53 protein-coding genes, 1 tRNA gene and 4 pseudogenes (2 of these 58 running past the window's edge) are annotated in these 57671 nt (G+C 61.5%); 22 read left to right on the forward strand and 36 right to left on the reverse strand.

The features are described 5' to 3' along the window. The 4 genes from tssM to LGM71_RS30465 all read left to right on the forward strand — a co-directional run. A protein-coding gene (gene tssM / locus LGM71_RS30450; RefSeq protein WP_226118193.1) for a type VI secretion system membrane subunit TssM crosses the window boundary here: on the forward strand, positions 1-3936 show its 3' portion. Its footprint begins 18 nt before the window's first position; the window shows 3936 of its 3954 coding nt (coding positions 19-3954); its start codon lies beyond the left edge, outside the window; its stop codon occupies positions 3934-3936. Then, positions 3933-4922: a type VI secretion system-associated protein TagF gene (gene tagF, locus LGM71_RS30455; protein WP_059607872.1), complete on the forward strand. Its 990-nt coding sequence runs from the start codon at positions 3933-3935 to the stop codon at positions 4920-4922. The genes tssM and tagF overlap by 4 nt, the downstream gene beginning before the upstream one ends. Positions 4923-4926: 4 nt before the next feature. Next, positions 4927-5880 (forward strand): OmpA family protein, encoded by a 954-nt coding sequence (locus tag LGM71_RS30460; protein WP_124905085.1) that lies wholly within the window; start codon positions 4927-4929, stop codon positions 5878-5880. Positions 5881-6016: 136 nt separating this feature from the next. Next, positions 6017-6592: a DUF3592 domain-containing protein gene (locus tag LGM71_RS30465; protein WP_226118194.1), complete on the forward strand. Its 576-nt coding sequence runs from the start codon at positions 6017-6019 to the stop codon at positions 6590-6592. Positions 6593-6714: 122 nt separating this feature from the next. Here the strand turns inward: LGM71_RS30465 and LGM71_RS30470 are convergent, their stop codons facing one another. The 13 genes and pseudogenes from LGM71_RS30470 to LGM71_RS30530 all read right to left on the reverse strand — a co-directional run bounded on the left by LGM71_RS30470 (position 6715) and on the right by LGM71_RS30530 (position 19689). After that, a complete protein-coding gene (locus LGM71_RS30470; protein WP_226118195.1) occupies positions 6715-7551 on the reverse strand; it encodes a hypothetical protein in 837 nt (278 codons plus the stop codon). Between the two features lie 8 nt (positions 7552-7559). Next, positions 7560-7877, reverse strand: coding sequence for a hypothetical protein (locus LGM71_RS30475; protein WP_226118196.1), 318 nt, complete (start codon positions 7875-7877; stop codon positions 7560-7562). Positions 7878-7894: 17 nt separating this feature from the next. Then, the gene (locus LGM71_RS30480; RefSeq protein WP_226118197.1) at positions 7895-8359 is read right to left on the reverse strand and encodes a hypothetical protein; all 465 of its coding nucleotides are present in this window, start codon (positions 8357-8359) and stop codon (positions 7895-7897) included. 404 nt (positions 8360-8763) lie between these two features. Next, positions 8764-8943: pseudogene (locus tag LGM71_RS30485) on the reverse strand (hypothetical protein); the annotation flags it as partial. Positions 8944-9010: 67 nt separating this feature from the next. After that, on the reverse strand, positions 9011-10132 hold the full coding sequence (gene tssA / locus LGM71_RS30490) for a type VI secretion system protein TssA (RefSeq protein WP_226118198.1): 1122 nt from the start codon (positions 10130-10132) through the stop codon (positions 9011-9013). 43 nt (positions 10133-10175) lie between these two features. Next, positions 10176-12845 (reverse strand): type VI secretion system ATPase TssH, encoded by a 2670-nt coding sequence (tssH, locus tag LGM71_RS30495; RefSeq protein ID WP_226118217.1) that lies wholly within the window; start codon positions 12843-12845, stop codon positions 10176-10178. Between the two features lie 43 nt (positions 12846-12888). Further along, positions 12889-13989 carry a type VI secretion system baseplate subunit TssG gene (gene tssG, locus LGM71_RS30500; RefSeq protein WP_059607866.1) on the reverse strand — a complete coding sequence of 367 codons (1101 nt, stop codon included), beginning with the start codon at positions 13987-13989 and terminating at the stop codon, positions 12889-12891. Next, entirely contained in the window at positions 13953-15788 is a 1836-nt protein-coding gene (gene tssF, locus LGM71_RS30505) for a type VI secretion system baseplate subunit TssF (protein WP_124905091.1), read from the reverse strand. The genes tssG and tssF overlap by 37 nt, the downstream gene beginning before the upstream one ends. Before the next feature lie 77 nt (positions 15789-15865). Then, positions 15866-16351 carry a type VI secretion system baseplate subunit TssE gene (gene tssE / locus LGM71_RS30510; RefSeq protein WP_059465243.1) on the reverse strand — a complete coding sequence of 162 codons (486 nt, stop codon included), beginning with the start codon at positions 16349-16351 and terminating at the stop codon, positions 15866-15868. A 62-nt stretch (positions 16352-16413) separates the two neighbouring features. Further along, positions 16414-16917 carry an Hcp family type VI secretion system effector gene (locus tag LGM71_RS30515; protein ID WP_006477093.1) on the reverse strand — a complete coding sequence of 168 codons (504 nt, stop codon included), beginning with the start codon at positions 16915-16917 and terminating at the stop codon, positions 16414-16416. A 70-nt stretch (positions 16918-16987) separates the two neighbouring features. Beyond that, positions 16988-18478, reverse strand: a complete 1491-nt coding sequence (tssC, locus tag LGM71_RS30520; protein WP_039320274.1) for a type VI secretion system contractile sheath large subunit — start codon at positions 18476-18478, stop codon at positions 16988-16990. Positions 18479-18493: 15 nt separating this feature from the next. Next, complete coding sequence (gene tssB, locus LGM71_RS30525; RefSeq protein WP_044845930.1) at positions 18494-19009, reverse strand: type VI secretion system contractile sheath small subunit; 516 nt, start codon at positions 19007-19009, stop codon at positions 18494-18496. 44 nt (positions 19010-19053) lie between these two features. Then, positions 19054-19689 (reverse strand): tetratricopeptide repeat protein, encoded by a 636-nt coding sequence (locus LGM71_RS30530; RefSeq protein ID WP_175816766.1) that lies wholly within the window; start codon positions 19687-19689, stop codon positions 19054-19056. 377 nt (positions 19690-20066) lie between these two features. Here LGM71_RS30530 and tssJ point away from each other — a divergent pair, with 377 nt between their 5' ends. The 3 genes from tssJ (at position 20067) to icmH (ending at position 22907) form a co-directional block, all read left to right on the forward strand. Further along, positions 20067-20678, forward strand: coding sequence for a type VI secretion system lipoprotein TssJ (gene tssJ / locus LGM71_RS30535; protein ID WP_124905093.1), 612 nt, complete (start codon positions 20067-20069; stop codon positions 20676-20678). 103 nt (positions 20679-20781) lie between these two features. Next, positions 20782-22128, forward strand: a complete 1347-nt coding sequence (gene tssK / locus LGM71_RS30540) for a type VI secretion system baseplate subunit TssK (RefSeq protein ID WP_059682129.1) — start codon at positions 20782-20784, stop codon at positions 22126-22128. Further along, complete coding sequence (icmH, locus tag LGM71_RS30545) at positions 22125-22907, forward strand: type IVB secretion system protein IcmH/DotU (protein WP_226118218.1); 783 nt, start codon at positions 22125-22127, stop codon at positions 22905-22907. The genes tssK and icmH overlap by 4 nt, the downstream gene beginning before the upstream one ends. Before the next feature lie 92 nt (positions 22908-22999). Here the strand turns inward: icmH and LGM71_RS30550 are convergent, their stop codons facing one another. From LGM71_RS30550 to LGM71_RS30595, 10 genes and pseudogenes are all read right to left on the reverse strand, one after another. Beyond that, complete coding sequence (locus LGM71_RS30550; protein ID WP_226118219.1) at positions 23000-23317, reverse strand: hypothetical protein; 318 nt, start codon at positions 23315-23317, stop codon at positions 23000-23002. 569 nt (positions 23318-23886) lie between these two features. Next, on the reverse strand, positions 23887-24312 hold the full coding sequence (locus LGM71_RS30555; protein WP_226118220.1) for an SMI1/KNR4 family protein: 426 nt from the start codon (positions 24310-24312) through the stop codon (positions 23887-23889). Next, complete coding sequence (locus LGM71_RS30560; protein ID WP_226118324.1) at positions 24309-24599, reverse strand: hypothetical protein; 291 nt, start codon at positions 24597-24599, stop codon at positions 24309-24311. The genes LGM71_RS30555 and LGM71_RS30560 overlap by 4 nt, the downstream gene beginning before the upstream one ends. A gap of 175 nt (positions 24600-24774) precedes the next feature. Continuing rightward, positions 24775-24867: pseudogene (locus tag LGM71_RS33480) on the reverse strand (RHS repeat-associated core domain-containing protein); the annotation flags it as partial. Next, positions 24866-25315: an SMI1/KNR4 family protein gene (locus tag LGM71_RS30570; RefSeq protein WP_226118221.1), complete on the reverse strand. Its 450-nt coding sequence runs from the start codon at positions 25313-25315 to the stop codon at positions 24866-24868. The gene LGM71_RS30570 and the pseudogene LGM71_RS33480, both read right to left, overlap by 2 nt. Next, positions 25306-25638 (reverse strand): HNH/ENDO VII family nuclease, encoded by a 333-nt coding sequence (locus LGM71_RS30575; RefSeq protein WP_226118222.1) that lies wholly within the window; start codon positions 25636-25638, stop codon positions 25306-25308. Before LGM71_RS30575 ends, LGM71_RS30570 begins: the two co-directional genes overlap by 10 nt. A 126-nt stretch (positions 25639-25764) precedes the next feature. Beyond that, positions 25765-25866 (reverse strand): annotated as a pseudogene (locus tag LGM71_RS30580) (RHS repeat-associated core domain-containing protein); the annotation flags it as partial. 22 nt (positions 25867-25888) lie between these two features. Then, positions 25889-26392: a DUF4265 domain-containing protein gene (locus LGM71_RS30585; RefSeq protein ID WP_124627982.1), complete on the reverse strand. Its 504-nt coding sequence runs from the start codon at positions 26390-26392 to the stop codon at positions 25889-25891. Between the two features lie 7 nt (positions 26393-26399). Further along, positions 26400-30944 (reverse strand): RHS repeat-associated core domain-containing protein, encoded by a 4545-nt coding sequence (locus LGM71_RS30590; protein ID WP_226118223.1) that lies wholly within the window; start codon positions 30942-30944, stop codon positions 26400-26402. 51 nt (positions 30945-30995) lie between these two features. Beyond that, positions 30996-34175, reverse strand: coding sequence for a type VI secretion system Vgr family protein (locus tag LGM71_RS30595; protein ID WP_226118225.1), 3180 nt, complete (start codon positions 34173-34175; stop codon positions 30996-30998). 357 nt (positions 34176-34532) lie between these two features. On the opposite strand from LGM71_RS30595, the gene LGM71_RS30600 reads away from it, so the two are divergent. Next, positions 34533-35333 (forward strand): cystine ABC transporter substrate-binding protein, encoded by an 801-nt coding sequence (locus tag LGM71_RS30600; RefSeq protein ID WP_059599833.1) that lies wholly within the window; start codon positions 34533-34535, stop codon positions 35331-35333. Between the two features lie 82 nt (positions 35334-35415). Here LGM71_RS30600 and LGM71_RS30605 read toward each other — a convergent pair whose 3' ends face one another. The 4 genes from LGM71_RS30605 to LGM71_RS30620 all read right to left on the reverse strand — a co-directional run bounded on the left by LGM71_RS30605 (position 35416) and on the right by LGM71_RS30620 (position 38590). Continuing rightward, a complete protein-coding gene (locus tag LGM71_RS30605) occupies positions 35416-35619 on the reverse strand; it encodes a hypothetical protein (protein ID WP_059599832.1) in 204 nt (67 codons plus the stop codon). 804 nt (positions 35620-36423) lie between these two features. Further along, positions 36424-36756 carry a hypothetical protein gene (locus tag LGM71_RS30610; RefSeq protein WP_226118233.1) on the reverse strand — a complete coding sequence of 111 codons (333 nt, stop codon included), beginning with the start codon at positions 36754-36756 and terminating at the stop codon, positions 36424-36426. 669 nt (positions 36757-37425) lie between these two features. Beyond that, positions 37426-37635, reverse strand: coding sequence for a dioxygenase (locus LGM71_RS30615; protein ID WP_143136350.1), 210 nt, complete (start codon positions 37633-37635; stop codon positions 37426-37428). A gap of 406 nt (positions 37636-38041) precedes the next feature. Further along, entirely contained in the window at positions 38042-38590 is a 549-nt protein-coding gene (locus LGM71_RS30620; protein ID WP_226118235.1) for a hypothetical protein, read from the reverse strand. Between the two features lie 176 nt (positions 38591-38766). Between LGM71_RS30620 and LGM71_RS30625 the strand changes: the two genes are divergently transcribed. The 10 genes from LGM71_RS30625 (at position 38767) to LGM71_RS30670 (ending at position 46881) form a co-directional block, all read left to right on the forward strand. Then, entirely contained in the window at positions 38767-39084 is a 318-nt protein-coding gene (locus LGM71_RS30625) for a hypothetical protein (protein WP_023476208.1), read from the forward strand. 345 nt (positions 39085-39429) lie between these two features. Continuing rightward, complete coding sequence (locus LGM71_RS30630) at positions 39430-39663, forward strand: major capsid protein (RefSeq protein ID WP_059508892.1); 234 nt, start codon at positions 39430-39432, stop codon at positions 39661-39663. Between the two features lie 152 nt (positions 39664-39815). After that, entirely contained in the window at positions 39816-41369 is a 1554-nt protein-coding gene (locus tag LGM71_RS30635) for a hypothetical protein (protein WP_226118237.1), read from the forward strand. A gap of 9 nt (positions 41370-41378) precedes the next feature. Further along, on the forward strand, positions 41379-41672 hold the full coding sequence (locus LGM71_RS30640) for a DUF2523 family protein (protein ID WP_059508890.1): 294 nt from the start codon (positions 41379-41381) through the stop codon (positions 41670-41672). Between the two features lie 4 nt (positions 41673-41676). Further along, positions 41677-42783: a zonular occludens toxin domain-containing protein gene (locus LGM71_RS30645; protein WP_226118238.1), complete on the forward strand. Its 1107-nt coding sequence runs from the start codon at positions 41677-41679 to the stop codon at positions 42781-42783. A gap of 167 nt (positions 42784-42950) precedes the next feature. Continuing rightward, positions 42951-44132: a type II secretion system protein GspD gene (locus LGM71_RS30650; RefSeq protein WP_226118240.1), complete on the forward strand. Its 1182-nt coding sequence runs from the start codon at positions 42951-42953 to the stop codon at positions 44130-44132. A 293-nt stretch (positions 44133-44425) separates the two neighbouring features. After that, positions 44426-44782 carry a hypothetical protein gene (locus LGM71_RS30655; protein WP_226118242.1) on the forward strand — a complete coding sequence of 119 codons (357 nt, stop codon included), beginning with the start codon at positions 44426-44428 and terminating at the stop codon, positions 44780-44782. A 70-nt stretch (positions 44783-44852) separates the two neighbouring features. Further along, on the forward strand, positions 44853-45632 hold the full coding sequence (locus tag LGM71_RS30660; protein WP_319000406.1) for a hypothetical protein: 780 nt from the start codon (positions 44853-44855) through the stop codon (positions 45630-45632). 10 nt (positions 45633-45642) lie between these two features. Further along, positions 45643-45858 carry a DUF4224 domain-containing protein gene (locus tag LGM71_RS33485; RefSeq protein ID WP_226118325.1) on the forward strand — a complete coding sequence of 72 codons (216 nt, stop codon included), beginning with the start codon at positions 45643-45645 and terminating at the stop codon, positions 45856-45858. Positions 45859-45861: 3 nt separating this feature from the next. Continuing rightward, a complete protein-coding gene (locus LGM71_RS30670) occupies positions 45862-46881 on the forward strand; it encodes a tyrosine-type recombinase/integrase (protein ID WP_226118253.1) in 1020 nt (339 codons plus the stop codon). Between the two features lie 12 nt (positions 46882-46893). Here LGM71_RS30670 and hpf read toward each other — a convergent pair whose 3' ends face one another. Beyond that, the gene (hpf, locus tag LGM71_RS30675; protein ID WP_226118273.1) at positions 46894-47268 is read right to left on the reverse strand and encodes a ribosome hibernation-promoting factor, HPF/YfiA family; all 375 of its coding nucleotides are present in this window, start codon (positions 47266-47268) and stop codon (positions 46894-46896) included. Between the two features lie 210 nt (positions 47269-47478). On the opposite strand from hpf, the pseudogene LGM71_RS33490 reads away from it, so the two are divergent. The 3 genes and pseudogenes from LGM71_RS33490 to LGM71_RS30690 form a co-directional block, all read left to right on the forward strand. After that, a pseudogene (locus tag LGM71_RS33490) lies at positions 47479-47616 on the forward strand (MerR family DNA-binding transcriptional regulator); the annotation flags it as partial. Positions 47617-47715: 99 nt separating this feature from the next. Then, positions 47716-48882: a DNA methyltransferase gene (locus LGM71_RS30685; RefSeq protein ID WP_226118326.1), complete on the forward strand. Its 1167-nt coding sequence runs from the start codon at positions 47716-47718 to the stop codon at positions 48880-48882. After that, positions 48879-50489, forward strand: a complete 1611-nt coding sequence (locus tag LGM71_RS30690) for a DNA methyltransferase (protein WP_226118275.1) — start codon at positions 48879-48881, stop codon at positions 50487-50489. The genes LGM71_RS30685 and LGM71_RS30690 overlap by 4 nt, the downstream gene beginning before the upstream one ends. Here the strand turns inward: LGM71_RS30690 and LGM71_RS30695 are convergent, their stop codons facing one another. The 8 genes from LGM71_RS30695 to LGM71_RS30730 form a co-directional block, all read right to left on the reverse strand. Further along, the gene (locus LGM71_RS30695) at positions 50490-51866 is read right to left on the reverse strand and encodes a phospholipase D-like domain-containing protein (RefSeq protein ID WP_226118277.1); all 1377 of its coding nucleotides are present in this window, start codon (positions 51864-51866) and stop codon (positions 50490-50492) included. Between the two features lie 6 nt (positions 51867-51872). Continuing rightward, a tRNA-Thr gene (locus LGM71_RS30700) sits at positions 51873-51948 on the reverse strand. A gap of 19 nt (positions 51949-51967) precedes the next feature. Beyond that, positions 51968-52486, reverse strand: a complete 519-nt coding sequence (locus LGM71_RS30705; RefSeq protein WP_124628018.1) for a ClpXP protease specificity-enhancing factor — start codon at positions 52484-52486, stop codon at positions 51968-51970. 71 nt (positions 52487-52557) lie between these two features. Continuing rightward, positions 52558-53169, reverse strand: coding sequence for a glutathione S-transferase N-terminal domain-containing protein (locus tag LGM71_RS30710; protein ID WP_006400565.1), 612 nt, complete (start codon positions 53167-53169; stop codon positions 52558-52560). Positions 53170-53263: 94 nt separating this feature from the next. Then, complete coding sequence (locus tag LGM71_RS30715; RefSeq protein ID WP_124628020.1) at positions 53264-54022, reverse strand: cytochrome c1; 759 nt, start codon at positions 54020-54022, stop codon at positions 53264-53266. Between the two features lie 21 nt (positions 54023-54043). Next, complete coding sequence (locus LGM71_RS30720; protein ID WP_108064681.1) at positions 54044-55426, reverse strand: cytochrome b; 1383 nt, start codon at positions 55424-55426, stop codon at positions 54044-54046. Continuing rightward, the gene (petA, locus tag LGM71_RS30725) at positions 55423-56043 is read right to left on the reverse strand and encodes a ubiquinol-cytochrome c reductase iron-sulfur subunit (RefSeq protein ID WP_059599826.1); all 621 of its coding nucleotides are present in this window, start codon (positions 56041-56043) and stop codon (positions 55423-55425) included. The genes LGM71_RS30720 and petA overlap by 4 nt, the downstream gene beginning before the upstream one ends. 218 nt (positions 56044-56261) lie before the next feature. Then, positions 56262-57008, reverse strand: coding sequence for a Nif3-like dinuclear metal center hexameric protein (locus LGM71_RS30730; protein ID WP_059599825.1), 747 nt, complete (start codon positions 57006-57008; stop codon positions 56262-56264). 21 nt (positions 57009-57029) lie between these two features. Here LGM71_RS30730 and LGM71_RS30735 point away from each other — a divergent pair, with 21 nt between their 5' ends. Further along, positions 57030-57671, forward strand: partial view of a Do family serine endopeptidase gene (locus tag LGM71_RS30735; RefSeq protein WP_059535654.1) — the 5' portion only. 564 nt of this gene lie beyond the right edge of the window; 642 of the gene's 1206 nt are visible here — the first part of the coding sequence; it begins with the start codon at positions 57030-57032; its stop codon lies beyond the right edge, outside the window.

The raw sequence follows: 57671 nt of genomic DNA on the forward strand, positions 1-57671 counted from the left end.
GTGCTGACTCATCCGCGTACGCTCTCGATTGTCGGGATCATCGCGCTAGCGGCGATTCTCTTCATCGTCGCCGACATGCTGCAGCTGCCGCTCCTGTGGGCGGCGATCGCCTTCGCGGCGATCCTCGTGCTGTGGCTTGGTGTCGCGTTGGTACGCCGCTGGCGCGTGAAGCGCGCGAACCAGCAGCTCGGCCAGGTGCTGGAAGAGCAGGCGGAAACCGGCAAGATCGCCGCGCCGGCCGCGGCCGCGCTCGCACCCGACACCAAGACCGCCGACCTCGACGTGCTGCGCACGCGCCTCTCCGACGCGGTCAAGACGATCAAGACGTCGAAGATCGGCCAGGTGTCGGGCGGCTCCGCGCTGTACGAGCTGCCGTGGTACATCGTCATCGGCAACCCGGCCGCCGGCAAGAGCAGCGCGGTGCTGAACTCCGGCCTGCAGTTTCCGTTCGCGGACAAGAACAGCGCCGTGATCCACGGCATCGGCGGCACGCGTAACTGCGACTGGTTCTTCACGACCGAAGGGATCCTGCTCGACACGGCCGGCCGCTACTCGGTGCACGAGGAAGACCGCAGCGAATGGCTCGGCTTTCTTGGCCTGCTGAAGCGTTATCGCCCGAAGGCGCCGATCAACGGCATCATCGTTACCGCGAGCATCGCCGAACTGACCGGCAACCGCCCGGAATTCGCGATCAACCTCGCGAAAAACCTCCGCCAGCGCGTTCAGGAGCTGACGGAAAAGCTCGAGGTGTTCGCGCCGGTCTACGTGATGTTCACGAAGGCCGACCTGATCACCGGCTTCACCGAATTCTTCAGCAGCAGCGACAAGCACGAATACGACCGCGTGTGGGGCGCCACCCTGCCCTACGAGCCGGACGACAAGCGCGACGTCGTCGCGCAGTTCGACACGCACTTCGAGGAGCTCTACGAAGGGCTGAAGGAAATCAGCGTCGCGCAGCTGTCGCTGTCGCGCGGCAACCAGCTGTCGCCGGGCCAGTTGAGCTTCCCGCTCGAATTCTCGACGATCAAGCCGTCGCTGCGCGCGTTCCTCGCGACGCTGTTCGAGAACAACCCGTTCCAGTACAAGCCGATCTTCCGCGGCTTCTACTTCACCAGCGCGCTGCAGGAAGGCGAAACCAACAGCGCCGCCGCGCAGCGCATCGCGCACCGCTTCGGCCTCGACGCGAGCGCGCTGCCGAAGCCGCACAGCGCGTTTTCGAAGAACGGCTTCTTCCTGCGCGACCTGTTCTCGAAGGTGATCTTCGCGGATCGCCAGACCGTGCGCCAGTTCGCGAGCCCGACCAAGACCCGGCTGCGCTACGCGACCTTCTTCGGCTTCGTCGCGGCGCTCGCGCTCGCGCTCGGCGGCTGGACCTGGTCGACGATCGGCAACCAGCAACTCGTCGCGAACGTGCAGGCCGACCTCGACAACGTCACGCGCCTGCAGCAGGGCCGCAACGATCTGCAGTCGCGTCTGCAGGCGATGGATATCCTGGAAGACCGGATCGAACAGCTCGAACAGTTCCGCCGCGACAAGCCGGTGTCGGTGTCGCTCGGCCTGTACCAGGGTGACCGTCTCGAACAGCACCTGCTGACCGAGTACTACAACGGCGTGCGCCAGATCCTGCTGGCGCCGGTCTCGCAGAACCTCGCGTCGTTCATGAAGGATGTGAACGCGCACCCCGAACAGCTCGTGCCGATGACGCGCCCGCCCGAATCGGGCGCCGTGCAGGGCGGCCCGATTCCCGTATCGACGAACCCGCCGGGCGCCACGCCGCTCGCCGGCGCCGCGCAAGGCGCACCCGCCGCGACCGCCGCCGCGCCGCAACAGGCGGCGGCACCGCAGGGCGGGTTGTACAGCGACGCGTCGCCGACCAACGTGCAGGACGCGTACAACGCGCTGAAGACTTACCTGATGCTGTCCGACAAGCGTCACGTCGAACAGGCGCACCTGACCGACCAGCTCGCACGCTTCTGGCGCGGCTGGCTCGAGACGAATCGCGGCAACATGCCGCGCGACGAGATGATCAAGAGCGCCGAGCGCATGATCTCGTTCTACCTCGCGCGCGTAAACGACGACGACTGGCCGATGATCGACGCGAACCTCGCGCTCGTCGACCAGACCCGCGAGAACCTGCGCCGCGTCGTGCGCGGCATGCCGGCCCGCCAGCGCGTCTATGAGGAAATCAAGGCGCGCGCGTCGACCCGCTTCGCGCCGATGACCATCGCGCGCATCGTCGGTGACGGCAACCAAGGGCTGGTCGCCGGCAGCTATGCGATTCCGGGCACGTTCACGCGCGAAGCGTGGTTCGACTACGTGCAGCCGGCGATCCGCGACGCGGCGACCAAGGAACTGCAGGCGAAGGACTGGGTGCTGAACACGTCGACGCAGGACGACCTGACGCTGGAAGGCAGTCCCGAGCAGATCCAGAAGACGCTCGTCGGCATGTACAAGACCGAATACGCGCAGCACTGGCAGAAGTTCATGCAGGGTATCGCGGTGCAGGGCTTCAGCAGCTTCGGCCAGGCCGTCGACGGGATGAACCGCCTCGGCGACCCGCAGGATTCGCCGATCCGCAAGATCCTCGAGACCGCGTACGACCAGACGTCGTGGGACAACCCGTCGCTGGCGAACGTCGCGATCAAGAAGGCGCAGACCGGCGTCGTGAACTGGGTCAAGCAACTGTTCACGCGCTCGCAGGCCGGCCAGGTGGCGGCCGCGAACATCGACATCAACGGCAATCCGGCCGAGGTGCCGATGGGTCCGATCGGCCAGGAGTTCATCGGGCTCGCGCGGATCGTCACGACGCACGACGGCACGTCGATGCTCAAGGGCTACATGGACTCGCTGTCGAAGGTCCGTACGCGCTTCAACGTGATCAAGAACCAGGGCGACCCCGGCCCCGGCGCGCGCCAGCTGATGCAGCAGACGCTCGACGGCAACGGCTCGGAACTGGCCGATTCGCTGAAGTTCGTCGACGAGCAGATGCTGACGGGCCTGACCGATTCGCAACGCAAGTCGCTGCGTCCGCTCCTGGTGCGCCCGCTGATGCAGGCGTTCTCGGTGGTGATCCAGCCGGCGAGCGCCGAAGTCAACAAGGTGTGGAACGCGCAGGTCTACCAGCCGTTCCAGAGCTCGCTCGCGACGAAGTACCCGTTCGCGGCGAACGCGAAGGTCGAGGCCGGCGCCGGTGAAATCGCGCAGGTGTTCGGTCCGGACGGCGCGATCGCGAAGTTCGTCGGCACGACGCTGGGCCCGCTCGCGGTGCGCCGCGGCGACACGCTTGCGGCCCGCACGTGGGGCGACATGGGCATCGGCCTCACGCCCGACTTCACGAACGGCTTCGCACGCTGGGTCGCCCCGCTCGCCGGCGGCGCCGCGGGCGGCGCGGCCGCGGCGGCCGAACCGCAGACCGTGTTCCAGATCCTGCCGCAACCGAGCACGGGCACGACGGAATACACGATCGCGATCGACGGCCAGCAACTGCGCTACCGCAACACGCCGCCGCAGTGGACCAACTTCGTGTGGCCGAACCCGCAGGGCTCGCCGGGCGCGACGCTGTCCGCGACGACCTTCGACGGCCGCACCGTGCAACTCGTCAACGAACCGGGCCGCTACGGTCTCGAGAAGCTGATCAACTCGGCGCAGCGCAAGCGCCGTCCGGACGGCACCTTCGACCTCACGTGGGTCCAGGGCAGCGTGAACGTGTCGGTGACGATGCGCATCATCAGCACGTCGCAGCCGACGAGCGGCGGCGGCGACCAGCCGCAGCAGCAGAGCCTGCGCGGCCTGCAGCTGCCGTCGTCGGTCGCCGACGCGAGCGCGGGTGCCGCGCAGAACGCGACGCAGGCCGGCACGGGCACGCCGGCCGCGGCACCGACACCGGCACCGGCCGTCGCGGCCGCCACCGCAACGAATGCACAGGGGGCGCAATGACGCAAACCGTTCAGGCGCAGATCGCCTACTTCGGCAAGATTCCGTCGCGCGGCGACTTCGTGAAGAGCCCGCACAATCCGCAGCTGCTGCAGACGCTCGATCGCTGGATCGCGCAGGCGCTCGAACTGCTCGCGGAAGATCCGCGCTGGAAGATCGTCTACGAGGATGCGAAGCCGATGCATTTCGCGTTCCTCGGCTCGCGCAGCAAGCTCGCGATCGCGGGCCACATGGTCGCGAGCCACGACGTGTCGATGCGCCGCTTCCCGTTTCTCGGCGCGACCGCGCTCGAGGTCGACCGGCCGCTCGCGTTCCTCGCGCGCAGCCCGCTCGCGTTCGCCCGGCTGTGGTCGCGCGTCGCCGCGCAGATGCCGCCGCTGCTCGCGAAGGAGGAGCCGCCCGGCGCGCTGCAGGCGCTCGGCGACACGCAGGTGCCGATCGACGTCGGCGGCCCCGGCACGTCGCATGACGGCACCTTCAACGACTTCATCGAACACCAGTCGCTGTATGGCCTGCAGCAGATGCTGCTCGAAAGCGGCCATCCGGTCCGGCTGCGCGGCGCCATGCTCGCGCTCGGCTCGCTCTTGCGGCCCGTGATGCAGAGCGGCTCGTCGCACATCGAGCGCGGCCTCACGCTGCCGCTGCCCGTCGATCCGTTCTACCGAAGCCTCGTCGCCGCGTTCTGGCTCGAACTGATCGCACCGTTCGTCGCGCAGGCCGACTTCGAGCTCGCGATCTTCATCGGCACGATCGCCGAGCGCGAACGGCTGATCATCGGCTTCAACGGCGCGTCGTCGAAGACGCTGCTGAGCGTCGTCGACCCGCAGACCTACGCCGCCCACAACATCGACATCGACGATCCCGAATGGATCGACGCCCATGCGCAAAACGATCAGCAGATCAGCAAGCTCGTCAGCTACCTCGACCAACCGCAACTCTCGCTGCGCGTCGCCATCGACGCGTTCCGCGAAGCGTTCATCGGAGGCTGACGGGATGCAACGCACGAATCACGTCCGGCGCATGCGCTTCTCGGCATTCGTTGCCGCCCTCGCCGCCGCCGGCCTCGTCGCCAGCGGCGCGGCCTACGCGCAGAACACCGGCGGCGCGACCGTCACGCCGATCGGCAACGGCACAGTCGCGACGACCGCGCTGCCGTCGTCCAACACGAACCCCGGCGCCGCGCCTGCTACCGCCTCCGGCACGGTGGTGCACGGCACGGCCGGCACGATCTCGCCGCCGCCCGCGAACGCGACACCCGGCCAGGTGGTGGTCGGCGGCAAGGTGCCGGACGAGGCGACCAAGGCCGCCGTGCTGCAGAAGCTGCGCGACACCTACGGCGCGGTGAATGTGGTCGACCAGATCGAGGTCGGCGACGTCGCGACGCCGCCGAACTGGAGCGCGAACGTGCAGAAGCTGCTCGGCGCGCAGCTCAAGCAGATCAGCAAGGGGCAACTGAAGATCAACGGCACGCAGATCGAGATGAAGGGCGAGGTGCACAACGAAGCACAGCGCCAGCAGCTCGCGAGCGACATGGCGAACACGCTGAACCCGACTTACACGATCAAGAATGGGCTGCGCGTGTCGGCATCCGAGCAGGGTGTGCTCGACCAGACGCTCGCGAACCGGACGATCGAGTTCGAGACCGGCAGCGCGACGCTGACGCCGCAGGGCAAGCTGATCCTCGACCAGATGGCGGCCGCGCTCGCGAAGATGCAGAACCGCACGGTCGACATCATCGGCCACACCGACAATTCGGGGAACCGGACGTCGAACATCGCGCTGAGTCAGGCGCGCGCGGATGCGGTGAAGGGTTATCTGATCACGAAGAGCATCCCGCCGCAGCAGATGACGACGACGGGCGTCGGGCCGGATCAGCCGATCGCGCCGAATGACACGGCGGATGGGCGGGCCAGGAATCGGCGGATCGAGTTCCGGGTGGGGCAGTAGGCGGAGGTTCGGCTGTGCGGCGAGCCGGTGGCAGGATACCGGCAGACTCGTCCCGCCGGATCGTGCAGCCCCCATCTCCCCGCATTGTCAACAGGCCGATCGCCTGACCGACCGACTACTGAATCCGACCATTCCAGTGAAATACGCAATGCGCTGCTTGCGGTCGGCCATTCTTCTGCTCTTCGGTGCGGCCTTCGTGCTGATGGGTGTAGCTGGCGCCGTCAATTCTGCCATCCTCGTTCGCGCTCGTGTGTGGCCTCACGTCCCCGCCATTGTCGAGCGATGCGAGTTGTCTCTGCGATATGGCAAATCCGATGCGACATGGGAGGCGCGCGCCGTCTTCCGCTATGGCGCGGGACAGACGCAGCAGTACGATACAGCGTGGCAGCCTGCCGGGTCGCCGGTGTATTCGCGTTCGGCCGCCTCGAACATCAGCCACGAACAGTTCGCAGCGTTCACGAAGACGTACTGCAATGCGGCCGCGAACGATGGCCTGCGCGTTTCGCCGATGTTTCCCGGCATTGCGCGGCGCAACGAAGCGGTTGAGGGCGGAGCATGGGTGCGTGAAATCGGATTCGGCCTATTCGCCCTGATCGGCGGATTGATGCTGTGTGCGATGAGCATTTCGATGCTGCCGTGGATCGAGGATAGGAAGAAGCAATCGTTGAGGCGAAAGACTCGGCGCGCGCGGAAACGTATCGGCGGTTCGTGACTCGCGCCGGCAGACCGGATTCGGATCAGACGTCGTATCGTGCCGGTCGGGGCGCGACGGCTGATCGTTGCGCGGGAAGGAAACGTACTGCGTTCCCGTCATCCGGGTCGAGTTTGATTCTCTCAGCCACGCTGCTTTTCCTCTGCACGTGACGGCGGCAACAAGCCGTCTGGAACCGCCGGCAAGGCAACCGGCTCGAACTGGCCGGTCGTCAATTCGGATAGGACGCTCTTCGGCAGAGACCGCATCGACGTTGCAAACACGCCGGGCCGATCCGCAGCGGCTTTCAAGACGCGCTGAACCTCCGGATGCGCGTCGAAACGGCTATTCACCAGCAAGGCGTAGTACGCGTACTGCTTCAAGTCATCTGAATCGGTCAGGCGGTATTTCAACCATGCTGCCGCCACGATACGCGCGATACGGCGAAACTGCTGGTCTTCGCGTTCGTCGTATCGCTTGCTCAACTGCACCTGATAGTTGGTCGACATCCAGTGCGACACATCGATCATCGGAATACGCGATTCGTCCATCGGCGTGCCGGGAAACTGAAGCTCGATGTGGCGATCCGGATAAAAATGAACTGCAAGAATTCGGCTGCCCACATTTTCCGGAACCTTTGACGGAGGCAGCACAACCTTTGCTTCGGCGTGAAACGTCTGTTCGTCGCCCTTATGCCACTGGTCAACGTCGTAGTAGTCCCATTTGACGATGAACTCGGTCCCCTTGAGCTGATAGCAACAAGTCACGCCCCCACCGCCCCCCGGCATGCTGTCGCCACCGCCGCCTGCCTTGTTGCCATAAGCATCGGTGATCGTGAATTTATCCAGGTTATAGGGCAGGTAGTTCTGAGCCATGACCGAAATCCCGCTGTATGTCGGTTCCGGCTTGCCGCACGCCGCCATGGCCGTCACGAGCAGGCACCCTGCCAGAACACGGCTCACCAGACTCGAAAATCTCATTGCCCTATTCAATGATGTTTTCCCTTCCGAATATTGCCCAGCATGCCCTTCCGACGTATCGATTTTAGTTGTCCACTCGGCAAATGCGATTTTTTATCTACGTAAATGACGATATGTCCGACAGCAACGGCAACATCAATCGCGACAACAATCGGGCCAAAATCGCGCGGCATCCGCAGGCTGGCCGATATCGCAGCTGATCTCGAACATACCCGGATAAGTAACCATTCCGACCCGTTCTCGGCTTCCTCCGACATGACGGACGAAACGGTATCGAGCAATCCGAGGAACTCCATCTGGATCGATACGCCCTCAGCGACTTTCACCCCGCGGACATCTCGAGTTACTTCCTTCTATTGTGAACCGCCACAAGCTTTCCGTTCGCGAAAGCAAACCACTTCCCCCCAACGCTTAGCAGTACGCGGCCAGGCAGCCATCGAACGTCGTCAATATCCAACTTGTCGCTAACCGGCAAGACGGCAGCGGGTTTTTGGCGGAAGTCGTACAGGGAGATTACCGGTGGGTCTGAAAAACCACCGCTGAAGTCTTCGACGATCAGCCGCGAGACGGCCTTGTCCTGTTCTTTCGAATCCGGATAGTAGACATAGCGTGAACCGTAAAGGTGATCGAATTGCTTGCCATCGAGCTCGACGTTGAATGTAACGTCGTCGCTTCCCGGCCGGGCGATCTTTGATATCTGCAATGTGCCCGCAACGGTGCGGATCGTATCGTGATCCCCACCCGAGGTCTGCGCCTTGACATTGATGCAACAGACCGTCATCAACACTACAACAAACGACTTCAACAAGCCCACCTCCTAAAAAGTGGGGTTCGCACCACCGACGACAGTCACAAGATCCAACAGTGGGCGAACATCTTCAAGTTTCGAAGCATCGCATGCGAAGTTCTTGAAGTTGACACCTGTGTCGATGAGATGGCTCAACCACAGGCGATGAGCCTTGACATAGTTCCCACCGTTCTATTCCGCACGCTTCGCTGCTGCCGCGCTTCCCACCTGCGCGGTCAAACGCGTCTTGGCCCCGCGGGCGATGAGCCTGGGCGGACGGTACGGCTTTGCTCCGTATACGTGTCCTCCGCAGCAATTGTTCCGGCCAAATACCGTTTTGCATCGGCCGCTCCCAAGTGGTGAGACAGGTACAGCATCTTCGCCCGCTCCCCATCATTCAAATTCGAGAAATCGTAGCCGCCGCCTTCGCTCGCGGTGGACACGAGGTCGAGCACGACGCTGAAATCTCGGCCGAGCTCGGACCGCGTCACGGCGCGGCGCGGCACGAGCGCGTTATTCGGCAGCGACGGGATATCCGTCTTCAGCAGGCGGTCCTGCTGAATCAGGCCACCACGGATCGCCTGCGCCAGTTCGGTCACGTTCATGCGTCACCCTTCTTCTCGTTCATCGCGAACCTGCCGGGCCCGCGCTCTCAGGTCAAAACCCCATCGCTCAAGACTGCTCGTCGGGCCTCACGCCCAGCAGCTCGCGAATATGCGACAGCGACCCGTCGTCCTTCACGACGCTCTCGAGCCACTTGTGCAGCGGCATGTCGGCCCATTCGGCGGCCTTGTCCGCGAGATACGCAACCGGGCTGTGCGGCTCGGTCTGGCGGAAGTAACGCGCGACGGCACGCAGCTGGTCGACGGCCTGCGCGCGGTTCTGGATGCCGGCGATCATCTGCGTCACCGGCGGACGCGGAGCGGTCTGCGACTGCACGTGGGTCTCCTCGCTGTGGAACGTGTCGCCGAAGCTCGGCTCGATGCGCTCGGGCTGCGCCTGCGGCGCCGCTTGCGTGTGCGGCGCGCTACCCGTATAGCCCTGCTCGCGCGCAAAGCGCTCGGCGAGCCGGTACACGGTCTCGAACGCGTCGCGCGCCTGCCGGAAGCTCGGCGCCGAATCGCCCGCGCGTTCGACGAGCCGCTCCTCGAACGCATCGAGCGCGAATTCGAACGCCTTCAGGTTGGCGAGCAGCGTCGTGTAGAACGCGATCGGCGTCACGCGCCGCGACGCATCGACCTGCTCGACCGACGGCTTGCCGCGTGCGATGTCGTCCGCATGCTCGGGGTCGCGCCTCACGGCCTGCGCGACGTGCTGTGCGACTTCCCAGTCGAGCGTGGTGAACGCGTTCGACGCGCCCTCCGTCACCGGAATGCCGCGCAGCAGCTCGGCCGTGCGGCCGGACAGCCACGCGACGTTGCCGAGCCGGTATTCGACGTCGTCGCCTTCGGGCAGCGGATGCACGGTGTCCCAGTAGTCTCGGCACAGGCCTTCCAGCAGCGCATAACCTTCGGTGAGGCCGGTGATGCCGTCCTCGAGCGCGAGCGCCTCGGTCAGCCACACGGCGAGCCGCAGATCCTTGGTCCGCGTGCGCAGCAGCTCGCCCGCGTGATCGACGACGAAGCCCCAGTCGGCCTCCTTGATCTCGGTCACCCATTCGCCCTGGTCGAGCGTCGGATCGTCGTAGCGCCGCGCGTCCTGGATCGCGTCGAATTCGTTCGAAAACAGCAGGTCGTCGCCGCTGGGCGACGCGTCGCTGATCGGCGTCAGCAGCTCGGGGAGATTGATCGGCATGGTTCAGTGAATCCGTTGATGCATGAGATGTCGCGCGCGGGGCTCATTCGACGGTGTACGCGAATTCGCCGGCCTCGTCCGCGCGCACCGCGATGCGCGCGATGGCCGCGCCGTCGGCGATCCGGCCGAGCACGTGGCCCGCGATCTCCGGCAGCAGCGTGCCGTTCAGGATGTGGTCGACGTTGCGGGCGCCCGAATCGACCTCGGTGCAGCGCGCGAGCACCGCATCGACGAGCGACTCGTCCCACTCGAACGCGGCCTTGTGGTTCGCTTCGATGCGGCGGCGGATGCGTTCGAGCTTCAGCTCGATGATCTCGGCCAGCACGTCGTCGGAAATCGGGTAGTACGGCACCACCTTCATCCGGCCGAGGAACGCCGGCTTGAAGGTCTTGTACAGCTGCGGGCGCAGCGCCTCGGCGAGCGCGTCCGGATCGGGCAGCTCCTCGGCCGGCTTGTTCAGGCACGCCTGCATCACCGCCGCCGACCCGACGTTCGACGTCAGGATGATCAGCGTGTTGCGGAAGTCGATCTCGCGCCCTTCGGCGTCGTCCATCGTGCCCTTGTCGAACACCTGGAAGAACATCTCGAGCACGTCCGGGTGCGCCTTCTCGACCTCGTCGAGCAGCACGACGGAATACGGATTGCGGCGCACGGCCTCGGTCAGCACGCCGCCCTCGCCGTAGCCGACGTAGCCCGGCGGCGACCCCTTCAGACCCGACACGCTGTGCGCTTCCTGGTATTCGCTCATGTTGATCGTGACCATCTTGCGCTCGCCGCCGTACAGGATGTCGGCCAGCGCGAGCGCGGTCTCTGTCTTGCCGACGCCCGACGGCCCGACGAACATGAAGACGCCGCGCGGCTTGTTCGGATCCTCGAGGTTGGCGGTCGCGGTGCGCACGCGCTGCGCGATCGCGTCGAGCGCGTGGTCCTGCCCGATCACGCGCGCGGTGAGCAGCGGCTGCAGGTTCAGCACCGTGTCGATCTCGTCCTTCACCATCCGGCCGAGCGGAATGCCCGTCCATGCCGCGACGATCTCGGCAACCACGTGGCCGTCGACCTGCAGCGGCACCATCGGCTCGCCGCCCTGCAGTGCGTGCAGTGCGGCGACGCGCTCGGCGAGCTTGTCGCGGGTCGCCTGCACGTCGACCGGCTGGCCGTCTTCCGACGGGCCGCGTGCCTTGTCGAGCGCTTCGCGCAACTCGGTGATCTCGGCGACGATCGCGCGCTCGGCTTCATAGCGCGCTTCGTCCTCGGTCAATTGCGCGAGCGCCGTGTCGCGTGCGCCGCGCAGCTCGCCGAGCCGCTCGTCGTGCGACGCGCCGCCGGCCGCTTCACGTTCCAGCGACGCGATTTCCGCGTCGATCCGCTCGATGCGCTTCTTCGTATCGTCGATCGCGGCCGGCGTTGCGCTGTGCGCGAGCGCGACCTTCGCGCATGCGGTGTCGAGCACGCTGATCGCCTTGTCCGGCAGCTGGCGGCCGCTGATGTAGCGATGCGACAGGCGCACGGCCTCGGTGATCGCATCGTCGAGGATCCGCACGTTGAAGTGCTTCTCCATCAGCCCGGACATCCCGCGCAGCATCGCGGCCGCGAGCGGCTCGCTCGGCTCCTCGACCTTCACGACCTGGAAGCGCCGCGCGAGCGCCGCATCCTTCTCGAAGTACTTCTTGTATTCGCTCCAGGTCGTCGCGGCGATCGTGCGCAGCTCGCCGCGCGCGAGCGCCGGCTTCAGCAGGTTCGCCGCGTCGTTCTGGCCGGCCTGGCCGCCCGCGCCGATGATCGTGTGTGCCTCGTCGATGAACAGGATGATCGGATGTGCGCTCTTCTTCACCTCGTCGATCACGCTCTTCAGCCGGTTCTCGAACTCGCCCTTCACGCTCGCGCCGGCCTGCAGCAGGCCCATGTCGAGCACGTGCAGCGCGACGCCACGCAGCGGCGGCGGTACGTCGTCGGCGGCGATCCGCAGCGCGAGCCCTTCGACGACGGCGGTTTTGCCGACGCCGGCCTCGCCGGTCATGATCGGGTTGTTCTGGCGGCGGCGCATCAGGATGTCGATCGCCTGGCGGATCTCGGCTTCGCGGCCGATCACCGGGTCGATCTTGCCGTCGCGCGCGCGCTGCGTGAGGTTGGTCGTGTACGTGTCGAGCGCGGGCGTCTTCGACGGGCCAGCCGCGGGCGCGGCGCCGTCGGCGGCCGGCGCGACGTCGCTGCCTTCCGCATCCGCCTGGCGCGGCTCGGCCTCGCTCGACCCGGCCATGATCTCGTCGAACTTGTGCTTCAGGTCCGTCACGTTCATTTCCGCGAACCGCGACGACATGCGCTGCGCGAACTGCGCGAGATCGGGCGCGGTCAGCAGCGCGAGCAGCAGGTGCCCCGAGCGGATGCGGCCGAGCTGCGAATCGAGCGACGCAATCAGCCATGCCTGCTCGAACAGCGCGATCAGGTGCACGGAGAACACCGGCGTGCGCGTGTTGCCCGTCTTCAGGCGCGTGAGTTCGCGCTCGAGATCGGCACGCAGCGCATGCGGATCGACACGGCTTGCGCGCAGCGCGAGCGGCAGATCGCCCGTCGCTTCGTCGAGCAGCGCGAGGAACAGATGCTCCAGATCGACCTCGTAGTGGCCGCGCGCCAGGCACGCGCTCGCCGCGCGCTCGGTTGCGTGCCGGCACAGCGGATTCAGTTTCGTGATCAGGGTCTTCAGAGGCGTGCTCATGGCGTCGATCTCAGGTTCGATTGCGTGTTGTTGTCGTTCGGAATCAGTGAATCACGTGCAGTTCGTAGCGGGCGTCCGAGCGGTCGTCGACCGCGTCGCGCGTGCAGAGGAACGCGTCCCAGCCGAGCCGCGAGCCGGCGCCGAGCACGCTCGCGCCGACCTCGGTGCGCTTCAGCACGAGCTTCACCTCGTATTCGAGCGTGACGCCGGCGAGCAGCGTCAGCATCCGCTCGAGCGCGACGGCCTGCGGGCCGCCGGGCAGGAATGCCTCGTAGTCGCGCTTGGACAGCGGACCGACGACGATCCGCGCGCGCATGTCGCGCTGCCATACGCGTTCGCCGACGAGCGCCGTCGCGCCGAGCACCGCGTTGACTTCGCCGAGCACGCTCAGCTGGTCGGTCGGCACGTCGTACCACTTGCCGACGAACTGGTCGATCTTCACCGGCACGCGGAAATAATCGGACAGCGTGCGCTGCAGGTACGCGGCCGACATCGGCCGGTGCCGCGCGGCGAGCGCGTAGCCGGCGACGGCCTCGTCGAGCACGCCGCCCGCGCCGGCCGCGAGGCTGTCGCGCACCTCGTCGCTCGGCACGCCGGCGATCGCGAGCAGCAGCGGCAGGTAGCGCTCGTCGCGATCGAGCTCGTAATGGAACGGCAGCCGGTATTTCTTCCACGCCGCGTAGAACAGCGCGGTCGCGCGGTTCGAGAACACGTCGAAGAACGCGCGCGCCGCATGGTCGCGCTTCAGGTGCTCGCGCGCGACGATCTGCTCGGTGTAGTGCAGCGGCAGCGCGCCTTGCCCGCCCAGCAGCCCGAAGAACGCGGGCGTCAGCTCGACGTGGCCGAGCTCGCCGGCCGCGAGCGCGGCGCCGCGCTGCTCGCCCGAGTCGAGCAGCGTGCCGTCGTCGTCAAACGAGCGCGCGCCCTCGATCTCGCTCGGCGGAAAACCGAGCGACAGCGTGTTGCGGAATTCGATGCGCTGCGCGACGACGTCGCCCTGCCGCCATGCGCCGGGGGCATCCGACGCCTGCCGCGCGAACAGCCCCTCGAGCACGCGCACCGCCTGGAAGAACTCGAAGCGGTGCGGCTCGTCGAGCAGCGCGTCGACTACGCCAGGATCGATTCGCCGGTCCGGGGCTTGCATCGGATGATCTCCTCGCCGGTGCGCTTCGACACGACGACTAGTTGAACGAAACTGTTGAGGTGGACGTAAAGCCCGAAGAAGCTGTCGAGCACGCGCACGAACGACGCGAGGCTCGCGCCGACGAAGTGCTCCTCGTCGATCGTCAGGCGGATCTCGATGCCGCGCACGAAGGTCGCGAACGGCTTGCCGGGCAGCCACTGCACGGCGCCGCGCTGCTCGACGCCGGCGAGGCCGTCGATCTGGCGCATCGACACGGCGGTGCGCCGCAGGTCGTACAGCGTCAGCATTTCCTTCAGCGGCGCGAGCCCGTGCGCGACCAGCGACACGTGGTTCAGCGCGAGATGCGACACGAGCCGCCAGTGTGCGGCGCGACCGCGCTCGAAGCGCACGCTCTGCGTCGGGCGCCTCAGCAGCGAGATGCCGCTCGTCTGCGCGCCGCCTTCCTGGAACAGGTCGCCGCCTTCGAGCCCGAACGCGAGCATCGACGGCAGGTCGCGGTTCGTGCAGGTGAGGTCGAGGCTCAGCGTGTCGGTCTGCGGCGACGTCGGCTCGAAGTCGATGTCGACGATCGATATCTCGGTTTCATAGCCGGGGCTTTTTTGCGCGACCCAGTCGTTGCGGCGCGCGAACCAGTAATGGCCGATCCGCGCCGATTCGCCATGATGCAGCGAATAGAACGGCCGGAACTCGATCACCGATTCTTCATGCGCCTGCTGCCTGACGAGCTTCACCGAATCGATCGAGTACACCTCGTACGCGAACGCGCGGCGCGCCTCGGCGATCACCGGATACGACACCGCGCGGTGCGTGATGCGGATCGGCTCGCCGTGCTGGCGGAACAGGTTGACGATCGGCGTGCAGAACAGCCGGAAATGGCTGGCCGTCAGCAGCTCGAGCAACCGCGCGACGTGCGAATCGCTGCGCACGTCCTGCAGCACGAGATGCAGCGTCGCGCGCTGGCAGCGGCCCGACGCGCGCGCGATCGCCGCGAGGTCGAAGTCGACGAAATCGAACTTGTCGGGGAACGCGAAATATTCGGTGAGCAGGCGATACGCGGGATGCGATTTCGCCGGATAGTCGATCAGCGCGTCGTCTTCGTCGAAGCCGGCCTGCGCGATCGGCAGCTTGCGCAGCGCGGTCCAGCGGCCGTTGCGTTCGGGCTCGACATACGCGCCGAGCACGTTGACGAACAGGCAGTCGGTCAGCGCGGCGACGAACGACTGCTCGCCGTGCAGGTGCGCACGCAGCGTCGGCACCTTCAGCGCGCCGAGATCGAGCTGCGCCGCGAGCGATTCGAACGTGATCGAGATCACGCCCGTCGCGTTGGACGGCAGCACCGTCGCGCTCGGCGCGAGCGCGACCGGCACGTAGCGCGCTTCCGAGATGCGGATCGGCGCGAGCGTCACGTCGTAGGCGGTGCGGAAGCGGCACTGCACGCCGCGGATCGGGCGACTCTTCAGTTCGGTGCCGCGATCGATCACGACCGGTTCGGTCTGCTGGCCAGGCGAAGCCGGCGTGAACTGCGCGATCGAGCACGACGGGAACGGCCGCAGGTAGTGCGGATACAGCACTTCCAGCAGCGCTTCGGTGAATTCCGGGTAATCGTCGTCGAGCTTCTTGTTGATGCGCGCGCCGAGCAGCGCGAACGACTCGATCATCCGCTCGACGTGCGGGTCCTCGCAGTGCTCGCCGGACAACGCGAGCCGCGCGGCGATCTTCGGATAACGTTCGGCGAAATCTCGCGAATAGCGCCGCAAAAACGATAATTCGCGCTCGTAGTACGGCAGCAATTCTTCCATCGACGACCCCGAACCTCAATATTCCCTGCCGGACCCTGAACCATCACCGGGCGGTCCGGCCCGCTCGGCGGCTTGATTTACAGCATTCTGGCCGCGCGCGTGCGCGTGACCGAGTACTGCAGCGTCGACGGCTGCAGCATCGCGTCGAAACTCACCGGCTCCTCGGCCGGATGCACGACGAGCAGCGCCTGGATCGCGAAGTACAGCGCATTGGTCGACTGCTCGTTCAGCTCGAACGTCACCTGCACCTGCTGCAGCCGCGGCTCGTGGCGCGCGATGGCCTGCTGGATCGACTTGCAGATGAACGCGCGGTCGTAGTGGCTCGCGAGGCTCAGCCCCGCGAAATCGTTCAGCCCGTAGGTCAGCACCGATTTCTGGCATTCCGGCAGCGCGGCCAGCTCGATCTCGGTGTGCGCGATACGGGTGTTGAGGATCGCCTCGACGTCGCGGGCGACCGTGTTCTTGAGCTCGTCCAGCGACAATTGCCGCATCGCGGCCGAGGCCGGCAGATGCGGTTCGTCGTCGAACAGCTTGTCGAGAAAACTGGGTTCGAATCGTTTCATCGGCCGGCGTGCACAGCGAAAACGGCAACGGGACGCCGCGCGCCCCGTTGCCGCAACCGACCTTAGACCGCGTAGGTCTTGTCGTTCTTCGTCAGGCTCCAGGCGCCCTGCGTGTTGCCGCCCTGGTTGCCGCCGATCTTCTGCTGGGTCTGCTTCCACTGCACGGCCGCGTACTTCAGCGAGAACGTCTCGAGCGGCAGACCTTCTTCGCGAACGCTCGGAGCGATGCTCGAGATGATCACGTACTTGAGCTTCACTTCCAGATACTGCACGCGCTTGCCTTCACCGTCCGCGCGCGAGAAATGGACCGTCACTTCATCGAACGTGGTGCCGCCCGATGCGTGCTGATACAGCAGCGGGCTCGACGAATCGATTTCCTTCGTGAAAATCATGTCGCCGTGCTCGCAGCGCGTCATCGTGTGACCGCCTGCGGTCGATGCCGTTGCCGAACGCGGCTGAACGATCGAGTGATCCCACGATTTCAGTTCGATCCAGCCCTGATGGTCTTTGTCCGCGGATTCGCCCTTCACCGCCGGACTACCAAACTGCAAGTGCATATGTAACATGGCCCTTCGACTCCCCAAAGAGGTGGTTTTAACGTCCTACCCAGGCGGCCCGCCCGGGCGATTTACTCGCTTATGAATTTGCCGGTTTGGGCAGATCAGCGACAAGTCGCAGAGAAATCGAGAGTTCGTCGAGCTGAAAGTGCGGCCGCAGGAATGCGACCGAACGATACGAGCCCGGCTTGCCCGGAATCTCCGACACTTGTATGGATGCCTCGCGCAGCGGGAATTGCGCCTTCTGTTCCTGCGACGCGTTGTCGTCGAGCAGGACGTACTGCGAAATCCACCGGTTGAGGAAAGTCTCCACGTTCTGCGCCGATGCGAAGCTGCCGATCTTGTCCCGCATCATCGCCTTCAGGTAATGCGCGACGCGCGATACCGAGAAGATGTACTGAAGCTGGGCGGACAGGACGGCGTTCGCATTCGCGCTGTCGGTGCTGTATTTTTTCGGTTTCTGCACCGATTGCGCGGCGAAAAACGCAGCGTAATCCGAGTTCTTGCAATGCACGAGCGGGATGAAGCCGAGGTCGCTCAGCTCCTTCTCGCGGCGATCGGTGATCGCGATTTCGGTCGGGCACTTCAGTGCCACTTCACCGTCGTCGGTCTTGAACGTGTGCGTCGGCAGGTCCTCGACGAGGCCGCCGCCTTCGACGCCGCGGATCGCAGCGCACCAGCCGAAGTCGTCGAACGCGGCCGTCAGGCGTGCCGCGAAGGCCCACGCCGCGTTGCACCACAGGTACTTGTCGTGCTCGGTGCCGTCGACGTCCTCGACGAAGTTGAAGTTCTCCGCGGTCTGACCGTCCTTCGGATTGAACGGCAGGCGGCCGAGGAAGCGCGGCAGCGTCAGGCCGACGTAGCGCGAATCTTCGGCGTCGCGGAACGATTTCCACTTCGCGTATTCGACCGTGTCGAACACCTTGCCGAGGTCGCGCGGCTTGCCGAGGTCGGAGAACGACTCGAGGCCGAGCAGCTCCGGCGACGCCGACGCGATGAACGGCGCGTGCGCGGCCGCCGCGACGTGCGACATCTGCTCGATGAAGTACATGTCTTCCGGCTGGCGCGAGATCTCGTAATCGCCGATCAGCGCGCCGAACGGCGAGCCGCCGAACGTGCCGAACTCTTCCTCGTAGACCTTCTTGAACAGCGCGCTCTGGTCGAACTCGCTCGCACCCTTGAAGTCGCGCACGAGGTCGCGCTTCGGCGCGTGCAGCGCCTTGATCTTGATCGTCTGGCCCGTATTGCTTTCCTTGACCAGGTAGTCCATCCCGCGCCACGTGCTTTCCAGGCGCTGGAATTCCGGCGCGTGCATCACGGCGGACAGCTGCGTGGAGATCAGGCGGTCGAGTTCCGCGACGCGCGCGTCGATCGTCGCCGACAGGTTGTCCGACACGATCACCGTGCCGTCGAGCACCTGGTGCACGAGTTCGCCGATCAGGTCCTTCGCACGCGCATGCTCGGAATCGGATTTCGCGACCTTGCTCTTCTCGACGATATCGTCGAGCAGCGAAGTCCCGGCGGCGTATTCCGCGCCGCTCGCTTGGGCCGCAGCCGTTTGCTGGTTCATCTCAACACTCCGTCGTCATTCGCCGTCTTTGTCACCGCCGGTGCCCTTCGCGAGCTCCTGCAGCTGCTGCGTGTTCTTCAGCACCTCGGACAGCAGATCCTCGAGCTTGTCGTTGCCGGCGAGCTTGTTGCGCAGATCGGCGAGCTTCGAGCGCGCCTCGAGCAGGCGGCGCAGCGGCTCGACCTGTTCGACGACTTCGTCCGGGCTGAAATCCGACAGCGAACGAAACTTCAGGTCGACCGCGAACTTGCCGCCTTCCGGGCTCAGGCGGTTTTCCACCTGGAACGCGGCGCGCGGCTCGATCGCCTTCATCACGTCGTCGAAGTTGTCACGGTCGATGTTGACGAACTTGCGGTCGCGCAGCTTCGGCTGCTCGACTTCCGACTGGCCCGCCAGATCGCCGACGACCCCGACGACGAACGGCAGTTCCTTCACCTCGATCGCGTCGCCCTTCTCGACCTCGTAGGTCAGCTGGACGCGCGGCGGCCGTATTTTCTGCAAGCTTTTCTGAATGCTTTCTTTCTTGGCCATCTCGACGGCTCCCAGGTTAGTTGTGGTTATCGCGTCAGTTGCGGTCAGTTGCGCAGTGCGCTGAACGGATCGGCGCCGCCCTTTTGCGGTGCGGCCGGCGGCGTCGGCGCGGTGGTTGCTGCTGCGGCTGCCTCGGCTGCCGGCGCCGCGCCGGCCTTCGGACGGTGAATCACGCGGCGCGTCGTACGCGTCTTCGTGGCCCGCTGCTCCGGCGGGAACAGCGCCGATTCGCCGAGCGTGTCGCGCAGTTGCTTCGCGAGCGCCTGCGCGTCCGACTTCGCATCGCCGGCGAGCGAAGCATCCTGGCGCAGTTCGCCGAGCGACTGCGTCGCGATCCGCAGCCCCGCGACGGCGAGCACGCTCTTCGCCTGACGGTCGGTCGCGTCGCGCTGCAGTGCCTCCTGCGCGGCGACGATCGCCTGGCCATAGTGGTTCTGGGCAAACTGGATCTGCGCGATGCGCGACCACGGTTCCTCGCGCGTCGGATCCGATTTCGCGAGCTGCTGGTACAGGCCGAGCGCCTTGTCCTGGTCCCCCGACTTCGCAACGGCGTCCGCATCGGCAAGCGACTTGTTGAACACCTCGGCAGTCGGCGGCGCAGGCGGCTGGTTCGCACAACCGGCGATCACGCCGCAGGCCAGCACTACCCCAGACAATTTTGCGAAGAGACGGTCTTTCATCGTTATATCCACCGGCGCGTGAGTATTAAAATCGTTGAGAATCTGGTTCTTTTGCTTTGCAAGAAGCGCGCGGGTATAGTACCGATCAATTTTTCATAATTCAATCGCTGCGTGCAGAGTAATTCCTTTTAAAACCGTGCGCTACCCCCTCGAAACGTCTTCGGCAACGGCCCGGCGGCGGCTTTTCCATCGACGGGAATGCGCAAGTTTTACTTGCTCGACAACGCTGCGCGCGGGCACCGGAAAAAAATTCCGGAACCGCAATGCGCCGCACGTGTGCTTAATAGTTGAACGGCAGATTAGCCGGCATTCGCGGTGAACGCGGAAATGCCCGGTAGTTTTGACAGGGGAGTTAAAGGCGGCACGCCGGAAACACGATGAGATCGTCCATGATTCGCTATGCGCTGCCGCTGATCGCCTGCGCGCTCCTGGCCGGATGCGCGGCCGCCCCGCTGCTCGGCTCCGCCGCGAGCGCCGTGATGCAGGCCGCCGGCATCGGCAAGCCCGAACTGCCGGATGCCCAGAAGCCGCCGCGCAACATCGGGCTCACGCTCGCCGCCGCGCCCAACCTCAACGCCGCGAACGATCGCAAGCCGCTCGCATTAGTAGTAAGGCTCTACGCGTTGAAGGACCCGACTTCGTTCCAGCAGGCGCCGTTCGATGCATTCACCGATCCGACCAAGGAAAAGGCCGCACTGGGCACCGATCTGCTGAACGTGCGTGAAATCACGCTGATTCCGGGCCAGCGCTATACGGCAACCGAAAAAGTGTCGCGCGAAGCGCAGGCATTCGGCATCGTCGCACTGTTCCGCGATCCCGCCATCCAGCGCTGGAAACTGACGTTCGACCCGGCGAAGTCGGAGAAATCCGGCATAATCGTCGGCCTGCATAATTGCGCGATGACGGTTACCGACGGCTCGGTCATCGCACCGCAACAGGGTGCGCCTTCACAACCGCTGAATTTGCTTTCGTCGGTCACCTGCGGTTAAGCATGACGCACGAATGTCAATTAACAAGAGTTAACAAATTGGCGATTTAATTCGGGCACGAACAAATCGATTACATCGCAACGCGACATTAACCGGATTTGACATGAGTTATTCGGCCAAGGTGCTTTGGGGGGAAGGGCTGTTCCTCCGGCCCCAACATTTTCAGCGGCAGGACGCCTACCACGAGGCGCGCCTGTTCGAATCCATCCAGGCGATCCAGCCGTACAACTGGGGCGTGCGCTCGGTGCGCATCGACCGCGATGCGCTCGGCAGCAACGTGCTGCGCGTGGCCGAGCTTGCGCTCGTGTTCCCGGACGGCGCGCTGTATGCCGCGCCGCAAGCCGACGACCTACCGCCTCCGATCGCGCTGGACACGCTGCCCGACGGCATCAACGAATTCGTGTTCTACCTCGCGCTGCACCCGCTGCGCGAGAACGGCACCAACTACAGCGACGATCCGGCCGCCGGCTTCATGACGCGTTTCGTCAGCGAGCAGACGAGCGTTGCCGACAACTTCACCGACGCCGCCGAAGCCGACATCACGTTCCTCAAGACGCAGGTCAAGCTGATCGCGCACAGCGAGCCGCGCGACCAGCTGCTGTCGGTGCCGCTCGTGCGCGTGCGCCGCACCGCGACGTCCGGCTTCGAGATCGACGACAGCTTCGTGCCGCCGTGCCTCGCGATCGACGCTTCGCCGATCCTGCACCAGCGGCTGCGCCAGCTCGTCGACGCGCTGCAGGCGAAGGTGAACGCGCTGTACGGTTTTCACCGTGAGCCGTCGAAGAACATCATCGAATTCCGTTCGGGCGACATCGCGTCGTTCTGGCTGCTGCACACCGCAAACGCCGCGTTCGCGACGCTCGCGCACCTGCACCAGCATGCGGCGCTGCATCCGGAGCGGCTGTTCCAGGAGCTGCTGCGCCTCGCGGGCCAGCTGATGACGTTTTCGAAGGGCTACACGCTTGCCGATCTGCCCGTGTATCGCCATGACGATCCGGGGCCGAGCTTCGCGCGCCTCGACCTGATGCTGCGCGAATTGCTCGACACCGTGATCTCGACGCGCTACTTCGCGATCACGCTCGACGAGGTGCGTCCGTCGTTCCACCTCGGCCGCCTCGATTCGGGCAAGATCGACGACAAGACCGAGTTCTACCTGGCCGTGTCCGCGGACATGCCCAACGTCGAGCTCATCGACGCGGTGCCGGCCCGCTTCAAGGTCGGCGCGCCGGATGACGTCGACAAGCTGGTGCTGTCGGCCATGCCCGGCGTGCGGCTGTCGTACATGCCGCAAGTGCCGCCCGCGATTCCGGTGCGGCCCGGTGCATGCTATTTCCAGCTCGATTCGCGCGGCGCGCTGTACGAGCGCATGCTGCAGGCCCAGTCCGCGATGATCTACGCGCCGACTGGCATCAATGACCTGAAATTCGAACTGATCGCGGTCACATCATGAGCTACGCGCCCTCCCTGTTCGGCGACAACACGCCGGCTCCGTTGCACACCCCGGCGTCGACCGACGCCGCGTTCCAGGCTCGCTCGCTGCTCGATCTGCTGTACGACGGGTTCTTCATGCTGTTCCTGCTCAAGAACGGCCGCGAGCCGGACAGCGCGAGCGAGTTCAGTACGAAGATCCAGGAATTCCTGTCGGACTTCGAGCGCGGCGCGAAGAAGCTCAACATTCCGGCCGAGGACGTGTATGGCGCGAAGTTCGCGTACTGCGCGGCCGTCGACGAGATGGTGCTGTCGTCGCAGTTCAAGATCCGCACCGACTGGGAGCGCCGGCCGCTGCAACTCGTGCTGTTCGGCGAGCAGCTCGCGGGGGAGAAGTTCTTTCAGTATCTCGAGGAATGTCGGGCGCAGGGCGCGGCGCGGTTGCAGTCGCTCGAGGTGTTTCACATGTGCCTGCTGCTCGGGTTCCAGGGCAAGTATCTGCTCGAGGGGCCGGAGAAGCTCGCGTATCTCACCGCACGGCTGGGGGACGAGATTGCGCACATGAAGGGCAAGCGCGCCGCGTTCGCTCCGCATTGGCCGCTGCCGGATCAGATCGCGCATCGGTTGAAGCGCGAGGTGCCGGTCTGGGCGATCGGGGCGGTGTTCGCGCTCGTGGCCCTGCTCGGGTATCTCGGGCTCAATACCTATCTGAAGGACAAGACGCTGCAGGTGTTGGCGCCTTATTCGCAGGTCATCAAGGTCGGGCCGGAGTCGGCGAATTTGACGATTTCGTTGCCTTGAGGGGCGTTGAGTCGTCGTTTTAACGCGGCTGCTGCTTCGTGGAAAAGGACTGCCCGGCGGTCCTTTTTTACTGTGGCGTGCGGGATGCGCCGTCAGAGCAGAATGAATTCGTCGTTTTCGACGTAGTACACGAACGCGTCGAACAATTGCGCGATGCTCGGTTCGTCGACCTGGTCGTGCGCGTTGATGACGATGTCTTCGATCGTCGTGCTGTTCAGCGTTACGCGCCAGCCGGGCTGCGGTGCGGTGACGGGTGGCGTGCCGGTTTCTGGGGCGTCTGCGCCGTCGGCGAATGCACCCTCGGTGTCGAGCGTCCACGGCATCGGTGGCAGGCAGAGCCATCCGGAGAAATCGCCCGGTTGCTCGAGAATGTGTTTCAGCGACGCGGTGGTCGTGATGGTGGTCGACATGGGTGGTGCGGTGGTAACGGGACTGGAATCAATACGCCCGAGCTGAGATGCGACAGTTGCACGAGCGTGCCGGCGTTGCGGCGCTCGTGCCGGCGAGGCGTGATTATGCCAATTTCGTATGCTCGAGGTTGGCTCGGCGCTGGCTGTCGGCAATGGACGGACGCAGTGCCGCCACTCTAGATCGCATCTAATTTCCCGCGTCGGAGTGCCCTTCAGGGTTGGTAGCGGATCGTTTCATAGATCTTGGTCATGCCCTGTTTGGCCGCGCTCTCGTTCGCAGCCAATCCGGACGAGCAGATCACGCAGTGTTGATTTTCACCGAGTCTTAACCCACCGTTTTCATCTAAATCTGACCCACCCCGAAACAGCGGGGTACATCTTTCATTGCCGGTCTCGACGATGTGGCAGTGATGCGTAAGCGATCTGCTCTTCGGTGAACTGCTCTTCGTCGCGGCATGACCTCATGGTCTTGATGACAACGTCATGCCGGAATTTTCCACGTTTAAATGGGACAGTTTTGTGGACTAGCGTCAAATCTGCCCGAGTGCTGATCATAGTACCGATGCCGGTTATAGATCGTTGCCCGTTATGTAGCCGTCGCGGATGCGGGTCAGTCCGTCCACGAGGTCGCTAGCCAGCGCTTTGACTTCATCCTCAGCGAGCGCACCGAGCGGCACAACAACGAAACGTTCGCCGCTCCGGAGATCCAAAGCAAAGCAGTAGTCCCCACCGTCCGTACCGATGCCCACGAAGCCTTGGCCCATACGCGTCGTGATCGAGTACAACGTGTTGAGTTCGACGACTTGCTCGACGGTCCACATGGACAGGTAGAGGTCACCAACATCGCCTTCGCCCCCATCCGCCCAAACAAGGAAGTCCCTATAGTCCAATGGAAGCGAGAGGCCCAGGGTGGTTTCCAGGTTCGCGACTGCCGCCAAGGTGGATGGGGCGTTTCTGCGAAAGCCCGCGCCCAGCAACGCGGTGAAATCCGTCATTTGATGGCTCCGAGTTGATCGAAGTATTTGTACGCCTTCTTCAAGGCGCGCTTGCGGCAGCCGTCCGAGATCCCAGCAGCCCGCATGTCTTGCGACGAGTAGTTAAACTGATCCTGGATGCTGGTATCCCACGGGTCTTGCCCGGCGGCCACCATTCTGTCACGACGTGAGTTCTGGCTATCGCTGATGGCTTTATGGATCGGGTTCTGTGGAATGAGGATTGCAGGAGCCTCACGGTAGTTGTACCCCTCGATTCCGTTCGCTTTAACCCAACGATCCTGAATGATGTGGTGACTTTGATAGCCAGCCGGTCGAGGGCTCGGCTGGACCTATCCGTGATTTCGTGGGCGGGGCATATCATGAGGTGTAAAAGTCATGGATATGCCAATGAAGAAGAAACGGCAAACCGTAGCGCGTCAGGCAGCGGCCCAAGGAGCTGCTGGACCAGTTGGTCAAGGGACCGATGACGCCGGCCAGCCCGATCGGGTCTTTACTGATGAAGCGCCCGGTTTGGGGATCGTAATACCGATGCCGGTTATAGTTCAGACCCGTTTCAGTTTGATAAATACCTCACCAAGTAATCGGTCAAACTATCTGCCGCCACAGGACCTTGTTGCTGTCCGCCGACCGGACTCACCAACACGACAGGTGATTCGTTATCGACGCTCTTCTGCTCTGTGTCGATGCAAAGGAATGCGTCGCCATCTTGAAAATCGATAGCAACGTAGCGCTCCGGCAATGCGTAGTTCTCGCGAGCGTGCTTCGTGAACGCGACAACGTCACCGGCGGTTCCCACTTCACTTGAAGTAAGCCCCGCGAACGAGCGACCGTCAATTTCAAGGGCGCCGTACTCGGTCAAAAAAGCCGTATATGAAGGTGGAAATTCGACGCCGAGCATCTGTTCGGCACTACGGACCTTATCTGGCGAAACGGGTCCTGCGACAATAGTTTCCGACCCAGCAGCAATGTTTTGCTCGATGAGCTCGCGGAGATCTATTGACACCCGAAATTCTCCCCTCTCTGTTTCGAGTAATTTCGACGAAACCGGTCATATCCGCGTGCGGCTGCTGGATCATTTCGGAAGCTGGCTCCATCGTCAATCAACCCGTGAAGTTGCTTGTAATACCTTTGATGCGTCGCGGCGGACAGCTCCACGATAGGTCCCGGTTCGTCACCAAGCACATGATGCAGATTTACCTGATTGCCATCGGGCCCGAAAGGCGCATAGCCCGCTTTCATCAAGTCCACATTCGTCGCACCGTTGTTGATCATACCCTTCAGCTTATCGAAGCTAGGCGAATTGAGTGCCTTCTGATTGATGCTCATTTGAATGATGGGAGTGGTCGCGTCAATCAAGGAGTCGTCTTGATTGACCTTGCGGCCAAGAACGCTATTAGGGCAACGCGCCAAGCCGAGGGGATCAACCCATCCAGTTGGATTGGGCGCGTACTAATAAACGTTGATACCGCCCGCGAGCCCGATCGGGTCTTTCGAGAGGAAGCGCCCGGTGCTGGGATCGGAATACCGATGCCAGTTATTGTGTAAGCCCGTATCTCACGCAACGGAATTGCCCGTGCTAATTGAGCCGCAATGGTACCGTCGCTAGTGACGCACACTCTTCCGTTCGCATGCTGTCTATTCCCGCGTGCTGTAGGCATGCATCCTCATAGGCAACGTGCTCGCCATCGCATTGTGAAGCCAAGAAGGCGTCGATTCTCTGAAATTCGACATCAGCAGCAATGTCAACTGCAAAGAGCGATAACCCGTCGGTTACTGAGCATTGTGCTCCAAGTTGCGTGAGGTTTTGGACAATTGCCTTTCTGGTTACATCATCCTCCGCAAATACCCGGAGGGTCGAGTGCCCCCCCCGAGCAACTACTCCAGCGGCAACAAGTTCGCCGTCAATCTCCTCGGTCACGACCGTATCACCTTTGCTCACCCCACATATGTAGTAAGGCACGTTGTCGATCACGTAGGAATTCTCGCCAAGAGCCCCCCCCCACAGTGATTCGAAGCCAACGGGCGGATATCCGTCAGCGTCAGTCTTCAGACGAAACACGATTTTTGCGAAGCCTGGCATGATGATCCTATTCGTTTCCGCAGGGGTTGCGCCCCAAACGGTTGAGTTGCTTGAAATTTTCCTTCAGCTTATTCGAGAAGCCACGATTGCACTTACGGCAGAGCAGTTGGGTGTTTTTTTCGTTGTTCGCCCCACCCAGCGAGTCGGGTTCGACGTGGTCGAACTGACGTTCGTTCGCCGGAGGTGTGACACCGCGTTGACTCTTTTGGCCAGGAATCACGTCGGTGCCACAGCACTCGCACTTTTCCGTTCCAAAGAAGTCTTTATTCTCCTGAGCAACCTTCTGTTTGACAGACGCCGGGATGCGCGCTAGCCCAAGCGGATCGATCCATCCGGTTGGCGCGGGTACGTATTGATAGACGTTGATGCCACCGGCGAGCCTGATCGGGTCTTTCGAGATGAACCGTCCACTGCTCGGATCGTAATATCGATGCCGGTTATAGTACAACCCCGTTTCCGCATCAACCTGTTGCCCCTGAAACCGCAACGGATTCTTAGGCACGATCCCCGCCGCCTTCGACGCCCGCGCGATCACTTCCCGCGCTTCGCCCCAAGCCATGTACGACGCTTCCCACACAACATCACCGTCGCCATCCGTCATCAATTGAGGCGTCCCGATCTGATCGCAGTGGTAATAGAACAGGGCAGCATCACCACGCCGCTCCGGCACCTGCTGCAGCGGGTCCTCCTCCGGCACATAGCGGTCGGTACTCTTCCACTCCGGCGTCACGATCCCATCGACCGGTTCCGCCACATACTGGGCCAGCGGCACGAACGTCCCCGGCTCGTAGAGATAGTGCGTGGCGCGCTCGCCGTCACTCTCGTACGCCAGCGTGTCACCATCCCACCCGAACACCGTCCGCTCGCCGTTCAACTCCTTCGCAATACGCCGACCGAACGCATCATAGAAATACCGCGCGCGACTCTGCCGCGACGTCTCGGCAACCCGCGCGGATAGCAATCGATTGAATTCATCCCACTCGTATTCCTGCTCACCCGCAGGCGTGCGCTTGCGCACGAGATTCCCGCGCGCGTCGTACTCGAAGTGCATCCCCGCATACGTCTTCAGCAAGTTACCGAGCACCTTCGGCACCTCAACCGGCAACGTGCTGTCCGGCCGCGCCGGACTCGGACGCGGCGCGGGCGTCTCCGTAGTCCGCGCCGGATCGATGATGTTGCTCGCCGGATCGAACGCAAACCGTTCCTTCGCGATGGGACTGATCGCCTCGATCAGCCGTCCGACAGGATCGTATCGATAGTCGGTCCCGCCCTTGCGGCTGTCCTCGATTCGCGACAACTGCCCCGCCGCGTCATAGCGATACCGCCGCTCGGCGAGCGGCGCAGGTGACGTCGATCGCTGGATCGACTGCTGCAACACGCGTCCCGCCGGATCGTAGTGCGTGCGCTGCCCGACCTTGCTCGACAGCACGCGCACCGTCTCGCGATGAAGATCATCGCGCTCGAACTGCACGCGGTCCTCGCCGTCGAGCAGCATCCCGTGCACATGCCCCGAGCCATACAGCAACCAGTCGACGACATGCCCGTCCGGCCGAACGGTACGCCACCGGTTGCCGAGTTCATCGTATTCGTGATGCCATACGTAGCTGCGCCGGTCACCGAACAGATCGTAGGCGTGATGTTCACGCACGAGATTGCCAACCGGATCGAAGAAGAACTGCACGCGGCTGTATCGGTTCACCGCGTCGATCAACCTGCCGCTCGGATCGTAGGCAAACCGTTCCTCGCTTTCCCCGGCGACACGCTTCAGCAGACGGCCATTTGCATCGATTTCGACCGAAGTCAGGCAGCCCGCTTCATCGATCGAAACAAGACTGCCGCTGTCCGGATCGTACTGGTAACGCGTCGACTTGCCGTCGAAGCCGATTTCCTCGATCAGCCGACCTGCCGGATCGTAGTGGAACTGATACGTCGCAAAGTTCGCATCGGTCAGCGCGGACAAGCGGCCGAGACGGTCATAACGATACGCAACCGTCTGCCCGAGCACATCGGCGCGACTCGCAATGCGACCGACCGCATCGTAGGCATATCGCGTCGACCGATTGAGCTGATCCGTATGAGCGAGCAATCGCCCTTCGGCATCGTGTTGCACATGTTCGACACCGGCTGGCGAACGAATCGCCGTCAACCGGCCGTTCGGGCCATATGCATAAGCAACGACGCCACCGGACGCGTCCTTTTTCTCGATCACACGCCCTATATCGTCGTAGCGCCACGCCGTCTTCTTTCCGGAGCAGTCCGTGTAGCTGGTCAATTGCCCGGCGGAGTTGTATTCGAGTGCCTTCGATCCGCCTTTGGCATCGGTGATCTGTGTCGGCAGTCCCTTGTCGTTATAGCTGTACTTCGTAGCGTGCTCGAGCGGATCGATTTCCTCGACGAGATTGCCAACATCGTCGTACTTGCGCTGCCAGACATGCCCATTCGGATCGACGAGCCGGATCATCTGATCCTTGTCGTCATATGCCATTTCGACAATGCTGCCGTCAGCGCGCTCGTGCCACGTCCGGTTACCGCGCGCGTCGTAACGCATCTGCTCGATGCTGCCGTCCTGCAGAATATGCAACGTCAGATTGTTGTGCTCGTCGCGCCGGAACCACTCTTCGTTTCCATCCGGATAGGCGATCCGATAAACGTAGCCCTTGATGTTGAAGTAATAACGCGTCGTCTGACCGAGCGCATCGGTTACGTAGGTCAATCGAATGTTCGGGTGCCACGCAAGACGGATATCGAGACTGCCATCGTCCGCGTACTCACGCACGCATTTCGCATTCGCGTTGTCGTCAGCGTCCGCGCCGTCCCATTCAAGCGACATCCCGCGGCCGGTGCGATCGGTATAACGCGTCACGAGATGTCGGTCGTACTGGTAGTTCCACGCGTTGCCGTGCCGATCGGTTGCACGGATGAGATCGGCCGCTTCGTCATAGGCGTAACTTGCGAGCGTGCGGCGCTTGCCATCCTCGATCACCTGCTCGATCAGGACGATCCGACCTTGCTTGTCGTGCTCGAACGAGAGCACGTTGCCATTCGCGTCAATCAGGCGCGCCACGCGGTCGCGCGCATCGTAGTCGAGCGTGATCGTGTTGCCCGCGCGATCTTTCTGCATCGCGAGCCGGAACGCGTCGCCACGCCGCTCGTATACGTGCAACTCGTCATGACCGTACGCGATCGTCACCCACGTATCGTCTAGTCGCGACAGCGTCAGGTTTTCCGACAGATCGTCATACACGCTTCCAGCTGCCAGCGCGCGATATTCAATGCTGCGTCCGCTGGCATCACGGTAGAACCATGTATCGCCTTCGACATCGATGCGCGTCGTGTACGGCGTAATCCATCGCGCGCCAAGTTCTCCAGTGTCATATGCAGACAGGCGTGACCGATAAGTACGCGCCCAGACAAGCGGCAATGCGCCGGGCAGTTCAAAGTCCGTATGCGTGAACGTCTCATCGCCGAAAGCAAAATCGATCGATCCGGTCGACGCGCCAATCCCGCAACTTTTGCAGGGGCTCTGGCCAGCACCTTCCGGATGCACATGCTGTTCGGTCGCACCCACCGGCTCCTGCGGGCGGTCATGCTGTGCCCGTCCCTTGCCGCCGGGTGGCACGTCAGCGCTCTTTTCACGAAGCTTGCCGCCCGCACGCACCCTCGCCACGGCCTCGATCACTTGCGCGATCAGCCAAAGCATCTTGCCTTCTTCGCTGCCATTCAGATCGCGGATTGCCTTCGCGACTTTCGGTGCTTCGGTCTTCAGGAACGCGACGATATCGCGAAACGGTTGAAGCCACGAATCCGGCGCAAGCCTCGCAGCGGTCCCGACCGTCGCGTTCCCGGCTTCCTTCCCTAACGCGATCGAACCTTCGTAACCGTACTCGAACGCATCGACCACGATCATCGGGTTGTACCAGGATCGCTCGTCCATCTTCCGCGCGATCTGCTGCGTACGTCGTACGTTCGCACTGCTGTCGAAAATTTGCCCTTTGAGGGCAAGCTCCAATCCGCTGGCAATACCGACCATCAACTCCTGCGCCTTGGCCGCGCAGTCATTCAGCAAGTCGACCAGAACCTCCTGCAACGTCTTCAGGAAGTTCTCGATTTCCGTCGCGGCCGCGGCGTTGACGTGCGTAATGAGCACGTTGATGATCGCGGCCCCGAGATTGCCGCGCGACACCAGCAACTGATTGCGCACGAGCGCCAACAACGGTCGCGCCGACAGGCGAAACGATGCCAGCGGCGGCGGCACCGGAATGACCCCGATCAGGTTGATCGCGAGTCCAAGGTAATCGAGCAGATCGGCGTGACGCTTCTCGACGATCATCACGATGTCGCAAACTGCATCGTAGAACGCCATCAGGTTGCCGATGATCGGCACCGCACTGGCGACGGTTTTGAGGTCCTCGAACGAAATGTGATTGCCGCTGATCTTGAGCAACCACTTATTGAAACGGTCGCCCCCCGCCGCCACGTCTTTCGGCGAAATATCGCTGAGCCAGGAAACAGCCTGTTCCTTCTCAGCGCCCGGTGGAAGTTGTTGTGCCATGTCGTTCTTCGTTCAATTCGTTTTTTTCAAGACGGCTGACATGCCGCCCTCTCAGGATTTCAGCGGTCCACCAAACCCGCTCGTCGGCAGCTTCATGCCCGTCGCGCCTGCGGCCGACGCCACGGTCGTGGCGCCCTTGCCCGCGATACTCGCGACGCCCGGCAATGCGCCTTGCAACGCCCCGGACGCCGCATTCGCCGCCGGCGCGGCCAGCGCGGCAAGGCCGCCCTGACGTGCGGCCTGCACCATCCCGGCCACCTGCTTCGCCGCACCGCTCAGGCTCGAGGCCGTCTGCAACGCCGACGCAGCTCCGGCCCCACCCAACGCGGTCGCCGCAGCCGGCAATGCAGAACTGGCGAGGCCGCCAAGAGCAGCACCCGCGCCACCGCCGCTCACCAGCCCCATTGCTGCTGTCGTCGCGGCCGGCGCCATCCCCTGCAGCTGGCTCGCGAGCTGCCCGCTAGCTGCCGCCTGCGCGGCCTCCGGCGACGGTTGCACGGGCTCCGCCGGCCACTTCACCTGCTTGAAATAGTTCGCTGGCTGATCCGACTCGCGCGGGTCCTTGCCGAACTCGACGCGCACCGCCCCCGGCGGCAAACCGCTCACAACCGTATAGCCGCTGTTGTCGAGTGCGCCTTTCTTCAGCACGGCGCCGTTCACGTCTCTCACCGTGAACAGCCCGCCTTTGACCGCCTCGCCGTTCACGTACTTGTGGAACAGTTCGAGCTGCCCCGGCTGATCCGGCCTCGGGCTCGGCAACGGATAACCCATGCTCGCCGGCCCCGCGAACGTATGAGATGCCCCCTTCACATCAACCGCACCCGGCGTATGAATCTCGATGTTGCCGTCCTTGATGCGGATATACCCGCCGCCGCTCGTCAGCAGAATCCCCTGATCGGCGGCGATCTCGATCCGATCAGTTGCGGACACAACCTTCACCGCCTTCTGCGCAGTCACCTCGACGTTGTCCGACTGCGCCTGGATCTCGACCTTGCCGTTGCCGGCGAATAGCTTCATCCCCGCGTTCTGCACGAACAGGCTCAGCTTCTGCCCGATGCTGCCGATCAGCGACTTGCCCGCCGCGACATGCACGCTCTGCCCGCTCGCGACGTTCACGTGATCGTTCGCGACCAGGTGCAGCGACTGCTGCGTCGACATCGCGATTCCCGACGGGCTGCCGAACAGCATCACCGGCTCCTTGAACGCGTTCGCGTTGCCCGTGCCGCCGCCCGCCGTGCGCCCGCCTGACGCGCTGCCCGATGCGCTGTCCTGCGTTGCGTCCGTGAACGCGCGCATCGTGTCGTGTGCTTCCTTGAGACTTTCCGCCTGATGCTGCTCGCTCACGCCCGACATCGCTTCGACGAGGCTCTCGCCCGTCACGAGCTGCTGCTGCGCTTCCTTTACGTCCAGCGGCTGGCTGTTCGATGCCTTCGGATGGGTGGTGACGTACAGCCCTTGGCTCGCCCGCACCGCGCCGTATGCGTCCGAGCGCAGATCGAAGCCGCTGCCCAGGTACGATCCGCGCGAATTGCCGTTCTGGTCGATGATGTAGCCCAGATGCAGCAGGCTGTTCGCGCTGCTGCTCATCAGCTGCACGCGGTTCTGCCCCGTCGCGTCGTCCATCACGAGCTGGTTGTAGCCGCTGCCCGAATACTCTTTCGACCGGTAGCCGGACAGAATCCCGTCGCTATGCCACTGCGGCTGGTTCGCGCCGTTGTACACGCGGCCGACCGCGAGCGGCCGGTCGCAGTCACCGCCGACGTAGTCGATCAGCACTTCCTCGCCGATGCGCGGCACATGCACGCCGCCATAGCCGCCACCGGTATCCGACTGCACGACGCGCACCCAGCACGACGCGTTCTCGTTGCCCGGATTGAGGCGATCCCACACGAACTGCACGCGGATCCGGTTCAGCTCGTCCGTATAGACTTCCTCGCCCTGCGGCCCGACGACGATCGCCGTCTCGAGATGCATCTTCGGCTTCTCGTGTTCGAACGGGCTGCGATACGGCACGCTCACGCGCTGCGCTTCGACCTCGACGAGATAGAAGCCGACCGAACCATCGTTATGCGGCACGCGAAACGCCGGATCGGCACCGTAACCTTCCTGCGCTTGCATCAGCGCGTCGCGCAAGCTGTACGGAAAGTCCGCGCTGCTGCTCGCCACGGGCAGATTGTTCTCGATCCACCATTCGACGCCGATCGCCGCGAATTCGCGCTGGTCGGCCGGATCGCGATCATGTTCGGGATGGTCCGACAGCGTGAAGCGCCGGCCCGCATCGATTGCGCGCACGCCACCCGCGCCATGGAAGCGCTTTGCCAGCGACTCCCATTCCTCCATCCGCACCTTCGTCAGATGGTCACCGCGCGTCTGGTCCAGATACGTGTAGGCACCGGTGTACTCGTACACTTCGAGCTGGTCGGGCAATTCACCTTGGCCACTCATCGTCGGCAGCGACGTGCCCTTCGGGTTCGACGGCTGCGACGGATTCTTGTAGTCGAACGTGCGTGTCGTTCGGGTCACGCTCTGCAGCGTGCGCGAGCCCGACCATTGCGTGAACGCGTCGGCTTCGCTCGCCGCGCCGCCGCGGTAGAAGCGCACGGATTCCGGCGACAGCGGCGCGAACGCCTGCAGGTTGTCGGTGATGACGAGCGTATGCGTCTTGCCGTCGTCGGCCTGCTGCCATGTGCTGTAGAGGCCTTCGCTTTCCATGAGCCGATGCACGAAATGCCAGTCGGTGTCGTGCTGGCGCGTGTACGACCGGTTCGGCAACGGTTTCGACAGCGCGAACCGGAAATACCCCTGCGCCTGCGGATGCTTGTTCAGCACATCGCTGATGATCTGATCGACGGTCGTATCGTTCCAGAGCCGCTGGTCGCGACGGAACTTCAGGAAATGCGTGAAATCGGCGAACGTAAGCTGATAGGTCGTGAGCCCGCCGTCGGCGCCAAGGCGGCGCGCGGTGTGGACGTATCCGTTGATCGGCCGGTAGCTGCGACCCCCCTGCTGGATCCACAACGTGACGGGCTGCGCGATCAGCTTTTTAAGCTCCAGATCACTATCAGTCGACAGCACGTCGAGCGTGAACTCGTACGCGCGCCCGATGCGGGAACGGCCGACCGCCCGCTGCACGGTCAGCACATTCGGGCCCAGCGGCGTATCGAGCTTCAGCAGCCGGTCCTGCTGAAGCAACCCGCCGCGCAATGCGGCAACAGTGTTCTGCATGTTCATGGCAACGGCCTTTTCTTCTTTTGACGCGCCCTCGGATGGCGCGCTATGCGATTTCGCTCGCGCGATTTTACAGACAAATTACTGCGAGACTCCGAAAAATGAACTGATTTAAAAGAGTTTTTCAAGCGTATTCCGAGCGGCCCGGTCGAACCGTTCGAACGCTTGTTCGACACGTACGCGCCATGACGTCACGCCGAACTGCTCGCCCATCGCCCGCTGAAATCGATGCAATCAGGGCCAATTCGACTTCCGGCGCGGCCCGGTTGCGAGTAGTGTCTACGTGCCCGTATTCCGGCCCAGTCCGGGCACGACCGATGCCCGGCGCTCGATTACCACACTGAACACTGGAGATCTGCGATGAAACGTTCGAAGTTCCTGCTGTCGGGCCTGCTGCTCGCGTCGGCCCTCGGTTTCACGGCCGTTGCCGCCCATGCGGAAGACCTGCTCGACTCGGTGAAGAAAGCCGGCGTGCTGCGCGTCGGCCTCGAAGGCACGTATCCGCCGTTCAACTCGCGCGGCACGTCGGGACAGCTCGAGGGCTTCGACGTCGATGTCGCCAATGCCGTTGCCGGCAAGCTCGGCGTGAAGACGCAATTCGTCCCGACCGAATGGAGCGGGATCATTGCGGGGCTGCAGGCCGGCAAGTTCGACGTGATCGTCAACCAGGTCACGATCACGCCGCAGCGCAAGGAAGCGCTCGACTTCAGCGAGCCGTACACGTACTCGGCAGCGCAGCTGATTCAGCGCAAGGACGACACGCGCAACTTCAAGTCGCTCGAGGATTTCAAGGGCAAGAAGCTCGGCGTGACGCTCGGCACCAACTACGACCAGATGGCACGCAGCGTGCCGGGCATCGAGGTGCAGACGTATCCCGGCGCGCCGGAAAAGCTGCGTGACCTCGCCGCGGGCCGGATCGAGGCGACGCTCGACGACCGCCTGATGCTGCCGTACATGATCAAGACGTCGAACCTGCCGCTGCGCTCGGGCGCGGTGCTGAACGGCGGCAAGCAGGAGATGGCGATCCCGTTCCGCAAGGGCAATCCGAAGTTCGAGAAGGCGATCAACGATGCGCTGGAGTCGCTGCGCAAGGACGGCTCGTTGAAGAAGATCTCGATGCACTGGTTCGGCAGCGACGTGACGGTGCCGGTCGCGCAGTAAGCGGTTCGCCGCGCTTGCGTTGCGTCACGTCCTTCGCTGCGGCGAAGGCGTGACGCGCAACTACATTACTTTTCCCTTCCCCTCAAGCCGCTTCGTCGAAGCGCGCAAGCAGCATCTGGCCGATCGGCGTCAGCGCCGGGCGCGCAGCCACCGCACTCACACGTACCTGCGTATCGTCGACCAGCCGCTTTTCGACGAGTACGGCGAACGCCGGATTCGACGGGTCGACACTGTCAGGTGCGCGGGCAATGCGCAGCAGCATCGAGAATTCGTGCGGACTCAGCATGGTCCTTGTCTCCTGATCGTCCGCGATCCGGTTCGAATCGGCGTCGATCGTCTCTTTTGATGAAATGGCCCGAAGGCATGTGAATGCGAAAAGGCGTGGCTGTTTGCGACGAGGGCACGTCGTCGCGAGGAGCCAGCCGCTCCCTGAGCGGTGCGATGTCATCGGATCCGCTGGATGCGTACGTCACGGCAGGGACGTGCAACGTTATTGGGCCATCGTGACGCGGCCATGACAGCAAAGCAGGAGCGCACATCTGGTCGACCGATACCGACGACCGCGCTCATGCCGACGGCAGATTGGTCGTTTGCAGGCATTGTCTGGATGACTGGCTGCGGCGCCAAGGCATCGCTTGGAGCGGCATTGCAACCGGGTGAATGCGCCTCTCCTGACAAGCGGTGGCGCGGGCCGGCCGGCAACGTACGGCACCGAGTCGAGAAATCCCGAATGCTTGCGTCCGCACATGCATGCGCTGACGCGGGCTTGCCATGCGCCCCGCGTCAGATTTGTCGGCTCGCGACGCTGAAACGACGAAGGGCCCGGAGAAAAAATCTCCCGGCCCTTCGTTCAATTTGGAGCAGTCGCAGGACTCGAACCCGCCACCTGATGCTTACAAAGCACTCGAACGATCAAGCAAACTCAATCACTTACGCAAATTTCGCGTTACCAAAGTACCGAATTCGACGGTGTTCTCAGCCATATCTGACGGGCATCGTGACATCGATTGAAAACGCGCCGATATACGTCAAGCAGGGACAGCTTGATATATCAGCGCGCGCTCCACTTCCATCGTGTAAAAAATTTCATTCACACTGCGGCCTGCTCAAAACCAATCACGATCAACCGAATCAACGCGAGGACGATCAAGATCGAAAGAACAAAGCACATCAGGGGCACGGCAAGGTTCGATCTCGGCCTCCCTTTCGCATCGAATTGGATGAAGTGAAGTAAAGATGGGGGGCGTTTGGCGCGAAATGGGAGGATGGCAAATGACGCGAGCGTGATCGCAAATGCAGCGTTCCTGATATTAGACGTCGATGCCGACTGGTGAATTTCACGGCGAAACGCCACGAAATAGAAAAACGTGACGATACCAACTATCAAAATCGCATCAATCGCATACCCGGCAGCTTTCTTCACGTCATACTCCTTACCGAACCCGTCGCATTCGCTTAAACGCAGTTGCTCCGTCGGTCAACGCCCCAGACGTCGTGAAAAGTGTAGGCTGACTTGGATACCGATTCAGATCTCGTTTACGCGCATGGACGCGCGTAACGGCTGTCCCCGCGACGCAACTCCAACCGGCACGCTCGCGATTCGTCAAGGCGCTCCGGTAATCGGAATGCCTCGTTGCATGCGTTGCGCAGTTCCAGTTGATGACGAAGAAAGATTCGCAAAGACGGGATAGCAACCCGAGAACCACTAGACACTGTCCGACCGGCAGCGGTGATTGTTGCCTTGACTATGTGGTCTTGCGGAGTCGCAGCTTGTGAACATACTCGTGCGCCCGCGGATGATGAAGACGAACGTCCGCACCGAATGCTCGGCCCCGCCACTGGCTCGATTTCCGGACTGTCACGCAAAAGCTGAATTGGAAACGCGAAGGGGCTACGCAAACATCGCGTAACCCCTTGTCAGATATGGTGCCGGCTGCAGGACTCGAACCCGCCACCTGATGATTACAAAGCTCCAACAAATATAAAATAAATCAGTCACTTAGCTCATTTCTCGATCTACAAAGAAGCTGCAACAACCCCCTGCGAAAGCGCGTCCTGGCTCGATCTAATTTTGGATTGTAGAACGCAGGGCCTAGTCCTCCCCCTTGGCCCATTTCCTGCACGCCTCAGCGTGACCGGCAAACTCATCTCCCCGCTCTGCCAAGGCGAGCGCCCATGCAGCCACTTCGTCCCGTGATGGGATCATGCTCGACGGGCACTCATACAAGAAGAACGCGAGCATCGCATCCACCGTCTTCGAATCGCCGTCAGAAATAAAGCTCGGGAGAGGGGCTGTACTCATGATGTAGTTCCTGCTTGTGGGTCAGGCATTACTACCGCACTGGCGCGCATGCAGCAAGTGCGGCTCGACGCTTGGGGTTATTTGGTCGCGCGTCGCCTCTGATCGCCACCGTCAACGCCGCTGTTCTGTGAGGTTATTTGGTCGCGCCCCCGGGTAAAGCACTTTGACTGTCGCCAATCGATGCGAGGTCTGGGGTTATTTGGTCGCCCAGGCACATGCCCCTGGCAGCGCTCACCGGCCTGTCACACGCGAGGTTATTTGGTCGCACGCCAGGCAGCGGGGTTAGATGCCCCGCCAATAGGTCATTGTTGAGGTTATTTGGTCGCGCGGCAGCCGAAGCCCCCTGGTTTGGCGTAGCGTCGGACCCGGTGAGGTTATTTGGTCGCGCTTCGGGCGACGCATCGGTTCAGATGTCGATGTCGGGCGGCATCGGATTGAATGCTTCCATCGAGGCAGCCTGCAACATCGCTTCAGCACGAATCTGCTCGGCATAGTCGAGCAGTGGCTGCAACATGTCCAACGCATAGCCCGCGCCGTTGTGCTTTCGGTGGAACTCAGCAAGAGCAAGCGCATGCTGCACGATCGAATCGCTCTGCTCGAAAATCGGATCGATGGTGGGCCGTGTATCCTCGATTGCAACGAGCCGGATCTTTCGCTGAAGTACCGACGCCATCTCCGCAGATAGCAATCCCGCCCGCACTGCAACTCGAATCTTCTGCTCGATGGTGGGCAGCGGCCATGCCCTGTCGCCTCGGCGATATGCGTTCCACGTTCTGCCCGTGGGTTCGGTGATACCGAGTAGACGCTCGATCTCCTTTGCGCTGACCTTCCCCATCCGCACGATTACCGGCTCGCGCTGAGAGTCCTTTGCGGCTGCTTGCGTAAGGCAATGCGCCTCGACTGCGCAGACGAACTGTTGGGTCAATTCGGCCTGTGCGCCAAGTGCTTCGGCCACTTTTTTCGGTCGTCCCATAGGTATCAAAAAACCTCTATTGAGTATTTTGCGACCCATTATAAGCCGTCACTTCTGCAATATGTGCGCACTCGCACTGTTCTACAAACATTAACCAACAGGCAATTTTTGCGAGTGGAAACCAACTGAATTGTTGAACCAAAATCGGGAGAAACACGATGACTTCGAAGCAAAAGCTGACCATCTTGGCTATCAACGAGCGCAGCGGCACGTCTGCAAAAACCGGGCGTCCGTGGGTGATTCGCGAGGCGCAATCAATCCTCGAACAATCCTCGTCGGACGGAACCAACATCGTGGTCGGGGTTATCAACCTGCCCCAGAGCCTCGCAGACACCCAACCGGGTGATTACCTCGCCGAATTTGCGCTGGCCCAAGGGAACGGACAGGACGCCGGACGCCTTGTGCCGCGGATCGTGTCGCTGGTTCCGTACGGCCCGGCGCGAGCGCAGCCGAAGCCCGATGCGAAGTCGGCATAACGGTTATGCCGGCCGGCTCGATCCAGAGCATTCTCGTTTGCATCCCGCTGTCGCCAGGTGATCAGTCAAGCGAGATAGATCAACAGCTATGCCCATCCGCTGGCGGGCAAGCGTTCCGAGTTCAACAACAGCAAGCTTACGTGCTCTCGCCGGATAGTGCGGGGTACATAAACTCGATAGCGCAGCCGTTCGATTACACCGTAGCGGCTGGCTTTTGGGGGGTGGCGTTCACGACCATTGTTGGTTTGTGGTTGGTAAGCCACGGAGCAGGCGCAATCGTCAATTTTCTTCGGCGCGCCTGAATTCAATATCGCGGGTGAGACCGCTCTTTTAAGGAAAGCAAACATGAAAGCAAAGTTCCAACGGCTGTTGAAATTTACCGCGTGTTCTGCTGCGGCGTGCGCCGGTGCGGCACAAGCCCAAGCGGCCACGACCAGCCCCGACTTCTCGACCCTGACGAGCGGAATCGACTTCTCGACCGTCACGACCGGCGTGCTCGCGGTCGCGGCCACCCTGATCACGGTGTATATCGCCATCAAGGGCGCGAAGATCCTGATTGGCATGGTCCGAGGCGCATAAGTCTCAGGTTGCACGGCCACGTATCGCGGGGGCTGCGGCCCCCGTTTTCACTGAGGCGGTTTCATGGATACGAATAGTGCTTGGTATCTGGTCATGTTTGTGTTCGGAATGATCTGCGCATGGGCCGTAGTTGTAGGACTTAAGGAGTCTTGATGCGTGTCAGGGATGCGGTTCTATTCGTTACGCTGAGCTGCATGTTCGGCTCGCACGTTGTTCATGCGCAGGCACTACTTGCACCGGTCGAGAACCTTGTCATCAATCGAGCAGAGGCGGCCATCATCTCGCGCGTAGCGATTGCACGCGGGTTCGCGGCAAACGATCCGCGCATCGCGGCAACGCTGGCCGGCATGGGGCAGGTCTCGACGGCGCTTAATGTTGTGAGTACGGGGGCTGCTGTGGGTCTAGGGTTCGCGGGTGCACCGGTGTGGCTGACAATCGCGGCGGGGGTAGGCATCCTTGCCGCGGGATCGGCGTTGTATGCGGGCAGCGTGTCGCTGTCTCGCTCATTTGATGGTAAGACGATCACGGCCCAGCAGCCGCTCCCGCAAGGCGTGGGGACGGGGTACATGGGCACGCCTGCGCCCGCTCCCGGTGCGGGAAACATGGTGAATCCATGGACGTGGGCCGCGTCGATGGGCATTCCGGTGTATCACACGTCTTCGTGTATGCCCGGTAACCCATGTTCGGCGCTTCCGGCTGCACCGACGAGCGGGCAAAAGAACTTCGATTGGGTCGTCGGCGATATGGAGATGATCCCAAACACGCTCACCCAGGTTCAGCAATTCCAGCAGTATTTGGCCACGGACGGCGCCCAAAGCGGGATGTCTACACCGCCGAATGGTGCGGATCAGATTATTAGTGTGAATGTGTTCTGGCAGCCAAACGTAGACGGCACGCAACAAACCCTGACGCAAACGACGACGTACAACCATTGTGGTTCATGGGATAGCAACGGCAATTGCATTTACTCGATGCAGTCCAGTACACAACCGCTGACGAACTGGACGATCGGGCCGGGCGTGAAGCCGATCAGCGGCAACGACCTGTCTCAGATCTACCCGAATCTGTCGCCGTCTTCGGTTGCCCAGCCACTCGATGCCAATACGCTCGCGCGGCTCACGAATCAGACGTGGCAGCAGGCTGCGAATCAGCCTGGTTATCAAGGTTTGCCGTACTCGGTAACGCAGCCGCTTACGGCGAACGATGTCCAGCCTTGGGCGGAGGCTAATCCAACTGCCGTGCCGAACATCGGCGACCTGTTCCGCCCTGCGACTGATCCGGGTGTTTCGACCGTGACTATTAGCCCGACCGTGCAGCCAGCAGATGCATCTGCGCCCAATCCGGGGAGCAGTCCGAGCGTGGGTAACGGGACTAACGTCAATGTGGTCAACACACCGAACGTCAACGTGGTCAATAAGGTTTCCGTGGATCTTGGCGCTGATCCGGGCGCGCAATCGCCGACGCTGGAGTCCACACCGACCATTTCGATGATCCTTTCGCCGCTCTTGAACCTGCTGCCCGACCTGAAACAGTGGGCGGTGCCTGCGCACAATGCGGTCTGTCCAGAGCCGTCGTTTACGGTACTGGGACATTCGTTCACGCTGTCGGCGCAGTGCAATCTGGCGGAATCGAATCGCACGGCGATGTATACGGCGTTTGCCGCGATGTTCACGCTGGCTGCGCTGTTTATCGTGCTGCGCGCGTAAGGAGGCGGCATGTTTGCGATTCTGGTATCAGCGGCCAACGTCGCGCTCGGTTTCCTGCTGCGTTCGGTGATCGCGAAGTTCTTCCTGTATTTCGCGTTGTATTTCTTTGTGACCGAGGCGGTGTCGCTGTTGCAGTCGGCGAATGTGCTGCCGTCAGCAGCGTCGCTTGCGGGCGCGTTCGGCTCGATCGGCAACGACGTTTGGTATTTCCTTGACCTGTGCGCGTTCAGCTACGGCGCACCTCTGATTGTGTCGGCATATGTGACGCGATTCATCATCCGCCGTTTGCCGATCATCGGGTGACACGATGGCGATCAATGCGTATTGCGGCGTGATGGGCTCGGGCAAGTCGTATGAGGTCGTGCAGGGTCCGCTGCTCGATGCGATCGCCAGCGGGCGTCGGGTCGTGACCAACGTGGACGGCATCAACGAGGAGCGCATTCATGAGTTCCTGGTCAACAAGGGGCGCGGTGATGGCTCGCATTTTGGTGCAGTGGTGCACGTGCGCACCGATGACATCATCAAGCCAGCGTTTTTTCCGGTCGAGCAGGAGTCAGCGGAGGGGGCGACCGTCACGCCGGGTTTTGTGCAGCCTGGCGATCTGCTGGTGGTCGATGAGGCGTGGAAGCTGTGGGCGTCGGACAAGAAGATCTCCGAGGAGCACATGGCGTTCTTCCGCATGCACCGGCACTTCACGCATCCGGCTACCGGCGTTGCCTGTGACGTGGTGTTGATGGTGCAGGACATTGGCGACCTGCATCGCAAAGTAAAGCCGGTCGTGGAACTGTCGTTCCGCATGCACAAGCTCAAATCACTCGGGCTATCGTCCGGCTATCGCGTCGAGCAGTACGAGGGCTGGAAGCAGAACAGCAAGACGCGCCTCGGCACCTACGTGCGCAAGTACAGCAAGGAGATTTTCCCGCTGTACAAAAGCTATGCGGGCGTGGGTGGCAAGGAGGCAGTGGTCGACAAGCGACAGAACGTGCTGCGCAATAAGCGGTTGTGGCTAATCGTTGGCGTGATGCTGGTGATGCCGATTGTGTCGGTGCGGTTCCTGTGGTCGTTCTTCCATAGGGCCGCTCATGGCACGACGGCAGCAGCGCCCGTCTCGGCTTCGATAACCAGTGCTGCCGTATCGCATGCGCCGTCTGGTGTCTCTGGCGGCGGCTCAAAGCCGTCGTTTTCGGATCACTGGCGAATCGTCGGCGGCTATACCGCACCGGGGCGGTCGTGGGTCGTGCTGGCTGACGGTGCGGGACGCCTGCGGATGGAAAGCCCATCAATGTTCCAAAACACCGGCGTGGTGCGGGTCGGCACGGTCGATGGCGAGCAGGTCTCGACATTTTCCGGGACGAAGCCAACGGCTGGCGCGGGTGAAGCGGTGCCAAGCAGTCTTAGTGGAGTGACCAAATGAGGTGGGCTGCGGTTATTGCGCTGGTGTCGTGCGCGGCCGGGGCGGCTGAGTCGCATGCGCCCTCCTCGATGCCGAGTCTGCCACCGCTTCCGCCGTCGCTGTCTGTACCGTCGCCTGGCGGAGTGTCGTCGGATTCCTTGGCCGCGCCCCCGCTTGTACCGCTGAAGATGGGCAACGCAAAGTCGGCCGATCTTCGCTTCGTGAATGTCGCGCAGGTAATCGACCTGGTGTATGCGGACATGCTCCAGTCACAGTACGTGATTGCCCCTGAGGTGCTTGCCGACACGCGAACGGTATCGTTCCGGTTCGACCGAACCAAGGGCGACATTCGCGAGGTGTTGAGCGATTTCCTGGCGTCCCTCGGGTTCGGGGTCGTGACAAAGAACGGTGTCGATTACGTATTCAAGCGCAAAGATGACGAGCAGAAGGAGCAGGAGAAGCAGGTGTACGTGTATGTGCCGAAGTACCGGACTGCGGACTATCTTGCGCGGCTCGTACAACCGCTCTTTAACGGGCAGTTCACGATGAATCGGACGGTTGCAGCGAGTGCGGGTGCGCGCTCGCATTCGGACGCACCGCCTACATCAGCGGCGGCAATGGTAGATCAGTCGTCGGACACGATGGTGTTCCTCGGTTCGGCCAAGGAGATCGCGACGCTGAAGTCGGTGCTGCCGCAGGTGGACACGAAGACGGGCGAGGTAGCGATCCGGGCATGGGTGTACGAGGTCTCGACGGAGAACGATCGCACGAACGGCTTCCAGCTTGCGGCAAGCATTCTGGGCGGACGGTTCGGCATCTCGCTCGGTGCGGGCACGGTGGACCAGAATGCGAACGCGCTGCGGCTGCATACGGGGTTCCTTGACGCAGCGATCGCGGCACTCGACTCGGACAGCCGCTTTCACGTGGTCACATCGCCGAACCTGCGAGTCGCGTCGGGCAAGCATGGACGGCTGAACGTCGGTCAGTCGGTACCGGTGATCGGCTCGGTGTCGTATCCGACTTCGAGCGGTGCGCCGGTGCAATCAGTGACGTACGAGGATGCTGGGGTGATCTTCGACGTGGTGCCGACAGTAAAGGACAGCGTCATTGACACCGATGTCACGCTCGAGATTTCGGACTTTCAAAAGACCAGTACCGGCGTCAACAATTCGCCGACGAAGAACACACGTAAGTCCGAAACCAGCATGACGCTTCAGGACGGCGAGGTCGTGGTGATGGGCGGACTAAGCCAGGGCAAGGACTCGACCGTGAGCAGCGGCATTCGCTGGCTGCCGTCGTTCATGGACGGGCGCATCGTGTCGGCTTCGCGCTCCGACATTGTGCTGGTGTTGCAGGTCTCGCGTATCTAAGCACGCCCGAGATCTGACATGCACGTATCGGAGCGGTGATGGCCTGCGCCTGTGTCAAGGCTCGGCGTAGCCGACCGCGTAGCGGCGCGGCCTTTACACGGGCTACATCACCCGACGCTTCTGAATGGGTTGTGACGGCCAGGGGACGGCGCAACCCATGCAGAACAATGTGCGGCGTATAGCGGCAGACAGTGCTTCGTGCGGCCGCCTGCCCGCAGCGATAAGCGAGGACAGCCGGGCGCGCGAAGCGCGCCTAGATTTATATCAGGGACACTTAACGTAAGGAGGATTTGATGCGCGACGGAACACGGCCCTGCCTCGAATGCGGTCAAGAAGAGTTGTTTGTGAAGTTCGCGACGTTTGCCCACGCAAGTGGCTGCAAGACTGTCTTTGTGTTCTCGGCGGAAAGCAACATTGTTGAAGACCCGCGGGATTTTGAGTTCAGTGCGCGGCAGTTTTTCTACCATGCCAGTTTGCAAGAGCGCGCGTCCTTTGATCTTCACTTGGCCGGAGCATCCGATGGTGGTTGGTTCGAGTGGGTGGGTGTTAAGGATGAGTTCGATTCAACTGTCGTTGCTGAGGCTGTAGCCTGGCTGCTTGAGGTTCGAAAGTGTCACGTGACGCCAGTCGACTTGCCGCTGAGCGATTAAGGCAATAAAAAAGCCCCGACCGCTGCAACGGTGCGAGGCTCGTACAACAGCATTACAAGGGCTATTTGCAATGCACGACGCGAGTATAGGTGATTTTTCGGCGTTTCGCCGGGAGTGGGTAGTTCGTGGGCGCAATTTCGGTGATGGACAAGTCGAGGTTACGGCGACGCGGTTTGATCGATACATGGGTGCGCAACAGCTAAGCGGGCTCCCACGCGCCAAGCGCGGCGAATCTGAGAATACCGAACAAAACCTCATGGATGCCGCGAAGCGCGCGAAGCAGCAAGTGCGCCTTCGTTGCAAGGCGATCGGTGCGGATCGGATGATCACGCTGACCTACAGGGAAAACATGGTGGATAAGGTGAGGCTGAAGAAGGATTTCGACGCGCTGCGGAGACGGCTTGGAAAGGTTCAGAATTTTCAGTATGTCGCGGTTGCTGAGCGTCAGAAGCGCGGCGCGTGGCATCTGCATGTCGCGGTGAAAGGGCGACAGAACTATCGAGTGTTGCGATCGATATGGAGAAGCATCGTCGGAGAGGACAACGGAAACATCGATGTCCGGAATCCATTCAGAGAGAAAGGTCTTCGGCACAAGCTGGCATCGTATCTCAGCAAGTACATCACCAAGGATTTCGCGGAACACGCTCTTAACGAAAAGCGTTACTGGACGAGTCGAGGCGTGGACGTACCGGCGCTGCACCCGATTGCTCACCTGATTTCCAACGATGTCGTCGGAGCGATCAAGACTGCATTCGATGCCGCAAGCAAGGTGGGGGCAACGCTCGATCGTTGCCAGACATACTGGAACGAGGAGCTTGGTTGCTTCTGGTTATCAACAAGGGAGGCTTGAAGTGACAGACATGTTTTTGTCTCCAATTGAATTAGCAGTACTTACTGGAAGAAAAGTCAAGTCCAAACAAGTGGAAGCTCTCCGTCGAATGGGCGTACCGTTCTTCATCAATGCTTGCGGGCGCGCCATCGTTGCTAGGTCTGTAATCGAGGGACGCACAAGTATTGCAGGTCGCGCGGAAAGCGGTGCCCGCTCAGGTTGGAACCCTGCTGTTCTTGGAGTGTGATCGGTGGGACGCAAGCCAACAAAGAACCTACATTTGCCGCCGCGCATGCGACTGAAGCAGACGTCGCGCGGCAAGACATACTATTACTACGACATGGGTGGCAAGCCACGTCGATGGAAAGCGCTTGGCGGTGATTTTGTCGAAGCTCTGCGTCTGTACGCCGACCTTGAGCAAGGCAACAGGACGGCACGGGCACTGGTTACGTTTCGGAACGTCGCTGAGCGCTATCTGGTCGATGTCTTGCCGAGTAAGGCGGTCGAGACACGGCGAACCAACTTACTGCAACTAGAGAAGTTGTACGCGTTTTTCGATTCTCCGCCGGCTCCTCTGGACGAGATCAAGCCCATTCATATTCGAAAGTATCTGGACTGGCGCAAGGCGTCACCCGTCTCGGCCAATCGCGAGATCGCCTTGTTCTCGCACATCTTCAACAAGGCTAGAGAGTGGGGGGCGACCGACCGTCCGAACCCGTGCATCGGGGTCCGAAAGCATCGCGAAACGGGCCGGGACGTCTACGTCGGCGATGGCTTGTACAAGTCAGTCTGGGAAAAGGCTGACTTGCCGCTGCAAGAGGCGATGGACTTGGCCTATCTGACTGGGCAGCGTCCGGGGGACGTGTTGAAGATGGACGAGCGCGATGTGCGCGATGGAGTTATTTCGATCCGACAGAACAAGACCGGGGCGCGGCTACGGATTGAGGTTGTTGGAGAACTCGCCGCTCTCCTTGACCGATTGGCGATACGAAAAACCGCACATAACCCGCGCTCAACTCGGTTGATTGTTGATGAACAGGGCAAGCCGTTGGGGCGCTCGGCGTTGCGATTCAGGTTTGATCGGGCACGCGACGCGGCTGGCATTCCCAAAAGCGAATTTCAGTTTCGCGATCTACGGGCGAAAGCTGGTACCGACAAGGAGAGTACTAGCGACATAAGGGGAGCGCAGTCATTGCTTGGCCATGGAAGTGTATCGATGACGGAACATTACGTACGTAGGCGCGGGGCGAAGATCACCCCGACCCGTTAGAGAATTGCCGACTCATTGCGAGGCCGGCGGCGCCTCGTCACTCCACTCGGTAGGCGGCAAGTTCTCGGGACGGTATTTAATCCCGTCATGGTGGTGATCTTGCAAGCGATCCTTATGTCGGACGACCTGCCGGTCAAGTTTGTCAATTAACAGGTCAATAGCGGCGTACAGATCACTATCAGCGCTCTCAACAAAAATATCGCGGCCCTTAACGTGGAGATTGATTTCGGCTCTTTGATTGGATTGCTTATGGTTATCGACTGACAGCAATACGGTGGCGTCGATAACTTGTTCGAAATGCCGCAAGACTCTTTCAAGCTTTGTAGTCACGTATTCGCGCAGCGCAGGCGTAACGTCGAGATGATGTCCACTTATCTTGAAGTTCATAAACACTCCACAAGGCTGAGAGTCCAAGCAGCGCCCCGGCGTTCGAGCGCCGCCTATGCATAGTCGTCTGCGAATCACCAAATCTTCGCGCGACTGTCACACACGATACACCTAGACGCCGGAGTTGTGGGCGGCTTGCGATCGATCGGCCTTGGTGCCCTCTGACTTTTTAGGTACCATACGGCAACTATATGCACCTATATGTATACGATGAAAGCTGAACGGGACCAACTGTCTACCGCCGAGGTCGCTCGACAGGCTGGAATCCACAAGGACACGCTTCTCCGTTGGCTTCGCTCCGGTGTGGTCGCCGAACCTGGCAGAGATCGGCACGGGTGGCGGCTGTTCACTCGAGACCAAGCGCGGTCCGTTATCGCACTCGCCCAATCGACCCTGAGCGGTCCGCAGGCAGCCGAAACCAAGGCGTCGTCTACATACGCTGAGCGGTTGAAGGCCATTGACTGGGATTTCGCTGGAGCAAAAACCGGGTACCTCACCCACGGGATCCACCCGTACCCGGCCAAGTTCATTCCGCAGATCCCGAATGCTCTGATTCAAGAGCTGTCTAGCGTAGGGGACACTGTAGCCGACATCTTCTGCGGCAGCGGAACCACTCTCGTTGAGGCGCTCACACTCAAGCGTCATGCGGTCGGAATTGATGCAAATCCGCTTGCGTGCCTCATGAGCCGGGCCAAGACAACCGCGATATCGGAGAGTGACGCCCTTGCACTGAGGCAATTGGCTACGGACATGCGCACTGCGGGGGATGCACTTGCTCTCGGTGGCGATGGCCAGCTATTTCCAACCGAGAAATTTGTGTCGTCGGCATGGAGACCGGAAGGCGAAACGCTTTCGTTCTGGTTTGAGCCGTTTGTGATTGAAGAACTTGCCGAGTGCTTAGCTCGGTGTCGCTGCTTGCCGACCGAGCCAGCCCGAACGCTTGCACTCACCTCGTTTTCCTCCATCGTCGTGGCAGTGTCAAAGCAAGACTCCGACACGCGGTACGTGCGGCGCGAGAAGGGTTTGAGTTCAGGAGAGGTATTTAGAAAATTTGCGCGTGCTCTTGATGTGTCTGTCCGAGCAGCATCCGAGTACTCCGATCTTGTCGAGCCGCGCTTTCGTTGTGCAGTGGTCGAGTCTACTCTATTGGACACCCCTGAGATCCCACCAATCGATTTGATGGTTTGCTCACCGCCCTACCCAAACGCATTTAGCTATCACCTTTACCACATGACGCGGATGCTTTGGCTCGGCATGGATCAACCTCGATTCAAGAAAGAGGAGATCGGCAGCCATCGGAAATACAGTAGCAACGGAAAAAATGCGGCCACTGCTGACACCTTCAAGCTTGAGTTTGAAGGAATTATGACGTGGTTACGCGACAAATTAAAAAAGAACGGATACGCCTGTTTCGTAGTCGGTGACTCCACCCTAAAGGGCGAACGAATTGATAATGCAGAAATAATTTCGCAAGCCGGCAGGATCGCCGGCTTCTCGGAAGTCGCAAGAATCAATAGAACTTTGCAATCGACCAAAAAATCTTTCAACCCGTCGATCGGGAAAATAAAGACCGAGAAGATTTTGATTCTAGAGAATTGTGGAGGCGCGTCGTGAATCGACTGCAATGCAAAATTAAAGATTACATTCAGCCGTTTGAGCGAGAGCTTGCCCTGCAAGAGCTTAGAGCTTTGTCAAACGCGGAGCCGACGTACCTAGATGGAACGGAGGGAGACAGTGGGAATTTTGTCGTAACCACGACTGAAACGATGGAATCGTTGGCAGAACGACTCGCGTATTGGGAAACCGTTACTTATAAACAGGATTCGATTACTACGCTCCAATCTCTGCGCGAGGCAACAGTAAATGTCGTCCGAAACGGCATTGATCTTGCAACGCTTGAAAAATCACTCCCCTTTGGTGAATTTGTACCTCTTCCGAATCGTCGCTGCCTTCGATACGGTACACACGGCATACACGAGTACCGGGGGAAATTCTTCCCTCAATTGGTGCGCTCTCTAATAAACATTTCCAATACACCCGCTGGCGGAATCGTCGCCGATCCGATGAGCGGAAGCGGAACGACAGCAGTCGAAGCGTCTCTCGCAGGATGTCGAGCGCTCGGGCTTGATATGAATCCTTTGTCGGTCTTTTTGAGCAGGACTAAATGCGAACTCCTCTCCGCCGATCCAGAAAATCTTCGAATCGCGTATCAAAATGTGCGCGATAGCCTGCTCCAACCAGAGGTACGTGCAACAAAGAGCCTAGACTATTTCCGATCATTGCCATCGGAGGACCAAGAATATTTAGAGGATTGGTTTGCACAAGATGTCTTAACGGGCCTTGACGATATAGCGCGACGCATATCTGACGTGAAATACAAGCCCGCTCGCGATCTGATGTGGGTATCGCTGAGCAATATCCTACGTTCAGTATCTTGGCAAAAGGACGCCGATCTAAGGGTTCGCAAGGAAATTCGGCTCGACGTTGAAATTGATCCTAAGCGCGCATTTCTCGAAGAACTTGGCCGCTCAATTCGCGCTGTATTGGCATTTCTTTATCAACGTCCGAAAACAGAAAATTCATACACATTTAGCATCGGCGAGGGTGATGCGCGCAAGTGTGCGACAACATGGGAAATGTATCAAGGCAAGGTCGACACAGTAATTACCTCTCCGCCCTACGCGACCGCGCTCCCATATCTCGATACCGATCGACTTAGTCTCTGCTACTTGGGCCTTCTGCCGAGACCCGAACACCGAACGCGGGATCAGAAAATGATCGGGAATCGTGAAATCACCGAGCGCCTTAAACGCGAACAGTGGTCTCAATTCGTAGAGATGGGTGGAATTTTGCCTTCAGATGTTCGAGCATTGATCAATAGCATTGAAACTCTGAACGAAGGCACCGGCGCGGGCTTTCGTCGAAAGAACCTTCCCGCCCTGCTATCGAAATACTTCTTTGACATGCGTGAAGTGCTGGAGGGAATCCAAAAGTTACTTAAACCCGGCGGGGTCGCATTCGTAGTGGTTGGAAACAATCACACGATTGCCGGCGGTCAGCGAGTAGATATATGTACCGCGAAGCTTTTGTCACAAATCGCCGAAACGCTGAATTTTGAAATTGCCCCATCGCTCCCCATGGAAATGCTCGTATCGCGAGACATTTTCAAAAATAACGCAATGGAGTCAGAAGAAATTCTAGCATTTCGGCGACCAAATTAATTATAAATACGCCCAACGCTTTAACGAATTCCGCACGGTATTAACGCACATGGCTAGATAAGCTCCATGTTGCGTTGTTCCTTGCGGAATAACGTTGACATAGTAGTCGTAAGAAGGGTTGGAGCTTGCCTCCACGTAAAGGATGTCTCCAACCGCCCCGGCGCTGCGAAGATCTTCACTCCTAATGCGCATATCTCTCTTGTCCGAGTTATACCAAATGGTTACAGCAACAATGTTTCCATTAACGTTTAACCGGACACCTGTGCGATCCATTTTCCCTCGCCCCTGTGCGTCGCGTGCTCCCGTGTAGCTGGGATCTGCCACAAAGAGGTTTGGCCATCCCCAAAACGCCGGATCGTAATCACGACAGACCAGCGGAACAAACACCTCAGCCGATCGCCGCTGCGTGTTCGGATTAGTCTGCCCGACGCCGACGTCGGTGTTTTGCAGGGTCATAAGAAAAATCCGATGTTGCGCGGTCACCGCTCCTGGCACGGGATATCCAGCGGGATTGCCGACCGCGGTAGCAGGAGTAGCGAATCCGCCCTGGTACTGCGCTCCGGGATTAGCGTTGCCGCTCGGTGCTATCACCGGAGCATGTGGCACGGGAATGCTGGTGAAAAGGGGATTGCCTGGGCCCGCTGAACCGCTGGAGAAATTTTGATTGCCACCGCTAGTGTAAGCTTCGTCGGGCACCCATCCTTCTGACGCCAGCCGGTTCAGCAGAACACCATCTAACAATATGCAGTTGCCAGTGGCGGGGGTACTCCAAGCGTCCAGCGCCGTCTCGACTTCGTGTAAAAACGCGCGGTCTTCGTCTAACCGAAGGTCTAGCTCAATGACAACGCCCGCCTCGTAGTTCGTGTACAAACCTCCCTCGGTCAAATTGCCAGATCCGATCAGTAGCCGAGCCGCTAACTGATGCTTAAACAGATAGACCTTTGGGTGGAATGTTGAACTATTGGCGTTCTTGAACACGTAAAGCTGGCCGGTCGCGCCAATTGCAGAAAGTAGGTCCTCAAGGCCCTCGCGCGAAGTTCCGCCGGCATCTATACCAGCCGACATTCGAATCGCGCCTCCCCGTTGCGCGAAAGCTCGAAGCGAATCGACCACGTGTTTCGTACCAGACCGCTTGACGAAAGCAACCGAGGCTCTGAATTCGGCCCAGATCGGTTCCGAAAGCGATTGGAGCAGCACATCCCCTAATCGAGCCGCCCCGAAGGGCTGGAGCGTAAACCTTAATGCCATGTCTTCCTCGTTTTTATCAGTTTGGAGGGTTTTTAGACACCAGCCGGGGAGCGCCACGTACTCGGTTTGTAGAACACGCCCCGGTTTGTAGAACAAAAAAAATGCGGGTCCCATCTCTGGAACCCGCATGGGTACTGGTGCCGGCTGCAGGACTCGAACCCGCCACCTGATGATTACAAATCAACTGCTCTACCAGATGAGCTAAGCCGGCGTAAGCGCGAGATTCTACCTCATTTCACGATCTTGAGGCGAGGTCTGCCGCCTTTCGAGCCGTCGCCGTCGGTTTTCGGCGGTTCGTCGGCGCCTTCGGACGGCTCCTCGTTCGCCCCGTCATCGACGACAGGCGTCAACACGGCAGGCGACTCGTCACGCGGCGCATCTTCCGCCTGCGCGGCATCGTCTTCGAACGCGCCCGAATCCGCGCCCTCGCCCGCGACCGCATCGACCTGGAACGCCATCCCCTGCCCATTCTCCCGCGCATAGATCGCGAGCACGTTGGCCACCGGAATCTCGATCTTGTGCGCCTTCCCGGAGAACCGGGCGGTGAACTCGATCCACTCGTTACCCATCTGCAGCTGGCTCGTCGCCTCGAAGCTGATGTTGAGCACGATCTCGCCGTCACGCACGAACTGACGCGGCACGCGCGTCGAGTTGTCGACCCTCACCGCGATATGCGGCGTGTAACCGTTATCGGTGCACCACTCGTACAACGCGCGCAGCAGATAAGGTTTCGTTGAAATCTCTTGCATCACAATCCTCGAACCCGGAGCGGGCACGCGGCACGCCGCGCCGCCCGCTCCGTCATGCACTCATTGCACCATCAACGACGCATGACCTTTTCGGACGGCGTCAGTGCTTCGATATAGGCCGGACGGCTGAAGATCCGCTCGGCGTACTTCATCAGCGGCGCAGCGTTCTTCGACAGCTCGATGCCGTAGTGATCCAGACGCCACAAGAGCGGCGCGATCGCGACGTCGAGCATCGAGAACTCCTCGCCGAGCATGTACTTGTTCTTCACGAAGATCGGCGCGAGCTGCGTCAGGCGATCGCGGATCGCGAGGCGTGCCTTCTCGTGGTTCTTCTCCGCGGCCTTGCCCTTTTCGTTCTCGAGCGTGCTGACGTGAACGAACAGCTCCTTCTCGAAGTTGAGCAGGAACAGGCGTGCACGTGCGCGCTGCACCGGGTCGGCCGGCATCAGTTGCGGGTGCGGGAAGCGCTCGTCGATGTATTCGTTGATGATGTTCGATTCGTACAGAATCAGGTCGCGCTCGACCAGAATCGGCACCTGACCGTACGGGTTCATCACCGAGATGTCTTCCGGCTTGTTGAACAGGTCGACGTCACGGATCTCGAAATCCATGCCCTTCTCGAACAGCACCAGCCGGCAACGCTGGGAGAACGGGCAAGTTGTGCCGGAATACAGAACCATCATATTTGCGTTTCCTCAAAAAAGCCGAGGGCCGACACGCGGCGCAACCCCTTTCACGGGTTCCGCCTTGCGCCGGCCCCACGCCGGTCAGGCGTGTTTACTTGATATCTTTCCAGTACGCGGCATTGAGCCGCCAGGCCAGGAAAGTCAGGACACCGAGAAAGACCAGCACCCACACGCCGAGGCGCTTGCGGGTCTGCTGGGCCGGCTCGGACATCCATGTCATATAGGCCACCAGGTCGGCCACCGCAGCATCATAGTCCGGCGACGACAACGTCCCCGGCGTGACCTGCTGGAAGCCGACGAGCTTGTGGACCTTCTCGCCCGTCTCCTCGTCCGTCTTGTCTTCGAATTTGGCAGTGCGCTGCCCCTGCAGTTGCCACAATACATGGGGCATGCCGACGTTCTCGAACACCGCGTTGTTCCAGCCGCTCGGCCGCGTATCGTCGCGGTAGAAACTCCGCAGGTACGTGTAGAGCCAGTCGCGGCCGCGCGCCCGCTCCTCGACCGACAGGTCGGGCGGCGAGGTGCCGAGCCAGTTCTTCGCGTCTTCGGGCCGCATCGCGACGGACATCGTATTCCCGACCTTGTCGGTCGTGAACAGGAGATTCGTTTCGATCTCCTTCTGGGATATGCCCAGATCCGTCAGACGGTTGTAGCGCATCAGGTTCGCGCTGTGGCAGTTCAGGCAATAGTTTACAAACAATTGCGCGCCGTGCTGAAGCGAAACGAGATTTTCCGTGTTATCGGGCGCCCGGTCGAGCGGAAAATTACCTTCCGCGCGCACGGCCGGCGCCGCCAGCAGCGCCACGGCCGTTGCCCCGATCAGTGCGAGCGTCGAAAGCAGTTTCTTCATGTCGTTCTCTCCTCGCTCACGTTAATGGGGCTTGAAGCGCACCCGTTCCGGCGGCTGCTTGAACGTGCCAAGCGGTGTCCAGACGGGCATGCCGAGGAAGAACGCAAAGTAGATCAGCGCGCAGCCCTGCGCGATCAGCGTCGCGGCCGGCGATGGCGGCCGTGTGCCGAGGAACGCGAGGGTCAGGAACGCCGCGACGAAGATCCCGAGGAACACTTTGTGGAACAACGGCCGGTAGCGGATCGACTTCACCGGGCTACGGTCGAGCCACGGCAGGAAGAACAGCGTAATCACCGCGGAACCCATCACGACGACGCCCCAGAACTTCGATTCCGTCAGGAACATGAACACGACGATCGCCGCGGCCAACACGGGCAGGCCGACCTTCCACTTGCCGCGCGCGCGGATCAGCGCGAGCACGCCGAGCAGCGCGATCACGATCATCAGCACGATCTTGAACGGGTCGGTGGTGGCGCGCAGCATCGCGTAGAACGCTGTGAAGTACCAGACCGGCGCGATCTCCGGCGGCGTCTGCAGCGGGTTCGCCGGGACGAAGTTGTTCGACTCGAGGAAGTACCCGCCCATCTCCGGCGAGAAGAACACGATCAGCGCGAACACCATCAGGAACACGCAGACACCGAAGAAATCGTGCACCGAGTAGTACGGATGGAACGGGATGCCGTCGAGCGGAATGCCGTTCGCGTCCTTCTTCGCCTTGATCTCGATGCCGTCCGGGTTATTCGACCCCACTTCGTGCAACGCGACGAGGTGCGCGATCACGAGGCCGACCAGCACGAGCGGAATCGCGATCACGTGGAACGCGAAGAAGCGGTTCAGCGTGACGTCGGACACGACATAGTCGCCGCGGATCCACAACGACAGGTCCGGGCCGACGAACGGGATCGCCGAGAACAGGTTCACGATCACCTGCGCGCCCCAGAACGACATCTGGCCCCACGGCAGCAGGTAGCCGAAGAACGCCTCGGCCATCAGGCACAGGAAGATCGCACAACCGAAGATCCACACGAGCTCGCGTGGCTTGCGGTACGACCCGTACATCAGCCCGCGGAACATGTGCAGGTACACGACGACGAAGAACATCGATGCACCGGTCGAGTGCATGTAGCGGATCAGCCAGCCCCACGGCACCTCGCGCATGATGTACTCGACCGACGCGAATGCGAGCATCGAGTCGGGCTTGTAGTTCATCGTCAGGAAGATGCCCGTGACGATCTGGTTGACGAGCACGAGCAGCGCGAGGGAGCCGAAGAAGTACCAGAAGTTGAAGTTCTTCGGCGCGTAGTACTCGGAAACGTGCTTCTTCCAGGTGGACGTGAGCGGGAAGCGCTGGTCGATCCAGCCGGTGAGACCTGTCGTGGAGACTTCCTTGTTGTCGGCCATCACGCTTCTCCTTTCTCGTCCTTGCCGATCACGAGGGTCGTCGCCGACGTGAACATGTAGGGCGGGATATCGAGATTCTGAGGCGCCGGCTTGTTCTTGAACACGCGGCCGGCGAGGTCGTAGGTCGAACCGTGGCACGGGCACAGGAAACCGCCCGGCCAGTCGTCCGGCAGGTTCGGCTGCGGACCCGGCGTGAAGCGTTGGCTGGGCGTGCAGCCGAGGTGCGTACACACGGCCATCACGACGAGAATGTTCTTGCGATCGGCCCGCGCGCGATATTCGTTCGCGCAATACGCGGGCAACGGCATCGAATACGGGGATTTCGAGGTCGGATCGGCCACTTCCTTGTCGGCCTTGACGACGTCGGCGAGCATGTCGTCGGTGCGGTTCAGGATCCAGACCGGCTTGCCGCGCCACGGCACGGTGACCATCTCGCCGGGCTTCAGGCCGCTGATGTCGACCTCGACCGGGGCTCCGGCCGCTTTCGCTTTCGCGGACGGCGCAAGCGACGCCGCGAAAGGTATGACGGTGGCTACGCCTCCCACGCCACCTGCTACGGATGTCGCAATCAGCCAGGTACGGCGGCCGCTGTCGACGCGTTTCTCTTCCTTGTCTCGCATCACACGCCCCACTTCTGAGTTGGATTTTCCGTCACGACTTTTCATTCCGCCGCTAGTTTGCGCGAATGGAGTCGCCATTTACAAGGCCCGGAGATGAAAATCCCTTCGAAGTAGTTGATAGTTAAGGGTTTCCCCCCACTATCGGAGCGATTAAATCATTTCACTTTTAAGCGGATGCTACATTGTGAAATTTCGATGCGCCGCCGCAAATCCGTCGCTCAGACCGGATTATGAATATCGATAAAAAGGTGTTCGATATCGAATTCTTCGGACAAGTGGGCGCCAAGCGCCTGGATTCCGTAGCGTTCGGTCGCATGGTGCCCTGCCGCAACGAACGCGACGCCGCTCTCGGCCGACGCGTGCGTGACGGGTTCCGATACTTCGCCGGTCAGGAACACGTCGGCGCCAGCGTCGATCGCGGCATCGAAATAGCTCTGCGCGGCACCCGTGCACCACGCGATGCGGCGCAGCTGCATCTCCGGATCGCCGAGCACGAGCGGCGTGCGGCCGAGCGTGCGCTCTACCTTCGCGACGAAGTGCTCGAGCGTGACTGGCATCGGCAGCGTGGCCATCCAGCCGAGGTCGCCGTCGCCGAAACGCTGTTCGCCGATCAGTCCGAGCTTCTCGCCGAGCTGAGCGTTGTTGCCGAACTCGGGATGCGCGTCGAGCGGCAGGTGGAACGCGAACAGGTTCAGGTCGTTCGCGAGCAGCAGCTTCAGGCGCCGGTACTTGCGGCCCGTGATCTGCGGCGCCTCGTTGCGCCAGAAATAGCCGTGATGGACGAGCACCGCATCCGCCCCCCATTCGAGCGCGGCTTCGAGGAACGCGAGCGACGCCGTCACGCCGGTGGCGATCTTCTCGATCTTGCGACGCCCCTCGACCTGGAGGCCATTCGGGCAATAGTCCTTGAAGCGCGCGGTTTCAAGGGTATTGTTCAAGTACAATTCAAGTTCGATCCGATCCATATAAACCTCTAATCCATTCAGATGCTTAGACGCTTCTGGCTGTTCTTCGCGCAGGCGGTGACCGTACTGCTCGCGCTGATGTTCATCGTCGTGACGCTCAAGCCGCAATGGCTGCAACGGCAAGGACAGCTCGGCAAGCAGCTCGCCACGCCGATCGTCGCGCTGCGGGAAGTCGCGCCGGGCATCGGCGGTGCACCGGCGACCACGTCATACGCGGAGGCCGCGCAAAAGGCGATGCCCGCCGTCGTCAACGTCTTCTCCAGCAAGGACGGCTCGCTGCCGCCCGACCCGCGCGCGAAGGATCCGCTGTTCCGCTACTTCTTCGGCGACCGCAACGCCCGCAAGCAGCAGGACGAACCTGCCGCCAACCTCGGCTCCGGCGTTATCGTGAGCCCTGAAGGTTACATTCTAACGAACCAGCACGTCGTGGACGGCGCCGACCAGATCGAAGTCGCGCTCGCCGACGGCCGCACGGGCACCGCGAAGGTGATCGGCAGCGACCCCGAAACCGATCTCGCCGTGCTGAAGATCAACATGACGAACCTGCCGACGATCACGCTCGGCCGTTCCGACCAGTCGCGGGTCGGCGACGTCGTGCTCGCGATCGGCAACCCGTTCGGCGTCGGCCAGACGGTCACGATGGGGATCATCAGCGCGCTCGGC

It is taken from the genome of Burkholderia sp. AU33545 (genome assembly GCF_020419685.1).
GTDB classification, from domain to species: Bacteria; Pseudomonadota; Gammaproteobacteria; order Burkholderiales; family Burkholderiaceae; genus Burkholderia; species Burkholderia diffusa.

Excerpts from the sequence above, each read along its gene's own strand:
- tagF (WP_059607872.1), top strand. The coding sequence starts at position 3,933 with ATGACGCAAACCGTTCAGGCGCAGATCGCCTACTTCGGCAAGATTCCG.
- LGM71_RS30460 (WP_124905085.1), top strand. The coding sequence starts at position 4,927 with ATGCAACGCACGAATCACGTCCGGCGCATGCGCTTCTCGGCATTCGTT.
- LGM71_RS30470 (WP_226118195.1), bottom strand. The coding sequence starts at position 7,551 with ATGAGATTTTCGAGTCTGGTGAGCCGTGTTCTGGCAGGGTGCCTGCTC.
- tssA (WP_226118198.1), bottom strand. The coding sequence starts at position 10,132 with ATGCCGATCAATCTCCCCGAGCTGCTGACGCCGATCAGCGACGCGTCG.
- tssH (WP_226118217.1), bottom strand. The coding sequence starts at position 12,845 with ATGAGCACGCCTCTGAAGACCCTGATCACGAAACTGAATCCGCTGTGC.
- tssG (WP_059607866.1), bottom strand. The coding sequence starts at position 13,989 with ATGCAAGCCCCGGACCGGCGAATCGATCCTGGCGTAGTCGACGCGCTG.
- tssF (WP_124905091.1), bottom strand. The coding sequence starts at position 15,788 with ATGGAAGAATTGCTGCCGTACTACGAGCGCGAATTATCGTTTTTGCGG.
- tssE (WP_059465243.1), bottom strand. The coding sequence starts at position 16,351 with ATGAAACGATTCGAACCCAGTTTTCTCGACAAGCTGTTCGACGACGAA.
- LGM71_RS30515 (WP_006477093.1), bottom strand. The coding sequence starts at position 16,917 with ATGTTACATATGCACTTGCAGTTTGGTAGTCCGGCGGTGAAGGGCGAA.
- tssC (WP_039320274.1), bottom strand. The coding sequence starts at position 18,478 with ATGAACCAGCAAACGGCTGCGGCCCAAGCGAGCGGCGCGGAATACGCC.
- tssB (WP_044845930.1), bottom strand. The coding sequence starts at position 19,009 with ATGGCCAAGAAAGAAAGCATTCAGAAAAGCTTGCAGAAAATACGGCCG.
- LGM71_RS30530 (WP_175816766.1), bottom strand. The coding sequence starts at position 19,689 with ATGAAAGACCGTCTCTTCGCAAAATTGTCTGGGGTAGTGCTGGCCTGC.
- tssJ (WP_124905093.1), top strand. The coding sequence starts at position 20,067 with ATGAGATCGTCCATGATTCGCTATGCGCTGCCGCTGATCGCCTGCGCG.
- tssK (WP_059682129.1), top strand. The coding sequence starts at position 20,782 with ATGAGTTATTCGGCCAAGGTGCTTTGGGGGGAAGGGCTGTTCCTCCGG.
- icmH (WP_226118218.1), top strand. The coding sequence starts at position 22,125 with ATGAGCTACGCGCCCTCCCTGTTCGGCGACAACACGCCGGCTCCGTTG.
- LGM71_RS30550 (WP_226118219.1), bottom strand. The coding sequence starts at position 23,317 with ATGTCGACCACCATCACGACCACCGCGTCGCTGAAACACATTCTCGAG.
- LGM71_RS30555 (WP_226118220.1), bottom strand. The coding sequence starts at position 24,312 with ATGACGGATTTCACCGCGTTGCTGGGCGCGGGCTTTCGCAGAAACGCC.
- LGM71_RS30575 (WP_226118222.1), bottom strand. The coding sequence starts at position 25,638 with ATGAGCATCAATCAGAAGGCACTCAATTCGCCTAGCTTCGATAAGCTG.
- LGM71_RS30585 (WP_124627982.1), bottom strand. The coding sequence starts at position 26,392 with ATGCCAGGCTTCGCAAAAATCGTGTTTCGTCTGAAGACTGACGCTGAC.
- LGM71_RS30590 (WP_226118223.1), bottom strand. The coding sequence starts at position 30,944 with ATGGCACAACAACTTCCACCGGGCGCTGAGAAGGAACAGGCTGTTTCC.
- LGM71_RS30595 (WP_226118225.1), bottom strand. The coding sequence starts at position 34,175 with ATGAACATGCAGAACACTGTTGCCGCATTGCGCGGCGGGTTGCTTCAG.
- LGM71_RS30600 (WP_059599833.1), top strand. The coding sequence starts at position 34,533 with ATGAAACGTTCGAAGTTCCTGCTGTCGGGCCTGCTGCTCGCGTCGGCC.
- LGM71_RS30605 (WP_059599832.1), bottom strand. The coding sequence starts at position 35,619 with ATGCTGAGTCCGCACGAATTCTCGATGCTGCTGCGCATTGCCCGCGCA.
- LGM71_RS30615 (WP_143136350.1), bottom strand. The coding sequence starts at position 37,635 with ATGAGTACAGCCCCTCTCCCGAGCTTTATTTCTGACGGCGATTCGAAG.
- LGM71_RS30625 (WP_023476208.1), top strand. The coding sequence starts at position 38,767 with ATGACTTCGAAGCAAAAGCTGACCATCTTGGCTATCAACGAGCGCAGC.
- LGM71_RS30630 (WP_059508892.1), top strand. The coding sequence starts at position 39,430 with ATGAAAGCAAAGTTCCAACGGCTGTTGAAATTTACCGCGTGTTCTGCT.
- LGM71_RS30635 (WP_226118237.1), top strand. The coding sequence starts at position 39,816 with ATGCGTGTCAGGGATGCGGTTCTATTCGTTACGCTGAGCTGCATGTTC.
- LGM71_RS30640 (WP_059508890.1), top strand. The coding sequence starts at position 41,379 with ATGTTTGCGATTCTGGTATCAGCGGCCAACGTCGCGCTCGGTTTCCTG.
- LGM71_RS30645 (WP_226118238.1), top strand. The coding sequence starts at position 41,677 with ATGGCGATCAATGCGTATTGCGGCGTGATGGGCTCGGGCAAGTCGTAT.
- LGM71_RS30650 (WP_226118240.1), top strand. The coding sequence starts at position 42,951 with ATGGGCAACGCAAAGTCGGCCGATCTTCGCTTCGTGAATGTCGCGCAG.
- LGM71_RS30655 (WP_226118242.1), top strand. The coding sequence starts at position 44,426 with ATGCGCGACGGAACACGGCCCTGCCTCGAATGCGGTCAAGAAGAGTTG.
- LGM71_RS30660 (WP_319000406.1), top strand. The coding sequence starts at position 44,853 with ATGCACGACGCGAGTATAGGTGATTTTTCGGCGTTTCGCCGGGAGTGG.
- LGM71_RS33485 (WP_226118325.1), top strand. The coding sequence starts at position 45,643 with ATGTTTTTGTCTCCAATTGAATTAGCAGTACTTACTGGAAGAAAAGTC.
- hpf (WP_226118273.1), bottom strand. The coding sequence starts at position 47,268 with ATGAACTTCAAGATAAGTGGACATCATCTCGACGTTACGCCTGCGCTG.
- LGM71_RS30695 (WP_226118277.1), bottom strand. The coding sequence starts at position 51,866 with ATGCGGGTTCCAGAGATGGGACCCGCATTTTTTTTGTTCTACAAACCG.
- LGM71_RS30705 (WP_124628018.1), bottom strand. The coding sequence starts at position 52,486 with ATGCAAGAGATTTCAACGAAACCTTATCTGCTGCGCGCGTTGTACGAG.
- LGM71_RS30710 (WP_006400565.1), bottom strand. The coding sequence starts at position 53,169 with ATGATGGTTCTGTATTCCGGCACAACTTGCCCGTTCTCCCAGCGTTGC.
- LGM71_RS30715 (WP_124628020.1), bottom strand. The coding sequence starts at position 54,022 with ATGAAGAAACTGCTTTCGACGCTCGCACTGATCGGGGCAACGGCCGTG.
- petA (WP_059599826.1), bottom strand. The coding sequence starts at position 56,043 with ATGCGAGACAAGGAAGAGAAACGCGTCGACAGCGGCCGCCGTACCTGG.
- LGM71_RS30730 (WP_059599825.1), bottom strand. The coding sequence starts at position 57,008 with ATGGATCGGATCGAACTTGAATTGTACTTGAACAATACCCTTGAAACC.